General features: G+C 62.5%; 52 protein-coding genes and 1 pseudogene. 33 read left to right on the top strand and 20 right to left on the bottom strand.

Annotation, left to right across the window (positions count from 1 at the left end; genetic code table 11):
• From GHT07_RS14350 to GHT07_RS14335, 4 genes are all read right to left on the bottom strand, one after another.
• Nucleotides 1-4,500 (bottom strand): beta strand repeat-containing protein, encoded by a 4,500-nt coding sequence (locus GHT07_RS14350; RefSeq protein ID WP_194792946.1) that lies wholly within the window; start codon nt 4,498-4,500, stop codon nt 1-3.
• A gap of 146 nt (nt 4,501-4,646) precedes the next feature.
• Complete coding sequence (locus tag GHT07_RS14345) at nt 4,647-4,982, bottom strand: GlsB/YeaQ/YmgE family stress response membrane protein (protein WP_153585789.1); 336 nt, start codon at nt 4,980-4,982, stop codon at nt 4,647-4,649.
• A 71-nt stretch (nt 4,983-5,053) separates the two neighbouring features.
• Nucleotides 5,054-6,526 carry a hypothetical protein gene (locus GHT07_RS14340; RefSeq protein WP_153585788.1) on the bottom strand — a complete coding sequence of 491 codons (1,473 nt, stop codon included), beginning with the start codon at nt 6,524-6,526 and terminating at the stop codon, nt 5,054-5,056.
• 528 nt (nt 6,527-7,054) lie between these two features.
• The gene (locus tag GHT07_RS14335; protein ID WP_153585787.1) at nt 7,055-8,374 is read right to left on the bottom strand and encodes a hypothetical protein; all 1,320 of its coding nucleotides are present in this window, start codon (nt 8,372-8,374) and stop codon (nt 7,055-7,057) included.
• A gap of 225 nt (nt 8,375-8,599) precedes the next feature.
• Between GHT07_RS14335 and GHT07_RS14330 the strand changes: the two genes are divergently transcribed.
• Both GHT07_RS14330 and GHT07_RS14325 read left to right on the top strand, forming a co-directional pair.
• Nucleotides 8,600-9,091, top strand: coding sequence for a CesT family type III secretion system chaperone (locus tag GHT07_RS14330; protein ID WP_194792945.1), 492 nt, complete (start codon nt 8,600-8,602; stop codon nt 9,089-9,091).
• Between the two features lie 906 nt (nt 9,092-9,997).
• Nucleotides 9,998-10,528, top strand: coding sequence for a hypothetical protein (locus tag GHT07_RS14325; RefSeq protein ID WP_153585785.1), 531 nt, complete (start codon nt 9,998-10,000; stop codon nt 10,526-10,528).
• A 30-nt stretch (nt 10,529-10,558) separates the two neighbouring features.
• Here GHT07_RS14325 and GHT07_RS14320 read toward each other — a convergent pair whose 3' ends face one another.
• Both GHT07_RS14320 and ybaL read right to left on the bottom strand, forming a co-directional pair.
• Nucleotides 10,559-11,707: a hypothetical protein gene (locus GHT07_RS14320; RefSeq protein ID WP_153585784.1), complete on the bottom strand. Its 1,149-nt coding sequence runs from the start codon at nt 11,705-11,707 to the stop codon at nt 10,559-10,561.
• 285 nt (nt 11,708-11,992) lie between these two features.
• On the bottom strand, nt 11,993-13,702 hold the full coding sequence (gene ybaL, locus GHT07_RS14315) for a YbaL family putative K(+) efflux transporter (protein ID WP_323740943.1): 1,710 nt from the start codon (nt 13,700-13,702) through the stop codon (nt 11,993-11,995).
• A 23-nt stretch (nt 13,703-13,725) separates the two neighbouring features.
• On the opposite strand from ybaL, the gene GHT07_RS14310 reads away from it, so the two are divergent.
• Both GHT07_RS14310 and GHT07_RS14305 read left to right on the top strand, forming a co-directional pair.
• Entirely contained in the window at nt 13,726-14,994 is a 1,269-nt protein-coding gene (locus GHT07_RS14310) for an NRAMP family divalent metal transporter (RefSeq protein WP_153585783.1), read from the top strand.
• 20 nt (nt 14,995-15,014) lie between these two features.
• Nucleotides 15,015-16,235 (top strand): saccharopine dehydrogenase family protein, encoded by a 1,221-nt coding sequence (locus GHT07_RS14305; RefSeq protein ID WP_153585782.1) that lies wholly within the window; start codon nt 15,015-15,017, stop codon nt 16,233-16,235.
• A 13-nt stretch (nt 16,236-16,248) separates the two neighbouring features.
• On the opposite strand, the gene GHT07_RS14300 is transcribed toward GHT07_RS14305, so the two are convergent.
• Nucleotides 16,249-16,842, bottom strand: coding sequence for a 3-keto-disaccharide hydrolase (locus GHT07_RS14300; protein ID WP_153585781.1), 594 nt, complete (start codon nt 16,840-16,842; stop codon nt 16,249-16,251).
• Between the two features lie 170 nt (nt 16,843-17,012).
• Between GHT07_RS14300 and GHT07_RS14295 the strand changes: the two genes are divergently transcribed.
• From GHT07_RS14295 to GHT07_RS14275, 5 genes are all read left to right on the top strand, one after another.
• On the top strand, nt 17,013-17,819 hold the full coding sequence (locus tag GHT07_RS14295) for a glutathione S-transferase family protein (RefSeq protein WP_153585780.1): 807 nt from the start codon (nt 17,013-17,015) through the stop codon (nt 17,817-17,819).
• A 101-nt stretch (nt 17,820-17,920) separates the two neighbouring features.
• Nucleotides 17,921-18,421: a hypothetical protein gene (locus GHT07_RS14290; RefSeq protein WP_153585779.1), complete on the top strand. Its 501-nt coding sequence runs from the start codon at nt 17,921-17,923 to the stop codon at nt 18,419-18,421.
• A gap of 153 nt (nt 18,422-18,574) precedes the next feature.
• Nucleotides 18,575-18,949, top strand: coding sequence for an FKBP-type peptidyl-prolyl cis-trans isomerase (locus tag GHT07_RS14285; RefSeq protein WP_228488359.1), 375 nt, complete (start codon nt 18,575-18,577; stop codon nt 18,947-18,949).
• Between the two features lie 15 nt (nt 18,950-18,964).
• Entirely contained in the window at nt 18,965-19,675 is a 711-nt protein-coding gene (locus GHT07_RS14280; RefSeq protein WP_153585777.1) for a YebC/PmpR family DNA-binding transcriptional regulator, read from the top strand.
• Between the two features lie 22 nt (nt 19,676-19,697).
• Nucleotides 19,698-20,672, top strand: coding sequence for a tripartite tricarboxylate transporter substrate binding protein (locus GHT07_RS14275; RefSeq protein ID WP_194792944.1), 975 nt, complete (start codon nt 19,698-19,700; stop codon nt 20,670-20,672).
• Here the strand turns inward: GHT07_RS14275 and GHT07_RS14270 are convergent.
• Nucleotides 20,669-22,093, bottom strand: coding sequence for a class I adenylate-forming enzyme family protein (locus tag GHT07_RS14270; RefSeq protein ID WP_194792943.1), 1,425 nt, complete (start codon nt 22,091-22,093; stop codon nt 20,669-20,671). The genes GHT07_RS14275 and GHT07_RS14270 overlap by 4 nt on opposite strands.
• A 116-nt stretch (nt 22,094-22,209) precedes the next feature.
• On the opposite strand from GHT07_RS14270, the gene GHT07_RS14265 reads away from it, so the two are divergent.
• The gene (locus tag GHT07_RS14265) at nt 22,210-23,079 is read left to right on the top strand and encodes a GDSL-type esterase/lipase family protein (protein ID WP_153585774.1); all 870 of its coding nucleotides are present in this window, start codon (nt 22,210-22,212) and stop codon (nt 23,077-23,079) included.
• Nucleotides 23,080-23,116: 37 nt separating this feature from the next.
• Here GHT07_RS14265 and GHT07_RS14260 read toward each other — a convergent pair whose 3' ends face one another.
• Entirely contained in the window at nt 23,117-24,034 is a 918-nt protein-coding gene (locus GHT07_RS14260; protein ID WP_153585773.1) for a ketopantoate reductase family protein, read from the bottom strand.
• Nucleotides 24,035-24,095: 61 nt separating this feature from the next.
• Here GHT07_RS14260 and GHT07_RS14255 point away from each other — a divergent pair, with 61 nt between their 5' ends.
• The 4 genes from GHT07_RS14255 to eno are packed head-to-tail and all read left to right on the top strand — an operon-like array spanning nt 24,096 to nt 27,664.
• A complete protein-coding gene (locus GHT07_RS14255; RefSeq protein WP_153585772.1) occupies nt 24,096-25,064 on the top strand; it encodes a DnaJ C-terminal domain-containing protein in 969 nt (322 codons plus the stop codon).
• Nucleotides 25,065-25,066: 2 nt separating this feature from the next.
• A complete protein-coding gene (locus tag GHT07_RS14250) occupies nt 25,067-25,366 on the top strand; it encodes a chaperone modulator CbpM (protein WP_153585771.1) in 300 nt (99 codons plus the stop codon).
• A 4-nt stretch (nt 25,367-25,370) separates the two neighbouring features.
• Nucleotides 25,371-26,384, top strand: coding sequence for a phosphotransferase (locus GHT07_RS14245; protein ID WP_323740942.1), 1,014 nt, complete (start codon nt 25,371-25,373; stop codon nt 26,382-26,384).
• Nucleotides 26,381-27,664, top strand: coding sequence for a phosphopyruvate hydratase (gene eno, locus GHT07_RS14240; RefSeq protein ID WP_153585770.1), 1,284 nt, complete (start codon nt 26,381-26,383; stop codon nt 27,662-27,664). Before GHT07_RS14245 ends, eno begins: the two co-directional genes overlap by 4 nt.
• 31 nt (nt 27,665-27,695) lie before the next feature.
• Here eno and GHT07_RS14235 read toward each other — a convergent pair whose 3' ends face one another.
• Complete coding sequence (locus GHT07_RS14235; protein WP_194792942.1) at nt 27,696-28,844, bottom strand: ABC transporter substrate-binding protein; 1,149 nt, start codon at nt 28,842-28,844, stop codon at nt 27,696-27,698.
• A gap of 100 nt (nt 28,845-28,944) precedes the next feature.
• A complete protein-coding gene (locus GHT07_RS14230; RefSeq protein ID WP_153585768.1) occupies nt 28,945-29,772 on the bottom strand; it encodes a hypothetical protein in 828 nt (275 codons plus the stop codon).
• 211 nt (nt 29,773-29,983) lie between these two features.
• Between GHT07_RS14230 and GHT07_RS14225 the strand changes: the two genes are divergently transcribed.
• Both GHT07_RS14225 and GHT07_RS14220 read left to right on the top strand, forming a co-directional pair.
• Nucleotides 29,984-30,448 (top strand): EVE domain-containing protein, encoded by a 465-nt coding sequence (locus GHT07_RS14225; RefSeq protein ID WP_153585767.1) that lies wholly within the window; start codon nt 29,984-29,986, stop codon nt 30,446-30,448.
• Between the two features lie 78 nt (nt 30,449-30,526).
• Complete coding sequence (locus GHT07_RS14220) at nt 30,527-32,341, top strand: hypothetical protein (RefSeq protein WP_153585766.1); 1,815 nt, start codon at nt 30,527-30,529, stop codon at nt 32,339-32,341.
• Nucleotides 32,342-32,405: 64 nt separating this feature from the next.
• Here the strand turns inward: GHT07_RS14220 and clpA are convergent, their stop codons facing one another.
• Both clpA and clpS read right to left on the bottom strand, forming a co-directional pair.
• Complete coding sequence (clpA, locus tag GHT07_RS14215; RefSeq protein WP_153585765.1) at nt 32,406-34,751, bottom strand: ATP-dependent Clp protease ATP-binding subunit ClpA; 2,346 nt, start codon at nt 34,749-34,751, stop codon at nt 32,406-32,408.
• Between the two features lie 73 nt (nt 34,752-34,824).
• Nucleotides 34,825-35,193, bottom strand: coding sequence for an ATP-dependent Clp protease adapter ClpS (clpS, locus tag GHT07_RS14210; protein WP_153585868.1), 369 nt, complete (start codon nt 35,191-35,193; stop codon nt 34,825-34,827).
• A gap of 240 nt (nt 35,194-35,433) precedes the next feature.
• On the opposite strand from clpS, the pseudogene GHT07_RS21520 reads away from it, so the two are divergent.
• A pseudogene (locus tag GHT07_RS21520) lies at nt 35,434-35,631 on the top strand (cold-shock protein); the annotation flags it as partial.
• Between the two features lie 192 nt (nt 35,632-35,823).
• Here the strand turns inward: GHT07_RS21520 and GHT07_RS14200 are convergent.
• Both GHT07_RS14200 and icd read right to left on the bottom strand, forming a co-directional pair.
• Nucleotides 35,824-36,765: a calcium-binding protein gene (locus GHT07_RS14200; protein WP_153585763.1), complete on the bottom strand. Its 942-nt coding sequence runs from the start codon at nt 36,763-36,765 to the stop codon at nt 35,824-35,826.
• 95 nt (nt 36,766-36,860) lie between these two features.
• Nucleotides 36,861-38,114, bottom strand: a complete 1,254-nt coding sequence (gene icd, locus GHT07_RS14195; protein WP_153585762.1) for an NADP-dependent isocitrate dehydrogenase — start codon at nt 38,112-38,114, stop codon at nt 36,861-36,863.
• Between the two features lie 190 nt (nt 38,115-38,304).
• Here icd and GHT07_RS14190 point away from each other — a divergent pair, with 190 nt between their 5' ends.
• The 3 genes from GHT07_RS14190 to GHT07_RS14180 all read left to right on the top strand — a co-directional run bounded on the left by GHT07_RS14190 (nt 38,305) and on the right by GHT07_RS14180 (nt 39,589).
• Entirely contained in the window at nt 38,305-38,679 is a 375-nt protein-coding gene (locus GHT07_RS14190) for a cell envelope biogenesis protein TolA (RefSeq protein ID WP_153585761.1), read from the top strand.
• 162 nt (nt 38,680-38,841) lie between these two features.
• Nucleotides 38,842-39,057: a hypothetical protein gene (locus GHT07_RS14185; RefSeq protein ID WP_153585760.1), complete on the top strand. Its 216-nt coding sequence runs from the start codon at nt 38,842-38,844 to the stop codon at nt 39,055-39,057.
• 85 nt (nt 39,058-39,142) lie between these two features.
• Nucleotides 39,143-39,589: a DUF192 domain-containing protein gene (locus GHT07_RS14180; RefSeq protein WP_228488353.1), complete on the top strand. Its 447-nt coding sequence runs from the start codon at nt 39,143-39,145 to the stop codon at nt 39,587-39,589.
• A gap of 67 nt (nt 39,590-39,656) precedes the next feature.
• Here GHT07_RS14180 and GHT07_RS14175 read toward each other — a convergent pair whose 3' ends face one another.
• Together GHT07_RS14175 and xseA are read right to left on the bottom strand one after the other, a co-directional pair.
• Nucleotides 39,657-40,238 (bottom strand): superoxide dismutase, encoded by a 582-nt coding sequence (locus GHT07_RS14175; RefSeq protein WP_153585758.1) that lies wholly within the window; start codon nt 40,236-40,238, stop codon nt 39,657-39,659.
• Nucleotides 40,239-40,291: 53 nt separating this feature from the next.
• Entirely contained in the window at nt 40,292-41,584 is a 1,293-nt protein-coding gene (gene xseA, locus GHT07_RS14170; RefSeq protein WP_153585757.1) for an exodeoxyribonuclease VII large subunit, read from the bottom strand.
• Nucleotides 41,585-41,919: 335 nt separating this feature from the next.
• Between xseA and GHT07_RS14165 the strand changes: the two genes are divergently transcribed.
• The 6 genes from GHT07_RS14165 to adk all read left to right on the top strand — a co-directional run bounded on the left by GHT07_RS14165 (nt 41,920) and on the right by adk (nt 45,737).
• Nucleotides 41,920-42,552 carry a MotA/TolQ/ExbB proton channel family protein gene (locus GHT07_RS14165; RefSeq protein WP_153585756.1) on the top strand — a complete coding sequence of 211 codons (633 nt, stop codon included), beginning with the start codon at nt 41,920-41,922 and terminating at the stop codon, nt 42,550-42,552.
• Between the two features lie 15 nt (nt 42,553-42,567).
• Nucleotides 42,568-42,996, top strand: coding sequence for an ExbD/TolR family protein (locus tag GHT07_RS14160; RefSeq protein ID WP_153585755.1), 429 nt, complete (start codon nt 42,568-42,570; stop codon nt 42,994-42,996).
• Between the two features lie 2 nt (nt 42,997-42,998).
• The gene (gene lpxK / locus GHT07_RS14155; protein WP_153585754.1) at nt 42,999-43,997 is read left to right on the top strand and encodes a tetraacyldisaccharide 4'-kinase; all 999 of its coding nucleotides are present in this window, start codon (nt 42,999-43,001) and stop codon (nt 43,995-43,997) included.
• Entirely contained in the window at nt 43,978-44,184 is a 207-nt protein-coding gene (locus GHT07_RS14150) for a Trm112 family protein (protein ID WP_153585753.1), read from the top strand. The genes lpxK and GHT07_RS14150 overlap by 20 nt, the downstream gene beginning before the upstream one ends.
• Before the next feature lie 9 nt (nt 44,185-44,193).
• The gene (gene kdsB / locus GHT07_RS14145; protein WP_153585752.1) at nt 44,194-44,958 is read left to right on the top strand and encodes a 3-deoxy-manno-octulosonate cytidylyltransferase; all 765 of its coding nucleotides are present in this window, start codon (nt 44,194-44,196) and stop codon (nt 44,956-44,958) included.
• Between the two features lie 122 nt (nt 44,959-45,080).
• Nucleotides 45,081-45,737 carry an adenylate kinase gene (adk, locus tag GHT07_RS14140; RefSeq protein WP_153585751.1) on the top strand — a complete coding sequence of 219 codons (657 nt, stop codon included), beginning with the start codon at nt 45,081-45,083 and terminating at the stop codon, nt 45,735-45,737.
• A gap of 6 nt (nt 45,738-45,743) precedes the next feature.
• Here adk and GHT07_RS14135 read toward each other — a convergent pair whose 3' ends face one another.
• Nucleotides 45,744-46,679 (bottom strand): asparaginase, encoded by a 936-nt coding sequence (locus tag GHT07_RS14135; protein ID WP_323740941.1) that lies wholly within the window; start codon nt 46,677-46,679, stop codon nt 45,744-45,746.
• Between the two features lie 65 nt (nt 46,680-46,744).
• On the opposite strand from GHT07_RS14135, the gene lexA reads away from it, so the two are divergent.
• Together lexA and GHT07_RS14125 are read left to right on the top strand one after the other, a co-directional pair.
• Nucleotides 46,745-47,419, top strand: a complete 675-nt coding sequence (gene lexA / locus GHT07_RS14130) for a transcriptional repressor LexA (RefSeq protein WP_153585750.1) — start codon at nt 46,745-46,747, stop codon at nt 47,417-47,419.
• A gap of 114 nt (nt 47,420-47,533) precedes the next feature.
• Nucleotides 47,534-47,872, top strand: coding sequence for a hypothetical protein (locus GHT07_RS14125; RefSeq protein WP_153585749.1), 339 nt, complete (start codon nt 47,534-47,536; stop codon nt 47,870-47,872).
• A gap of 1 nt (nt 47,873) precedes the next feature.
• Here GHT07_RS14125 and GHT07_RS14120 read toward each other — a convergent pair whose 3' ends face one another.
• Nucleotides 47,874-48,389, bottom strand: coding sequence for a DUF1993 domain-containing protein (locus GHT07_RS14120; protein ID WP_153585748.1), 516 nt, complete (start codon nt 48,387-48,389; stop codon nt 47,874-47,876).
• A 121-nt stretch (nt 48,390-48,510) separates the two neighbouring features.
• On the opposite strand from GHT07_RS14120, the gene GHT07_RS14115 reads away from it, so the two are divergent.
• Nucleotides 48,511-49,518 (top strand): D-2-hydroxyacid dehydrogenase family protein, encoded by a 1,008-nt coding sequence (locus GHT07_RS14115; protein ID WP_153585747.1) that lies wholly within the window; start codon nt 48,511-48,513, stop codon nt 49,516-49,518.
• An 8-nt stretch (nt 49,519-49,526) separates the two neighbouring features.
• A complete protein-coding gene (locus GHT07_RS14110; protein WP_153585746.1) occupies nt 49,527-50,696 on the top strand; it encodes an MFS transporter in 1,170 nt (389 codons plus the stop codon).
• Nucleotides 50,697-50,747: 51 nt separating this feature from the next.
• On the opposite strand, the gene GHT07_RS14105 is transcribed toward GHT07_RS14110, so the two are convergent.
• Nucleotides 50,748-52,868: a type IV pilus assembly protein FimV gene (locus GHT07_RS14105; RefSeq protein WP_153585745.1), complete on the bottom strand. Its 2,121-nt coding sequence runs from the start codon at nt 52,866-52,868 to the stop codon at nt 50,748-50,750.
• A 64-nt stretch (nt 52,869-52,932) separates the two neighbouring features.
• Between GHT07_RS14105 and GHT07_RS14100 the strand changes: the two genes are divergently transcribed.
• The 3 genes from GHT07_RS14100 (at nt 52,933) to GHT07_RS14090 (ending at nt 56,314) form a co-directional block, all read left to right on the top strand.
• Nucleotides 52,933-54,453: a 3-hydroxyacyl-CoA dehydrogenase gene (locus GHT07_RS14100; protein WP_153585744.1), complete on the top strand. Its 1,521-nt coding sequence runs from the start codon at nt 52,933-52,935 to the stop codon at nt 54,451-54,453.
• A 4-nt stretch (nt 54,454-54,457) separates the two neighbouring features.
• A complete protein-coding gene (locus GHT07_RS14095; protein WP_153585743.1) occupies nt 54,458-55,237 on the top strand; it encodes an oxepin-CoA hydrolase, alternative type in 780 nt (259 codons plus the stop codon).
• 279 nt (nt 55,238-55,516) lie between these two features.
• Nucleotides 55,517-56,314, top strand: a complete 798-nt coding sequence (locus GHT07_RS14090) for a hypothetical protein (protein WP_153585742.1) — start codon at nt 55,517-55,519, stop codon at nt 56,312-56,314.
• The last annotated feature ends 396 nt before the right edge of the window (nt 56,315-56,710 follow it).

Raw genomic sequence — 56,710 nt, 5'->3', positions numbered from 1 at the left:
TCAGCCGACGATGAAATCGGCCGCCGACAAGACCGGATGCGTCGTGTCGCCGATGATGGCGACAGCCACAGGCATGGCCGCACCACTGCCGTCGGAGTCGTAGTACAGCGTGCCCGAAGTGGTGTCGTACACGATGCGGTCCGTGGTGTCGTGGCCAGAGACCACGCCGGGGCCGGACCAGAAGGCGTCAGCATTGAGCGGGCCAAGCGCACCGAGCGCCTTGTAGATCGTCGCCTTGAATGACAACACGTCGGTGCCAGGTGTGAAGTCAGCAATCCTGTCGACGTTCGTCACTGCATTGAACGAGGTGTCAAACAGGAAAACATCGGACCCTGCGCCGCCCGTGAGAATGTCGATGCCCTTGCCGCCCGCGAGCGTGTCGTTGCCGTCGCCACCATCCAGTGTGTCGTTGCCGTCCAGGCCACTGAGCAGATTGGCGTTCGCGTTACCCGTGATCGTGTTGGCTGAAGCGTTGCCAGTGCCATTGAGCGCGCTGCCGGTGAGGAACAGCTTCTCGACGTTGGTGGACAGCGTGAACGTGACGCTTGCGTACACCGTGTCGATGCCGCCGGCGGTGGCTGAATCAACAACTTTGTCGAACAGTGAGTCCACGTAGAACGTGTCGTTGCCGTTGCCGCCCGTCATGACGTCGGCGCCTGCGCCACCATCAATCGTGTCGTCAAAACCGGTGCCGACCAGCGCGTTGGCACCTGCGTTGCCGAGAATGAACACAGCGTTGGGCAAGGCGGTGGCGTTGATGCCGGCGGCGACCAGCCCGCTTGTGTTGGCCACAGCGCCGAGCCCCGTGCCGATGACGATGCGTTCAACGCCAACATCGCCTGCATAGAGCCTGAGGGTTGAGGTCGTGGTCGTCACGAATCGCACTTCGTCAGTGCCGCTCACACCCGTATCGTTGATTTCGGCTGCCGTGTGGTCGGTTGCGAGGAACAGGTAGATATCGGAGCCATCGCCACCCACCAGCTTGTCTGTGCCGGCACCGCCGTCAAGCACGTCGTTTCCACCAGCACCTGCGAGCAGGTCATTGCCGCCCAGGCCGCGAAGCGTGTCGTCGCCTGCGCCACCCAAAAGCGTGTCGGCACCCACCGTGCCGGCTACGGCGGTCGGCGTCACCAGCACTGCGATGTTCACGGCCACGGGCGTTGCGGATTGAAGCCCTGTGTCGTCAAGCGCTACGACTGCGAATGCGCCCACTGTGCCTGACGCGTTGGCGGCAGGCGTCCAGAAAGCGATGTGACTGCCATCCACGATGTCGTTGCTGCCCACGCCCCAGACCTCTGCTGTTGCCAGCGTCGGCCCGATGCGCAGCGTGCCGCTAGTCACTGACGTGACCATGAACGAGACCACGTTGCCATCAACGTCCTGCTCGTCGCCCTTGGCCGTGAGTTCAGCCATCGTGATTTGCGCCATTGTGGCGGGCAAGGTCGAATCCACCGCGCCGGAAAATGCCGTGAGTGTCGGCGCGTCGTTGACGGACGCGACCTGCGCCTGCACCGTCACAGGAAAGCCGGATCGCGCCCCGCCGTCGTCTTGCGCCACCACCTTGAAGGCGTTCAGCTGGCCATTGGCGTTGGCCGCTGGCGTCCATTGCGCGATGTGCGTAGCGTCGATCGTGTCGTTGGTGTTCGCTGCCCACGGCGTGCCCACAAACGCCCCGTTGGCGTCAATCTGGCCTATTAACAGCGTGCCACTGGCCACGGAGGTCACGACGAATGAAGTGACTGTGCCATCCACATCGGCTGCGTTGGAGAGCGCCTGCAGGCCGGAGACAGTCACCAGTGTTGACTGGTCTTCCTGTATCGATGCAACGGGTGAGCTGATGGTGGTGAATGTCGGCCTGTCATTGACGGAGGCGACGTCCACTTGCGCCAGCACCGGCGTGCGCGAGACGCTGCCGAACTCATCGCGCACGATCACCTTGACGGCGTCGAGCACGCCATTCGAGTTGACATCTGGCGTCCAGTAGCCGGCGTGGAACGCATCGATCACGTCGTTGGTGCCTGCGGCCCAAGGCGCGACCACGCCCTGGCCATTGCGTATCAGCAAGGTGCCGCTGACCACTTCCTTGACGATGACGGCGACCACCAGCGAATTGGCGATCACGGTATCGCTCTCGGCCACCACGTTCCTGAAATTGATCTGGACCTGCGAGTCTTCGGCCACCGCTGCCACCGGGCCAGCCATGGAGGTCATCATGGGCGGCAACGCGATGGTCACCTGAACCTGAACTGCTGGCGGGGCGGAAGTTGCCCCGTCGTTGTCAAGCGCCACCACCGTGAAAGCGTCAAGCGTGCCATTCGTATCTTTCGGCGGCGTCCAGAACGCGAGGTGCGTTGCATCCACAACGTCATTGGCGCCGGGCGCCCACGCAGTTGCCGTTGACAGGCTTGTGCCGATCAGAAGCGTGCCGCTGGTGACGGCGCGTACAACAAATGCGGTAACGGTTCCGTCAATGTCGGCCTCATTGCCCGCCTGAAGCAACGAGGCGACTGCGACCGGATTCGGCAGGTTCTCGTGGCCTATGGTGACAGGCGCGCTGAAGGTGGACAGCGTCGGCGCGTCATTGACCGGCAGCACATTGATTGGCACCAGTACGGGCGTTGCGGAACGCAGGCCCGTGTTGTCCACGGCGACAACCCTGAACACCTCGATCACACCCGTCTCGTTTGCAGTGCCTTGCCAGGATGCTCTGTGGTACGCGTCGATCACGTTGACGCCGGTGTTGGGATACCACTCCTGCATCATCCCGAAGTCGTCTTCTATCCATAGCGTACCTGGGGTGGCCCACGAAGAAGTCACAACGAAGGCGCTTATCCCGACGCCGTCCGGGTCCACCGCATTGCTCGCTGCGAGCATGGTGTCGAACGTGATAATCCCACGCGTGTCTTCAGTGATCGTGCCACCAGGGCCATTGAACGCCGTGAACGTCGGTGCTTCATTGGTGGCCGTCACGGCAACTGAAGAATATACCTTTGTAGATGGCGCCCCGCTATCGTCAAAGACCGTAAAGCCGAAAGTCCGAAGGCCAGGCGATACAGTATCTAGTGTGTTGTTGTACAGGAGCCCTCGAAGCAAACCTTCGTACGGCGCAAACGCCGCCGGCCCTGGTTGGCCACTTCCATCGACATACTCGATACTGAGTGTGAACCGGACGATCCCATTGAAGTCGGGACTGCCCTCAGTGATCGTCCATCTGAACGTTGCATCCGCAGTCGTGAGAAAACCTGTACCTGCTCGATCGGCAGGGATGACATTGTTGGGTTCGACCCCGTAGTCAGAACTATAGGAAATCGTATCGCCGGCCAAGCTGGGGACGGGGACATAGCTGGACTTGATGTAATCGATCTGCAGCTTGCTGACCATGGTCGAGTCCACATCCGAGATCGGATTGGTGTTTTCAACCAAATGCACGGCGTTGGCACCTGTGTCTGGGCCGTCCATCTCAACGAATTGGTGGCCAACGGAAACATTGCCGAAACCAAGCTGGAGCACTGGCGCGTCATTGACTGCAGCGACCATGATGCTCGCTTGCACCGGCCACGGCGATACAGCTCCGTTGGAGGATTGGGCTTTAACGACGAATGCGTTGAACAGACCGGTCGCGTTGGTCGGACCCGTCCACCGGGCGGGGTGCTGCGCATCAATCACGTCGTTGCTGTTTACCTCCCAAGGCTCGTAGAGCTGCGTCTGCGAATTCAGGATGCTCAGTGTGACGCCGGGCGCCACAAGCACCCCTGTGACGACAAAGGCGGTAACGGTGCCGTCAAGGTCAGCTTCGTCACCGGCAGCAGCCAGTTGGTCAAACGTGATGGTTGTGGCGACGTCTTCCGTGCCAGCGAACGGACCACTGAGAGAAGTGAACGTCGGCAGATCGTCCTGCCCATTGACGTCCACCTTCACGTTGCGCTGGACAGCGAAGGCACCGGTCTCATCAGCCACCCTGATTTTGAACTCACGCTGCGACGAGCCAGTGACCTGATCGCTGGTGTTGTTAAACGACAAGCTGCGAAGAAGCCGAGAGAAGTTCTCGATCGGTGCCTGGCCGCTGGGCGGCCGGAATGTCATGCCCAGTCCATATCCCCAGTCGACGACGGTCCAAATAAAAAGTCCAGTTGGCGTCGAGATATAGCCCGATCCAGGGGCCCATGGGATGTAAAAATATGAGCCGCTGCTGCTCGCTTCGTCGCGGTAGGCGATCACGTCGCCCGGGGCCACGCCCGTGAATGTCGCGATTTCCAGCAGGGAGAGCGTCGAAGAATCCGGGTCTGAGACGCCGCCATCGGCCAGCGCAAAACGCACGGCATTTGCGCCCGTATCCGGGCCCTGCATTTCAGTGAAGATGATTTTCCGGTCCGCTGGCGTCGGCCCGCCCAGGCTGACATTCGGGTTGGCGCTGCCATCTGTATGCGCAATACCCGCCAGCGGCCCCATGCTTGCCACCTGTTTCTCCAAATCGTCGATGCGGTCGTTGTCCAGCTTCATGGGTACTCCAGAGTTCTTCATCTCCTGAGTAACCGCGACTGAATCAAAGTTCCAATTGCTGGGCAGCCGCTCGCGCAGCCATCAGCCGCAAGGCCGCCGGATCAAGGCCCCTGGGGCGCTGCCTCAACTGCGGGATGACGAGCCAGTCACCCGCGGTTTTTCTGGCGGCTCTTGCCCTGCTTCAATGGGCCGACTGCTTTGCGAAAGATAGCCAGCACGCCCAGCATCGCGAACGATGTAGCTACTGCCAGTGCCAGCGCGAAGCCAAAAGACGGCGCGGCCGTGCCGCTGTTGAACTGCGCAGCAAGAAACTCACCGCCGATGAACGCGCCGAGCACGCCCACCAGGATGCTTTCGATGAGTTCAGTCTTCGTGCCCTTTTTGATCACCCCGCCAACGAGGAAGCCGATGGCTGCGCCAAGCGCGAGCCAGATGTATGTATTGATAAGGGCTTTCTGTGCGTGGAAGCCACGCCCGCCCATAGTGACAGTGTTCCAGCCGAGCCGGTGCGTTTATTTCGCGGTACTGCAATCTCGAAGCATCGTGGTCGGCGCTATGACTGCTCACTGCCGCGAGCGTTTACCGGCGGCACCGTTGTGGACGGCGGCTGCTGAGGCTTTTGAGCATCGTATTTTTCGATCGATCTGGCTGCTGCCGTTGAAAGCACAGGCGTAGCTCGCACCCCCTCAGCTTGGCGCTTGCGCTGACGCTCCTTGGCCGCGGCGTCACGCTCCTGCGTATTTCGATTGACTGCAGCTCTTGCGTTCGCGAGGGTAACCACCCGCTGCTGAACCTGGACTCGCGCCGGCTCAAGCGCCTCAAGCAGCTGCTCGCGCGCAGGCTTCTTGCTGAAATACTTCAGCTCAAACCGATAGACACCTTCGTCGCTACCGAAGGGCTCCCGCAGATGATATGTGGCCGCGGTTTGTCGCAGTAGTGCTGCTTCTGCCCGGGCGTCGTGCCCGGTCATGGCCTCATTGGCCTTGATGTCGTGGTACTTCTCAAGGAACTCCAGGTAGGCCTTCATTTCCGCGTCGATCCTGCCGGGGGGATAGAGTCGCTTGATGTCGTTGATGGATCCGGTGGGCCTGGCGCTTCCATCTCCGAAGAGTGACGTCGTGGTGTGTGCGCCTGGCTCAGTCGGCTCCGTCCATTTCGCCTTCATTGAATACGTGACACAACGATGCATGAGCTGCACGTTCGACGCTTCATGGTCCTTCTTCGGATTCTTCCCATCGACTGGCCGATGAGCTGCATCTGAAACCCCACTCTTCGAATTAACCAGGATCGGAGCCATGTCGAACACCCGCTGACCAGCCTCGTCAAATACCGGCCGGCCGTCCGTGTCCTTCTTGCCCACCATCACGGCGGACTTGCCCACGAAAAGAGGAGACAAGTCACGGACCCTTCCCTTGACCGCACCTGCCTGCAACCCCTGCGTGAGAGCTTCTTCAAATTCCCGCTGCATACCTGCCTCGTCGAAGAGTCTCTGCGGATCCACCAGGCGAACCAGACTGGCATGGACATCCCGGGCTTTGTCCACCGCACTTGAAATTGCCGCTGGCGAGCGGTCTTGCAAGCCCTGCAGCATTGGCCCTGCCAGCTCAGTCATCACGCGCTCCAACATAGCAGGCATGGCGCGCCCAAGTTGGGTGGCTAGCGCAAGCTGAGCGTCCCTAGGCAGGTGACGCGACTCTTCGACAAGAAACATGAGACTGGCGACGTCGATCTCCTTCAGGCACCGGTCAATTGCTGCATCAACTTCCGCAACCAGCGCGTCAGCATTTAACCGACCCTTGAGCATGTGGAGGGAAACGAACAGGTTAACCAGGTCCCGCCCTGGAAGAGCCGAAAAGTCTGAGTTATGCGTGGCAAGCTGCCGGGACAGGCGCGCCAACCCGTCAGGGGTCTGCAGCGCCGGCTGGTGCCGAACGGTGAGGACGGCCGTCAGCAAATCACGATCGTTCAGCCGTCGTGCAGGGGGCAGCTTGGCTGCTTCGTCTGCACGCACGGGCATTTCTTTCACGGCCACGGCTTGTCGTGCACTTGATTCTTGCTGCGGCAATGGCTCCTGCAGCGGTGCGGCTTCCGCCTGCAGGCGCAGCTCTTGCTGTGGCTGGGCCGTCGATTGCGCAGGCAGCTGTGGCCGCGATGCCGGGTCATGCCGCGGTGGGCCGGCCTCTTTCAGAGCAGCCCTGTCACGCAGTCGCGGTTTGAGCTCAGGCGATGGCTGCCTCTCCTGTCCTGCGCGCTCCGCGACTGCGGCAGCAGAAGGCTGCTGTGTCGCCTCGACTCTCGCGCCTGCCAGCGGACGAGCGGGGTCAAATACCTTCGCGGCGCCACCGGCATCCGGCCTTAGAGGAGGCGCGCGATCCGGCAGCTTGGGTCGCGCGGGATGGTTGCTAGCTACTGACGTCATGCGCATCGCCTTTACTCAGGTTTGGAAGCCCTGCGAGCGCGCAAAGTCAACGTCAAGTCGCAAGCTGCGCGTCAGCATTCCTGCATGTGAGTAACCGGCGGAACTGGGAAGTTCCAATGTGCCATGGCTGCTGCATCAAACTTTGGCTTCACCCATGACCGGGGCCGCAGACCTCAGTTGATGCAGCCGGGCGGTGATGCCGTCAACCCAGTCGCGCGCCCGGTGCTGGTACAGTTCCAAGCCCGCGATCACCTCATCCACGCAGCCGACAAGCCCGGCCGTTGAGGCGCCAATGTCCGCCATCAAAGCCTGCTTGTCCGCAGCAGACGCAGACGACTCGTGGATGCCCAGAAGAACTGCGCACGCGACACCAGGGTTTTTGCTTTTGATCGCCAGTTGGACGATGTTCACCCGGTCCTGCGGGTTTGGCCCAGCAGTGCTGTCCAGCATGACGCACAGCTGCCGCTTTTCGGCAATCGACAAGCGAGGCGAGGACACGATCTCTTCTACATAGGCGGCAATGGCTTCGTACTGTTGCCGCTCCAACAATTCGAGGTCACCACACGGACGCCAGCCGAAGTCTTCAAGCGTGGCGATGCCCTTTGGCGCGCGCAGCCAGGCGACCTTTGCGGCGTTGGGCAGCAGGCGCTGAGACACGCCAAGGTATTCACGCAAGCACGCGCGCACCAGCTCGACGTTGCCACGTTCAATCGCTCCATGGAGCCGGGGTGGCGCCACGTTTGTCGGATTGAATGGCGAAACTGCGGCAGCCGCAGGCCGCATGGGTCGGGGCCCTTCATGACGCTCGGCCGCGAGGCGCTCGGTCGCAAAGTGAAAGACTACGCTCTCGACGCCTGGCACCAATGCATCGATTTCGCGCGGCAACAAATCCCTCTGCGCTTTCAAGGCGCGCTCGCGCTCCGATCGCTGCTTCTCCTTTGCCTTGAGCGCCTTTGCTGCCGGTGACTTCTTCAACGTGATACTGCGGCCGACAAGCGGGATCCTGAATGCTGTCGCTTCGGGCAATTCAGTGGCCATGTCTGCTTGACGCTCGCACCGCAGTGTTGCAAGTTCCGCGTCAACAGCTTGCATGCGCGGCGTGTACTCCAGGCTTGCGAACGAGTGCGCTATCTCATAGAGCCTGAGCCAGGGGTCATCCTTGATTGCAGCATGCATGTCCTTCGAGGCCAACATGAGCCACACCGCCTCCCATGTAGAGAGGAACTCGGCAATGTCGCGCTTGGAATAGAGCGTGAGTCGCTGCAGTGGAGCCAGTGGAGCCAGTGGAGCCAGCGCCCTGGCGACCGTGGCAGCACCGGCGGGAAATTCCAGTTGATTGTCAGGCGGCACCGCGTTGGGAACGGTGCCACCTTGTGGCATCTGCGCGAGTGAATCCAGCGTGGTCCCAGCTGGCCTGCCGCGATTGCCTGAGCCTGCATTCGTTGTCGGTCCCATGCCGCTTGCCCTTCATGCAAATAGAGAAGCGGTGAATGTTATGGCGCAAGCGCAGAGCGCCACATCGTGCTTCAGTCTGTTGACACCTTGTGATTCCCGGTCTGCTTTCAGGCCTCCTGTGGTTCGACATCAGCGATGAAACAGCCGCATGGAACGAAGTCACCGCAGGCGTCACTCAGGTTGCGGGCAAGGGCCCAACTATTGCTGACTTCGTTGAGGGTTTTCATGGCTGTTGCAAGCTTTCAGGATTTGTGCGCCGGGCTGTGCGACCTGGTCAATGTGCCGACGCCGACGCTGGGAGAAGACGCGCTGGGCCGCGTCGGCTTTCACGTCGTCGTACGCGGCGCCACGGTCAACCTGGTGCACTGCCCGCACGCATGCCCTGACCACGTTTTCGTGCTCTTTGAATTCGGCCCGGTCGGCCAGAGCGGCCCGGATTCGTTCGCCGATCTGCAAGCCTTGCTTGACGCCAACTTTGTGCTGCTGCAAGTCAACCCGCCGGTGTTCAGCCGCAATCCCGCCACGGGCGAAGCCGTTTTGCAGTACGTGTTCCAGCTGTTCGATGCCTCGCCTCACGACTTGCACGCGTTGATCGAGCGCGGCGTCCAGATGGTCGAGCGCTGGCACGCTGATGCGACCGATGTCGATGCCGATGTTGGCCAGGCTGCCCTGCTCACCCACAACCCGCCTGCGCGCGATATCTCGCAGTTCGCCTGAACGAGCGCATCACCGCTTTCACATCACCACTTTCAATTTACGGCAAAAGGTTTCCACATGGATCGCTCTTCATCCATCCCACGCACAAGCCCCGGTTCGCTGCCAGCAGCAAACGGCAAAGCCGGCCCTGAAGCACAAGGCACCATAACCGCTGCAACGACAGCATCCGCAGCTGCTGAAGCAACGCAAGTCAAGGCGGGGATTCAATCACCCCATCTTCTGCCGCGTTCTGGGTCAAGCTCCAGTTTGTTGGGCCTGACGAGACCTGCCAGTCCCATACCGCTTGCAACCGCCAGGCGCGCCCTGTCAGTGGCGAGCTTTGCCAGCGCAACGAGTCCGCGCGATCGAGGCTTTGCGGACCGGAACGCCGATACCCGAAGTACGACCTCTGGTGGCAGCGAAAGCCTGGACATTCCCCACCATGGCGCCAACCCCTTTGCCAGCAGCAATAGCCCAGACACACCCATGGGGGATATCGGCACGCGTGAGGTGAAAGGCGAACCGGCGGAGCCGTCGGCAGCCGTTAAGGCTTTCATCATGAAGCGGCCTGGTGGGCAGAGCAGAGCCAGACGTGTCGACACCAACCAGCCTGGTGTGACCACAGACGGTCCTGCAAATTCCGAGGACTCACCCAGATCTGTTGCGAGTGAACAATCCCAACGCCGGCAGATGGATGCACTACGTCTGGAGAGTGCAAAGAAGGAAAGCGCAAGATCGGAAACGTCGTCTGCTCACAGTGACGGAACTGGCCAGGGTTCATCGTCGTTCTCAGCGACAGTGCTTCCCCCCGTGCCGCGAAGTGCAACATCCAGCACCAGTGCTCACGCTGACCCTACTCAGTTCGGGAACAACCTTCCATGGGCCATCGAAGGCCAACCAACTCGCCTTGCCGCGTTTGATTCATGGATGCAGATCCCCGAAGCCCGCAGTGCGGTAGAGAAAATGCTGCAATACTCACCCGAGATCATCGCCTTCCTCAACTGGTGTGATGCATACGCAAACGAAGTGCAACTCGATTCGCTACGCCCGCAGGACCGAGCCACTCGCGATGGCGCGGTGCCCCCCGCATACAGGTTGCTGCTCCTGATGAGGTCGTTCTTCACGCCAGGGAGCGAAAAGGAAATCAACATGAAGGAAGAGGCGGTAGCCAGCCTGCTGGAGCTCAGCAGCACCGTCCAGCCGTTCGATAAAATTTCCTGGTCAAGCCCGATATCGATCGCAGTCAGAAACATGCGCAACCGCGTTGTGACGACATTGGTCCTGCCGCAGATTGAAGTGTCTACCGGCCGTAAGACCCACGACGCGATCACCGCAGCGGTGGAGCGGCACAACGCAGCACTCAGACCTGCCGATGGCCCCGCCTCCGATGCAGCCAGCGGCGAGGCGCGTGCCAGGTTAATGCGGGCTTTGCGCACCCGCAGTAAGCCCGCCGACTAAGCGCGGTGCCGCGCGCTGATCAGGCTTGCCTCAGGCGCGCACCTGCGCCAGGGCAATAGGCAACGGGCCTCCTTGCGCCAGCGCCTCGCTCATGCGCACTGACTGCAGGCATGCAGCCTCAGGATGCTCCAACAGCGCCTTCCAGGCATCGCGCCTGATAGTCCGGATGACTGCGGCAACCTCTTCGCAAACATCTGTTTCCAGGTCCAGTACCGTGGGTGCGTTGGGATTGCTGCTGTCACCGATGAAGGAATCAACGGGATCAATGCGGCCAATCATCGATTCGAACAACTCGACATTGAACTGGCGTGCCTGCGCGCTCGCACCACCCGACTCCATCGCCTTGAGGAAGTGTCGCAGTGACTCCTGCGCGGCGAATTCATACTCTTCCAAGGAAAGCAACGGCGGCGGCTCGAAACTCGACGGGTCATAGTCTTGCTCAACATCTGTCGTGCAGACCTGATCGACACCCTCAATCAAAGGGATGCTTGACTGCAGTTCCGGGCTGACGAGCACCAGGTTCAGCTCGACCCCCGCAATACCCTGCCACTGCGCCCAATCACACGGCTGCAATTTCAGCGCTTGCAGCGCGCGATCATCCGTCCAGCTGGAGAGGTCCAGCACAAGGCCGCGAAGACTGGCGCTGAGCGCCAGAAAAATGTCTTGCTTCCACGCCGGTTCAACTCTCGCTTGTTCAAGAGGCCCACTACACACTTCATGACCTTGCTCGTCCATGTGGTGGACGGTGACGCCCAAGCCTGAGAAGCCGCGGCCCTCGACCGAAGTGTCTTTGTTCACGTAGATGTGTTTGAGCGATGATCCGGCCTCGGTGCGTATGACTGTGACTTTTGGTCGCCATGGCTTTTCGCCAGAGTTGGGAGCGCAAACCGTATTCAGTCGTACCTCGCTCGTTGTGGTTGGCGCGTGGACATTCACCTCGCTCACACCGACCAACTGCAGCCCGTCTATCAACGTGTCATCGAAGCTGTCGATCCGTTCGACGACATCAGAGCCAAGCGTTGCAGTGATCGGCCCCGTGCCCGAAGATTTGTCGAACATTTTTTTTACAGTCTCCCAGGATTCGATCGGCATGCCTCGCACCGCGTCGGCATCATCACCCTCGAAAGTGAGATCAATTTTGCGTGAGCTCAACGCGTCGGTCAGTGCGCCAATCAGCACTTGGGATATCGTTTCGCCGAGAGCCTCATCGACGGACTCAGCCGTAGTCGCGAATTGGTCAAAAATCGGACCCCAGGAATCTGCGTAATTGCTACTGGCGCGTGATGCGCTGGCGTACGATGGAACAGTAAGAGTAAGCATGCTCAATCACCCCATGTCATTGAATAGGCTTATCTTGAAAGCCCACATCCCGACAATGTTAGCACTGAAGCACTACGTCCCAGGCAGCGGCAGGTCGCAATCAGGGTGCCTCAGACCTACGGATCACACCGGCGAGCGCCGCAGTCAGGTTGCCCGACGCTCGCTGCCGTTGTTGGCAAGAACGCGCGCCATCACGTGCTGCGTCATCGCGCGCGCCAGCTCGCTCTCGCCCACGAATACACGCGCGCCGCTCTCCTGTTCGAGCAGCGCCGCCTCGGCTTCGTTATGGCTGCGCACGACGACTTCAATGCCGGCATTGAGCTTGCGCGCGGTCTCGGACATCTTGTGCACGCCAACAGTCTGCGGCGTGGCCACCACGAGCATTCTTGCTTGCGCGATGTGCGCCTGGATCAGCGTCTCCTCATCAGATGCATCGCCGAACACGGCAGCCTGGCCGCGCTCGCGCAGTTTCTCGACCAGCTCGCGGTTATCGTCCACGACCACGAAAGGCACGCCCTGCCTGCCAAGCGCCTCGCCGATCTGCCGCCCCACTCGCCCGTAGCCCACGATCACCACCTGGTTCGACAGGAACTTGCGATCAGTCGCGCCCGGCAGTTCGGCAAGTGGGTCGTCGCGCCGCTCAAGCTCCCGCGCCCGCGGCGACTTGCCGCGCACCCATCGCTGGATTGGCTCTACAGCAGCAAACACAAGCGGATTGATCGCTATCGAAATCAATGCGCCCGCGAGAATCAGGCTCTGGCCCTGCACCGGCAGCAGGCCGAGCGCCACACCCAGGCTAGCCAGGATGAAAGAGAACTCGCCGATCTGCGCAAGGCTGGCCGACACAGACAACGCGGTATTCAGCGGATAGCGCATCAACAGCACCAGCCCCGCTGCCGCGAGCGATTTGCCCAGCACGATGATCGCCACCACGAGCAGCACCTGCCACGGGCTGTCGACGAGCACGCGCGGATCGAACAGCATGCCGACCGACACGAAGAACAAAACCGAGAACGCGTCACGCAGGGGCAGCGTCTCTTCCGCGGCGCGATGGCTGAACTTCGATTCGCGCAGCACCATACCGGCAAAGAACGCACCCAGCGCAAACGACACGCCAAACAAGATGGCTGCGCCGTACGCAATGCTCACCGCCGCCGCAATCACGCTGAGCGTGAACAACTCGCGCGAGCCGGTGCGCGTCACTTGCCACAGCACCCATGGAAACAACCTGCGGCCCACCACCAGCATCAGCGCGATGAACAAGGCCACTTGCAGCAGCGTCTTGCCGATGGTGATCCACAAGTCGATGCTCACCGCTTCCTTGCCGCCTGCCAGGCCGGCGAGCGGCGGCAACAGCACCAGCACGAGCACCATCGCGAGGTCTTCCACCACGAGCCAGCCGACTGCAATACGGCCGTTGGCAGTCTCGAGCACGCCGCGCGCTTCGAGCGCGCGCAACAGCACCACTGTGCTGGCCACTGACAGCGCCAGGCCAAACACCAGCGCGCCGCCGAGCGACCAGCCCCAGGCCCAACCCGCCGCCGCGCCCATGGCCGTGGCCACTGCGATCTGCAGCACGGCACCGGGCACCGCGATTTTCTTGACCGACATCAGGTCAGACACCGAGAAGTGCAGCCCCACGCCAAACATGAGCAGCATCACGCCGATCTCAGCGAGTTCGCCGGCGATCTTCACGTCTGCCACAAAGCCCGGCGTGGCAGGGCCAATCACGATGCCCGCAATGAGGTAGCCCACGAGCGCAGGCAGCTTCAGCCGCGCCGCGATGAAGCCGAACAGAAGAGCCAGCGCAAACGCGGCCGCAAGCGTTGTGATGAGTGGGATCGAGTGGTGCACGCTTTGAGTCTAGACTGGCACGCATGACTTTTGCGCCCCAGTCCAGCCAATCGTGGATGAGCAAGATGGGCCCGGGCCTGATCACTGGCGCTGCTGATGACGACCCGAGCGGCATCGCCACTTACTCGCAGGCGGGCGCGCAGTTCGGCTTCGGCTTGCTCTGGACGATCCTGCTGACCTATCCGCTGATGGTGTCCATCCAGATCGTCAGCGCGCGCATCGGCCGCGTCACGGGGCATGGGCTGGCAACGAACATCCGCCGCCACTATCCGGCGTGGCTGCTGTACGCCACGGTGTCGCTGCTGCTGGTGGCAAACACGATCAACATCGCGGCTGACGTGTCAGCGATGGGCGATGCAGTCACGCTGCTCATCGGTGGGCCGACCCACCTCTACACCATCGCATTCGGCGTGTTGTCCTTGGTGCTGCAGGTGTTCGTGCCCTATCACAGCTACGTTCGCGTGTTGAAGTGGCTGACGCTCGCACTCTTCGCCTATGTGGGTGTCGTGTTCGCTGTGCGCATCTCGTGGCTTGATGTGCTGCGCAATACGTTGTGGCCGCACCTGGTGTTCAGCGCCGGGTACGTGACGACACTCGTCGCGGTGTTCGGCACGACGATCAGCCCCTACCTCTTCTTCTGGCAGGCGTCAGAAGAGGTAGAGGACCTGCGCGCAACGCCCGGCGCAATGCCGCTGGTCAATATGCCCAGACAGGCGCCGGAGAACTTTCGCCGCATCAAGCTCGACACGATGGTGGGCATGGGGTTCTCCAACCTGATCGCGTTCTTCATCGTGCTCACGACCGCAGTGACGCTGCATGCTCAAGGCGTGACCGACATACAGACATCAGCGCAGGCCGCGACGGCGCTGCGCCCCATTGCAGGCGAATTCGCCTTCATTCTTTTTGGCCTGGGCATCATCGGCACAGGCATGCTTGCCATACCGGTGCTCGCAGGCTCGGCCGCTTATGCCATCGCAGGCACATTCGGCTGGCGCAACAGCCTGGAGTTGCAGCCCGGCCAAGCGAAGGGGTTTTATTCAGTGATCGCCGTTGCAACGCTGCTGGGTGTGGCTATTGGCTTCCTGCCAGTCGATCCGATCAAGGCCCTGTTCTGGAGCGCTGTGATCAACGGCGTGATCTCGGTGCCAATCATGGTGGTGATGTTGTTGATGGCCGCAGACAGCAAGGTGATGGGCAGTTTCGTCATTTCAGCGCGTTTGCGGCGCGCTGGCTGGGCGACCGCCGTCGTGATGGCGATAGCGGTTGTCGCCATGTTCGCTACGATGGCCTGACACCCCTGCAAGGATTGCGGATGACAAGACGCTTTGACATCATCATCTTCGGCGCTACCGGCTTCACGGGCCGGCTCGTCGCTGAATATCTCAACACCACCTACGGCGTCGCCGGCAGTGTTGCCTGGGCCATGGCCGGACGCAGCCGCGACAAGCTCGCGCGGGTGCGTGACGAGATCGGCGCAGACGCCGCCCTGCCCTTGCTGGTGGCCGACGCATCGGACCCTGCTGCGCTCGCAGACCTCGTTGCGCAGGCGAAGGTGATCATCACCACCGTCGGGCCGTACCAGATGTATGGCGAACCCCTGGTCGAGGCCTGTGCCAAGGCCGGTACTGATTATGTGGACCTGTGCGGCGAGCCGGCCTGGATGGCAAAGATGATTGGCGTGCTGCAGCCCCCCGCCAGCCGCAGCGGCGCGCGCATCGTGTTCTCGTGCGGCTTCGATTCGATTCCGTTCGACTTGGGCGTCGTGTTCCTGCAGGAGGAAGCTACGCGCCGCTTCGGCATGCCGCTTTCGAGCGTGCGCGGGCGCGTGCGCAAGATCAAAGGCGGGCCTTCGGGCGGCACGGTGGCGAGCTTGCTGGAAACGCTGGAGGCGATCAGCCGCGACCCGTCATTGGCCCGCACCATGGTCGATCCCTTTGCGCTCACACCGGGCTTTCGCGGGCCGAAGCAGCCGGAAGGTGAATCGGCAAAGTACGACGAGCTGGCGAAGTCATGGACGGGCCCGTTCATCATGGCCGCGATCAATACCAAGAACGTGCACCGCACCAATGCGCTGCGCAATCATCCGTGGGGCCGGGACTTTCTGTACGACGAGCGAATGATGACGGGCGACGGCCCGGTCGGCCAGCGCCGCGCAAAGAACATGGTGCTGGCCACACGCGCGCAGAACATCGCTCTCGGGTTCGGCCCGACGCGCGGCCTGCTGCGCCGCTTTGCGCTGCCCAAGCCCGGTGAAGGGCCCAATCAGCACCAGCGCGAGACGGGCCGCTTTGAGCTGCTGTTTATCGGCCAGACATCCAAAGGGGACACGCTGCGCGCCGTGGTCACGGGTGACCGCGACCCGGGTTACGGCTCTACATCCAAGATGATTGCGGAGAGCGCGCTGTGCTTGGTGAACGATGTGAATCGCACCCAAACACCCGGTGGCGTGTGGACAGCAGGCGCAGCAATGGGCATGGCGCTGGTGCGGCGGCTGCAGGCCAATGCGGGCCTGACCTTCACGATCGACCGCTGAGCCGCCCGGCGCATCAAAGCGGCTTGACTTGCACCTTGCGGAACTTCACGACACCGCCTGCGTACTGAAGCCCGATCACGCCGCCCACGTCGCGTGCTTCGTTGGACTGCGCCGTCTGCACGCCATTGAGCGTCACGATCATGCTCGTGCCTTTGGCGACCACTTCCATCACGTTCCACTGGCCGCCGGTTTTGGGCCCAGGCTGCGGCGCTTTGGCGAGCCACACGATGGCACCTGTCGCGTAGCTCGGGTCTGGGCGCTTGTCGAAGATGTTGGCTTCGTGGCAGGTGCGGTCCGTCATTGGCCGCACATCGGAGCAGCGCAAGTACAGGCCACTGTTCGCATCGTCACTGACCCAGAATTCGGCGCGGATGTGAAAGTCTTTGTAGGTGTTCTTCGTGGCAAGGAAATGCAGGCCATCTGTGCCTGCGCGCTTGTCGGCCATGATCGCGTCGCCTTCCACACGCCAGTTGGCGCTGCCCACCGTGGTGAAGTTGTCCATGCCGCGCGCGCCGTCGATCAGCGTTTGCCAGCCTGACGACTGCATGGACGCGCAGCCTGTGAGCAAGATGGCTGCAGCGGCCAGGCCGAGAGAAATTGAACGCATGATTGTCTCCTTGTTGTCCGGCCATTGAAGCGGTGCGGCACCCACGCGTCAAGGCGGGCAGCCCTAAGTGGGTGAATTCAAGCCGCACGACGCAAGGAATGGATGCGCTGCCGCACGCAGGCTTTCAAGCGAGTCATCGACGCCACCTGCATGCCGCTACAGTCAACCACATGACCTTGCCCCTCGTCTACCACATCCCCGTCTGCCCCTTCAGCCAGCGGCTTGAAATTCTGCTGGCGCTCAAAGGCAAACGCGACGCCGTGCAGTTCCAGGTTGTCGACATCACCAGGCCACGGCCCGAACGCTTGCTGCAGCTCTCGCGCGGCACCACGGCGCTGCCCATCATGGAACTGGCTGATGGCCACGTGCTCAAGGAAAGCATGGTGCTGCTGCAATACCTGGACGAGACGCTGCCCGAAAAGCCGGTGGCCCAGCGCGACCCTTACCGCCGCGCGGTTGAAAACATGCTGTGCCGCATGGAAGGTGAATTCACCACAGCCGGCTACACGCTGGTGATGAACCAGGACGCCACGCGACGCGGCAAGCTGCATGAGAGCCTGCTCGCGATCTACGCGCGGCTGAGTGACTTTCTCTCGCATCACTCAACGGGCGATTCGTTCCTGTTCGAGGAATTCGGCTGGGCCGAATGCGTGTTCACCCCGATGTTCATGCGCTTCTGGTTCAACGAGTACTACGAAGGCTTCGAGCTGCCTGCCGGTGATGCGCGCTACACCCGCGTTGCCCAATGGGTGCAAGCGTGCATCGCGCATCCGGCCGCGCAGCAAGTCACGCGAGAAGAGATCGTCAAGCTGTACTACGACTACGCACGCGGCGCGGGCAACGGCGCACCCCTGCCTGGGCGCACGGTTTCGTCCTTCGCCTTCTCGCCTTCGTGGAAGACAAGGCCCTGGCCGCCGCACGACAAGTACGGCCCCGCAGCGACCGACGCGCAGCTCGGGCTTGTCGCGCCAAGCTGAGCCGCGCCAATTGCACCGTCTGACGAGGTGGTGCGGCGCTGTCTGACAGCTCACCTCGTGCGCGCAAATCACGCTGGCGTCTTCATCCACAGGAGACCAACATGTCAGACAAAAATCCCACGAATGCAGATCCCATCACCGGCGCAGCTGGCGCACATCCGGTCGGCACCGGCTTGGGCGCAGCAGGCGGCGCGGCCGCAGGCGCAGCTATCGGCTCCATGGGCGGCCCAGTCGGCGCAGTCATCGGCGGCGCCGTTGGCGCGATTGCTGGCGGCCTTGCCGGCAAGGGCGCCGGCGAAAGCGTGAACCCCACGGCTGAAGAGACGTACTGGCGCGACAACTACACGAAGACGCCCGGCTACAAGCCAGGCTACACGTACGACGACTACGCGCCGGCCTATCGCACCGGCTACTCCGGCTGGGAGCGTGCCGGCGCCGCTGGCGAAACGTTCGAGACGCACGAGGCGAACATGCGCAACGAATACGAGCGCACCAAGGGCTCGTCACGCCTGGTCTGGGAAGAAGCAAAGGACGCATCGCGCGCTGCCTGGAACCGCGTTGAACGCGCCATTCCTGGCGACTCTGACCACGACGGCCGCTAAGGCGCTGCCAGACTGATCAACAGGCCCTGCGGGGCCTGTTTTTTTTGGCCTGCCGTCTTCAAGGTAAATTCAGCGCATCGTCCATTCAAGTTCAAGGCAACGGATCACATGCGCCTGTCCACCTTTCCCGCACTCGCCGCCATCACCCTGCTCATGGCGGCCTGCACGACCACACCGGTCACACCGCCGCCCGTGACCACTGCCAGCGGGCTGGTCTATCAATCGCTGAAAGAAGGCTCAGGCACGCCGCCCGCAGCGACCGACACAGTCAAAGTGCACTACCGCGGCACGTTCATGGATGGCAAGGAGTTCGACAGCTCCTACAAGCGCGGCGAGCCCACCGAGTTCCCGCTGAACCGTGTGATCAAGTGCTGGACCGAAGGCGTGCAGATGATCAAGCCGGGCGGCAAGGCGCGCCTGACCTGCCCGCCTGCAATCGCCTACGGCGAAAAGGGCGCGGGCGGCGGCGTGATACCGCCGAATGCCACGCTGCAGTTCGAAGTGGAACTGATCTCGGTCACCAAATAACAAGGAAGAACGCTCATGGGCGCGCAATGGAAAGCAAAAGGCAAGGCACAGGCTGCAGACGCACGCGGCAAGCTGTTTGGCCGTCTCGCCAAAGACATCATGGTCGCCGCACGCAACGGTGCCGACCCCGCAAGCAACTCGCGGCTGCGGCTGGTCGTGGAGCAGGCGCGCAAGGTGTCCATGCCCAAGGAAACACTCGATCGCGCCATCAAGAAGGGGGCAGGCCTCACAGGTGAGGCGGTGAATTTCGAGCATGTGATCTATGAGGGCTTTGCGCCGCACCAGGTGCCGGTGATGGTCGAGTGCCTGACCGACAACTTGAAGCGCACCGCGCCGGAGATGCGCGTGCTGTTTCGCAGCGGCCAGCTGGGCACATCCGGTTCGGTGTCGTGGGACTTCAATCATGTCGGCCTGATCGAGGCGGAACCCGCCAGGCCGGATGCCGACGCTGAAGTCGCCGCCATCGAAGCAGGCGCGCAGGATTTCGAGCCGGGCGAAGACGGCACCACGATCTTCATCACGGACGCGACCGATCTCGACATCGTCAGCCGCGCCCTGCCCGCCCAGGGCTTCACGGTGCTGTCCGCCAAGCTGGGTTACAAGCCCAAGAACCCGATCGATCCGGCCAGCCTCGCGCCCGAAAAGCTGGAAGAAGTCGAGGCATTTCTTGCCGCCATCGACGCGCACGACGATGTGCAGAATGTTTTCGTCGGTCTGGCCGGCTAGGACTCAACACCAGAAAGCCATCATGTCCTTCCTGCTGACGCGCCGCACCGCACTTGCAGCCGCCGCTTCCAGCGCAGCCGGCGCCTTCGCCCAGTCGCCGCAGCCCGGCGCCACCAACACTTTTGTCGTTCCCATGTCCGCAGGCAGCGTCGCCGACCTGCTCGCGCGCAAGATGGGAATGCAGTTGGCGGACGCCACCGGGGAAGCATGGGTCATCGAGAACGTCCCAGGTGCGAGTGGCGCGCTCGCCGCGCGCCAGGTGCTGCGCAAGAGCGCTGACGGCCGCACCCTGCTCTGGGGTTATTCGGGCCTGATCTGCGCCACACCGCTGCTTGCCAAGCCGGCGCTGGAGTTCGATCCCGTCACTGACTTCACGCCGGTCTGCACCATGTCGGCGTCGCCGATGGTGCTTTTTGCGGGCAAGGATTTCCCGGCGAACGACCTGGAAGAGCTGCGCGCCTTCGCCAGGACGCAGGCCGAGCCCCTCTCATACATCGCCAACGACATCGGCAGCGCCAACCATGTTGCGGCTGAAAGCCTCTTGCAGACGCTCGGCATTCGCGGGCTGCATGTGCCCTACCGCAACACGATGCAGGCTTACATCGACGTAGCGGAAGGCCGCGTGCAGCTGGGCATACAGGCGTTTGGCCTCATGGGCTCGCAGCTGCAAGGCGCCAACCGGGCCAAGGTGCTGGCCGTGCTGGCCAACAAGCCGCTCGCGGCCGAGCCGCGCTATCGCACCGTGCCGGCCCAGGGTTTCGGCCCCTTCGACATCCAGGGCTGGTTTGGTGTCTTTGCGCCCAGGGGCACGCCCGAAGCACGCATGGCCGATCTCGAACGACTGATGTCAGCCGTGCTGCATGACAAGGCGTATTCAGAGGCGATCGTCCAGTCGGGCCAGGAAGTGGCCTTCCGCGGGCGGGCGCAGACGCGCCGCTTTGTCGATGAGGAAGCGCGGCGCTATCGCAGCCTGCTGCAAAAGCTCAAGCTGATCTAGCGCACGAAGCGTTCCGTCAGCAGCCTGCGCATCACCTTGCCCATCGCGTTGCGCGGGATGGCGTCGACCTTCAGCACGATCTTCGGCCCGTTCTTCGGCTGCTTGTCGGCAAGCCAGTGCCGGAGCGCCGGCAGGTCGAAGTCCGGTCCGGCCACGATGGCAGCCGCAAGCCGCTCGGCGCCGGACTTGTTGGTCGTCACGAAGACGGCGGCGTCTTTGATGCCGGGCGCCTCGGCCAGCAAGCGGTCGAGCGGCGCGGGGTCGATCTTCACGCCGCCGATATTGAGCATGTCGCCTTCGCGGCCGGCGAGCGTGAGGCAGCCATTTGCGTCGATCGCGCCACGGTCGCCGGGGTAGAACCAGCCGTCCCTGAACGAGCGCGCCGTTTCCGCTTCATCGCCGTAGTAGCCCGCCACCATGTCCGTGGTCCGGACGCGCACCACACCTTCCTCGTTGGCGGGAAGCGGCTTTCCATTGGCATCCACCACTTCGACAAACGAGGTGGGCGCCGCAAAGCCGACCGTCGCGGGATCGGTATGGACCGTTGGCTTGAACGCACACATGCCGAAGGTTTCGGTCGAGCCGTACAGCGCCAGGATGTTGCCGGTGATGTTGCGCCCGATGCGCTCCACGAGCGCTCGCGACAAAGACCCGCCGCCGCTGCGCACGATGTCCACGCCACGAAGCGGCTCCTTGTCCCGCTCCAGCAAATCGACCAGGCCGGCCAGCTGCGCAGGGGTGCTCATCACGCCTTGCACCTTGTGCTGACGTGCCATGTCGAGGAAGTCCTGCAGTGTCTTGCCGACCAGGTAGGGCGCGCCCGTGACCAGGCACGTCACGGCGAAGTTCAGGGCAGCGGCTGTGCCGATACCCAGCGTGCAGACGGCTGTGTGCGCACCACGCAGCACCATGCCGCGGTCGGCGCGGCCCAGGATGTGCCTGATGCTCAAGCCCACCGCCTTGCTGCGCCCCGTCGTGCCGCTCGTGAGAACGAGTCGCGCCACGGAATCGGGCGAGGCGTAGTCGCGCGGCTCGACCGGCCCGGAATCCGCAAGTGCCGCCGAGAGCCAGTCGCTGTCGATCAGCACAGTGTGGCCTGCCTCCAGCTTTTCGCGGGCACGATCGGTAATGAGCCAATCAGGCTTGACTGTGGGCGGCAACGCGTCAACGCTGTGGTTTGAGCAGCTCACCGCCGCTTCATGGAACAGCGCGAGCGTCACGATCCAGTCAACTTCGGGGTTGCGCAAGGCCGTGATGGCGACCTGCCCCGGCTGCATGCCAAGCGCGCGCAGCCGCTTGGCAACGCCCAGCACCAGCCTGAACGAGCGCCTCCACGTGAGCGCCGTTGTCGGCGTCTGGATGGCAACGCCGGCAGGGTCGAGCTGGGCACGAAAGGCGAGGAAATCAATCAGGTGGGGCATGCAAAAGAGCATAGCCGAAGGCACGCGCGCGCCTGACGACACCTCCTCAATCCGGAGGAAGACACGGCGCCCGGACAAGCCTATAACTGGCAGCGAGTTTGCGAAGGAGAAAGGCCATGCCCACTTCATCGACGGCCCCGCCAGCGATCACGATTTCGCCCGACGACTACACGGGCGGCTATCCGCTGGAGACTGCGAGCAAGGCCCTGCTGGCGCAAGGCGACTCATGGTTCTCGATCGGCGCCCTGCCACCCTGGCGGACCACAAACCTGCTGTTTGGCCTGAAGCTCGCGCAATCAACAACCATCGTCAACTGCGCCAAGCCCGGCGCCGTGCTGACGCACATGACGGACACCACCACCGACACGAAGTTCCTGCAGATTCTCAACGGCCCACTATCGATGAAGTTCGATGCGATCCTGCTGTCGGGCGGCGGCAACGACATGATCGATGCCGTGCAGTCGACGCACGACTCGCCCGAAAAGCGACTGCTGCTTCGTGCCAGCGAGTGGGGCCAACCTGTCGCCGGCGCCGCGCGCTACATCAGCGAAGAAGGCTGGTCGACTTTCGAGGGCCACATGGAGGATGTCTTCACGCGCTTCATTGCCGCCCGCGACAAGGCCGCAAGCAAGAACCGCCACACACCGGTGGTCTTCCACACCTACGACCGGCCCACGCCGCGAGATGCATCGGCGGGATTCGGCTTCGGCCCGTGGCTGTGCAAGGCATTCACCGCTTTTGCCATTCCACCGCACGACTGGCATGACGTGTCGGTTGAACTGTTCGAGCGGCTGCGCGTGATGCTGGTGCGATTGGGCCAGCAGTTCCCGAACATGCATCTGGTCGATACGCAGGGCACGCTGGCGCCGGCTGCCGCCTCGGACGCGGGGGCCTCGACAGACTGGCAAAACGAAATCCACCCGACACGCAGCGGCTACAAGCAGCTGGCAGCGAAGTGGGTGCCGGTGATCGAAGCGGTGTACTGAGGCCCTTGCGCGAGCCGCCTGCACAAGGCGCTGCTGGTCACGCGACGGCCTGCTTCGTCTCCAGCAATTTCACCAACGCCCACAGCGCCTGGTTGGCCGGCGTCCTGATGCCGTGCGCCTGGCCGCGCCGCACGACCAGGCCATTGAGAAAGTCGATTTCCGTCGGCTTGCCACGTGCCAGGTCTTGCGCGGTGGATGAATACTGCGCGGGCATCGTCTCGATGATTTTGCTGATGGCCACGTCAACATCGCCAGCGAGCGTGACGCCCTCGGCCTTCGCGACGGCCTTGCATTCATCGACCACGTCGCGCATCAAATCCTTCACGCCAACACCCGCCACCGCCTGGCCATAGGGCAGCTGCGCGATTGCAGACACCGCGTTGTAGGCGCAGTTGAGAATCAGCTTGACCCACAGCGCGCCGCGCACGTTGTCGGATACCGTGGTGGGAATGGCTGCGTCAGTGAAGGCCTGCGCAACTTGTTCGCTGAGATGCGACGGCTCTATCGTCAGCTCGCCGCGGCCGTGATGCTTGAGATGCCCGGGCCCGAGCATCTCGCAGCCCACATACACGACGGTGGCGGCCACTGCGCGGTCATGGATCACGCTGCGCAGGCGGTCTGCGTTGTCCACGCCGTTTTGCAGCGTCATGACCAATGCATCGGGCGCGAGGTGCGGATGGATTTGCGCGCCCGCCGATTCCGTGTCCATCGACTTCACGCAGAACAGCACAATCTGCGCGCCTTTGACCGCAGACGCGTCACTGCTGGCCGAGATGGCGACGAATTCGTCGAAGCCGCGCGTGTCCATATGCAGGCCGCGCTCGCGAATTGCCTCGACATGGCTGGGGCGCGCGATGAGCGTCACGTCGTGCCCGGCTCTGGCGAGCATGCCGCCGTAATAGCAGCCGACTGCGCCTGCGCCCATCACGGCGATCTTGAATGGTTGAGTTGTCATGCCACCCATTCTAGGAACGATGCACCAGACGCGCGAGAATGGAATTGCACAGGAGCCACGCATGGAATTCAAGGACTACTACCAAGTGCTCGGTGTTGCCAAGACGGCGACCGAGGACGAAATCAAGAAGGCCTTCCGCAAACTGGCGCGCAAGTACCACCCGGACGTGAGCAAGGAGAAAGACGCTGCGGCGCGCATGTCGGAGATCAACGAAGCCAATGCCGTGCTGTCCGACCCGGAAAAGCGCGCGGCCTACGATGAGCTGAGCGCGCAGCCGCAGGCGCGTGCCGGTGGCGACTTCCGCCCTCCTCCCAACTGGGACGCGGGCCGCGAGTTCTCGGGCGGCTTTGCCGGGGCTGGCGGCGGGCCGGAGTTCAGCGACTTCTTCGAGGAGCTGTTCGGTCGCGCTTCTGCAGGGCAACGGTCACAGGCTCGCGGTGGTGCGCGTGAAAGCACATCGATGCGCGGTGAGGACCATCACGCGAAAATCGAGCTCGACGTGCTCGACAGCTACCTGGGCGCTGAAAAAACCATCTCGCTGCGCGGCGCAAAGCTCGACGCTGCCGGGCACGTTGTCAATGAAGAGCGCCAGCTGCAAGTGAAGATCCCCAAGGGTGTGCGCGAAGGCCAGCACATCCGGCTGGCGGGCCAGGGCTCGCCGGGTTATGGCGGCGGGCCTGCGGGCGACTTGCTGCTGGAGGTGGTGTTCAAGCCCGACGCACGCTGGCGCGCCGAGGGGCGCGACGTCTATCAAAAGGTGCCACTCGCGCCCTGGGAGGCTGCGCTGGGCGGCGCCGTGGAGGTCGCAACCCCCACTGGCGATGCTGAAGTGACCGTGCCTGCAGGCTTCAAGGCGGGCCGCAAGCTGCGACTCAAAGGCCGCGGCTTGCCGGGCAAGGAGCCCGGTGACCTGTACCTCGAAGTCGAGATTGCGCTGCCACCCGCAGAGACCGACGAAGCGCGCGCCGCGTATGCAGCGATGTCGAAAGCCTTTCCTTCATTCAATGCGCGCCGCGCGACGGGAGCCTGAACATGACGCTCGAAACACATCATGGCGAACTGATGGACGAAGCCGCCTTCTCCAGCGAAGAACTCGCCAACGCCTGCGGCGTCACGCTCACGTGGGTGCATGAGCACGTGCAGGCGGGCGTGCTGCATGTGGAGGCAGGGTCGGTGCAGTGGCGCTTCGGCAGCTCGGACCTGGTGCGTGCGCGTCGCATCGCGCAACTCGAAGCCACGTACGACGCAGACCCGCAACTCGCCGCGCTGACGGCAGACCTGATCGAAGAAGTCGCGCAGCTGCGCAGGCGTTTGCAGTTGTCGGGAAGCTGAGGTGGTGGCCTATGTCGACCTGTCGCGTGACCACGATGCGCTCGTGCGAATCGTGGTGTCGCTCGCGCTGGCCAAGGCAGACGACAAGATCGTCGTCACTGCGCTGACGGGTGGCGTCTCGTCAGGCATCTATCGCATTGACGTGCCCGGCGGAAGTTACTGCCTGAAGCAGGCCTTGCCCAAACTGAAAGTTGCCAAGGACTGGGTCGTGCCAGTCGAGCGCGTGTTTGCAGAAATTGACTGGCTGCGCACGGTGGGCGCGATCGTGCCGCAGCACGTGCCCAAAGTGCTCGGCCAGCACGACGCCGCCAAGTGCTTCGTGATGGAGTTTCTGGGCGCTGAGTTTCGCAACTGGAAGGCGCAGCTGCTGGCCGGCAACATCGCGCTCGACACGGCGCGCGGCGTGGGCGACGTGCTCGGGCAAATCCATTCAGCGACGGCTGATGACGCGGTGCTCGCCAGGCGGTTCGCGCACGATGCCAACTTCTATTCGATCAGGCTGGAGCCCTACCTGGTTGAGGCGGCGCGCGTGCACCCTGCTGTGGCTGGCGTGCTGCTTGGCCTGGTCGAGCGCACGGCGCACACCAAGCGCGTACTGGTGCACGGCGATGTGAGCCCGAAGAACATCCTGCTCGGGCCCCAAGGGCCAGTGCTGCTCGATGCGGAATGCGCGTGGTTTGGTGACCCGGCTTTCGACGTGGCGTTCTGCGCCAACCACTTTTTGTTGAAGGCTGCGCACATGCCCTCGCGCGCCGCCGACTTGCTCGCGTGCCTGGCGGCGTTCTGGTCGGCCTACGCAGCGCATATGCAGTGGGAGCGGCACGACGTCCTCGAAGCACGAGTCGCCTCGTTGCTGCCCGGCCTGGCGCTTGCGCGTATCGATGGGAAGTCGCCTGTGGAATATCTGGACGAAGCAACGCGCGCTGTCGTGCGCGAGACCGCGATGGACCTGGTGCAGCGGGAGCCCGCGACACTGGCTGTCGTGGCTGATCACTGGATGAAGGAAGTCTGCCAATGAAGATCAGCAGCATCGCGGCGCGCCGTATCTGGGACTCGCGCGGGCGGCCGACTGTGGAAGTCGAAGTGACGAATGAAGACGGCACATCGGGCATCGGCGTTGCCCCCGCAGGCGCGTCGCGCGGCACGCGTGAAGCGGTGGAGTTGCGCGATGGCGGTGAGCACTTCAAGGGGCTGGATGTTCAACTGGCGCTGCAGGGTATCGAGCGCGACATTGCACCGCAGCTTGTGGGCAGCGAGGTGGAGAACCAGGCCGGCATCGACGCCGTGCTGATCGAGCTGGACGGCACGCCGAACAAGTCACGCCTCGGCGGCAACGCGCTGATCGCGACGTCGCTGGCTGTGCTGCATGCGGCGGCTGCGTCTGCACGCATGCCGCTGTGGCGCTACCTCGCGCAAGACAGCGTCGCGACGATGCCGCTGCCGCAGATCCAGATTTTCGGCGGCGGCGCACATGCGGGCCGCCGCACTGACGTGCAGGACTTCATGGTGATCGCCTGCGGCGCAAAGTCGTTCGCGCAGGCCATGGAAATGACTGCCGAGGTTTATCGCTGCGCCGGTGAGCTGATGGCCGAGCGTGGGCCGATGGCAGGCGTTGCCGATGAAGGCGGCTGGTGGCCCAACTTCGCAACCAATGAGCAAGCGCTGGACACGCTCGTCGCTGCAATCGAGCGCGCGAGCCTCGTTCCGGGCAGCGACGTGGCAATCGCGCTCGACATCGCTTCGTCAGAGTTCGGCCACGCCGGGCGGTATCGGCTTGCGATGGAGCGCATCGAGATCGATTCGAATGCCATGTGCGAGAAGCTCGTGCGATGGGTGGAGCGCTACCCCATCGTCTCCATCGAGGACCCACTGGCCGAAGACGATGAGGCAGGCCTGGTTGCGTTCACCAAAGCCGTGGGCCAGCGCATCCAGGTGGTCGGCGACGACTACCTTGTGACGAACGCAGATCGCGTGCAAAACGCCGCCGCCATCGGCGCGTGCAACTGCGTGCTGATCAAACCGAACCAGGCGGGCACCGTGACCGAAACGAAAGCGGCACTGGATGCAGCAAAGGCGGCGGGCTTTCGCACGATCGTGTCGGCACGTTCAGGCGAGACGGAAGACGTCGCCATCGTTCACCTGGCCATCGGATGGAATGCGGGCCAGCTGAAGGTCGGCTCGTTTGCGCGTTCGGAGCGAATGGCGAAGTGGAACGAAGGCATCCGCATCGAGTCGCGGCCCGGCGCGCCCGCGTCGTTCGCGGGGGCCGGTGCGCTGGGCTTGAGTCAGCTCGCGTAGAAGGTCGGCGCCTGGAGCCACGCCACGTGGATCAGTGGCGAAACTTCAGGTCGTTGGTGACGATCGCGAGATCCACCGCCGTAAGGCCGGTGTGGTCACCGGGCTTGTAGACGGCGCGCAACCTGTCGCTGAGTTCCAGGCCGGGGTTGGCCTCCAGCGCCGCCACGAACGACTCGCGCGTGAGCCGGTTGGCAGGCAAGCGCAAGGCAGCAACGAGCGCCTTCGCCGTCAAAAATCCTTCGAGGCTGCCGTATGAAAACTCCTGGCCGGGCTTCTCACGTGCGAACACCTGCTGGTATTCACGCGTGATCGCGCTCTTGCCTTCCCATGGGCTGGGAACGACCTGCGAGAACACCATGCCCCGGGCAAGTTCGCCGAGGTGATGCGCCATTTGGCTCGAACCCGAGTTCACCGCGCTGAACATGGCATGAACGCCGGTAGCCCGCGCCTGCCGAATCAGGCGCTCGTACATGCCTGAGCTGCCGTGATTGATGACGACCTGGATATTGGCTGCGCCGATCTGCGCTGCCATCTTCGCGATCTGCTCGTCGGTGATGTCGGACTTGAAAGGCAAGTCCAGTGGTGGCTGCATTGCCAGCTCGCTGCACAGGCGCTTGAAATTCTCAAGGTGTTGCAAGCCAGTTTCGCTGTCAGAGCGCACAAATGCCGAGCGCGTGGCGCCTGTCTTTTTTGCGTAGTCGAGCAGCGCGCGGAACTCTTCGCGGTGCTCGGCGCGCACCGGGAAGACCATGCGCTGGTGCGGCCTGCGAAAGCCGGGCGAGCCTGCCATGGGGCCGAAGAACGGCACTTGGTCTTCCACGGCGACGGTCATCACGGCGGTGGAAGGCCCGCCTTCAATCGAGCCGAACAGCAGGAAGACTTTGTCTTGCGTGACCAGCTGCCGCGCATTCGCCTGAGCAAGCGCGGGCTTGGCGTCGTCGTCGAGCGTCTTGAGCACGATCGTGTGCCCATGCACGCCGCCGCGCTGGTTCGCAGACTGGAAATACGCCTGGATTCCGGCGAGCACTGCAGCGGCATAGTCGTTCTTGCCGCCTTGCAGGCTGATGGTCTGGCCGATCAGGATCTGGCCGGGTGAAATGCCCTCCTGGGCGCGTAGTACAGCAGGCAAGGCAATGGATGCGGCGATGGCGAGGCCAGCGGAGCGACGGGACACGGGCATGGGATCTCCAACGAAGATTTGCATTGTTGGCAATCAGGACGCACACAGCCTTGACCCGTATCAATTGCAATTCACTTGGCGACAGCGCCTTCAGCTCCGCTCAGCTTGGCTCGTCGTCATGCGCCGATGGCGTGGGAATGAACGTGAGCAACCGGGCAATGGCCGGAAACGCCTCAACGAGCGGCTTCACAACGTCCGCGTACTGAGCAAACAGGCAGGGCCGGGCATCCGGCGGGCACGCCAAAATCGCACGGACCATCGCCTGCCCCTGTTCGATCGCCAACTGCGGCATGTCGTTCGCCACTTCGGCGACGGTGTCGCCGAGTTCAGCCAGCTGCGTCGCAACAGCCTGCACACGCGACTCCTGCGGCGCGGCTGTACTTGCTGCGTCGTCAGAAGCTGGCACTTTGCACTCGAGGCTGACCTTATTGCTGAAGTTCGCTGCCAACTGCCTCTCTTGCAAGTGGCGATCAAGCGCCGGGCCCATACTGGCCAGCAGGTCATCCATGGTGCTCTGTATCTGCAGGTCCACGTTGAGCGTCGACCCGGAAATATCTGCCTTTAACCGCTCAAATTCGGCATAGATGTGTTCCGGATTCATCTCCCTGGAATCGACCAGTGCGATCAAGGCGCCCAATCGCGCCTCGAAGGTCTGCGCGGATACGGGCACCGCCTGTGACAGCGAGCGCTGAACAAGCGATTTCGACACCAGGATTTCCAACGCCATATCGAAAAACCATGGAGCGCCGCCGCGGCGCTTCTCGAGCCTGCTTTTCAAGTGCGTAAGTTGTTCGGACTGATCTTGCTCGGGGAGCGCCGCAATGAGGTTGACGACCTGTTCGATGTCGCGATGAACATGGTGCTTATCCTCCATTTTGTAAACGCCGCTGTCGAGGGCAAGGAACAGGCAGTCGAGACTATCGGTCACGGCCACAACGGCCGGGCGACGCGCCAGCGGCAGGTTCGATTGGTGGCTAGCGACGGGGTGCTCACGTCGAAGGGGGTAGAGGCTTCGTGAAGTTGGTGGTGTGGCTCGCATCGTGGATCCCGAAAGAAAGCGCGGATCGCGCGATACGCATCCTAGGCAGCCAGCCGCTCCTGTCTGCAGACCGACGTATCGAGCCGGATAATCCGCCACCATGACAAAGCACTACTGGCTGATGAAGTCCGAGCCGCAAGAGGTCTCGGTGGACGACGCACTGGCTGCGAAGAAAGCCACCGTTGCATGGACGGGCGTGCGCAACTACCAGGCGCGCAACTTCATGCGCGACATGATGCAGGTCGATGACGGCGTGCTGTTCTATCACTCCAGCTGCGCCGAGCCGGGCATTGTCGGCATCGCACGTGTGGCATCAACGCCCTACCCCGACCCGACGCAGTTCGACAGCAAATCGAAGTACTACGACGCCAAGTCGCGCCGCGATGAGCCGCGATGGCAACTGGTCGATGTGCAGATCGTCAAGAAGACGCGCAACCTCACCTTGCCCGAGTTGCGCGAGACGCCGGGTCTGCAAGACCTCGTCGTGCTGAAAAAAGGCAACCGCCTGTCGATCACGCCTGTTGAGGCAAAGCACTGGAAGCAGATTCTCAAGATGTTGGGGTGATAGCGACACTTTGGTCGTGGAACCTTGCGGTGCCAGTGGTTACGAAGCTGCTCCAACTAGCTTTATAGGAATAAAACCATGCCGGCCATCTCGAGCATTCGGGCCAACGCGCAGAAGCAAATTGCAAATGGGAGTTGCGCAGCAGAAGCGCCATTCGCGCTTGAACCGTCGGGCAAGACCAAAACGTTCCGTGTCATCGGCGCGAAAGATCCTCGCGCAACACGTACAGCGCAGTCGGCTGAGCTGCGCACTCTCATCGCCGATCATTTCAAAGACGTCTCGAAAAATGCCGCAGACGCCAAGACTCGCCTGGCGGTTCAGGGTTGTGGCCGCAAGCTCGCCGACCGGTTGCTGTCTGACGCGCGCCTGGCAAACAAGCAGGCTCTGTGCGTGAGCGACCTGGATTGGGTCCTGGGCTGTGTGGAGTCGGCCGGCAAAAGCACCCAGGCAATTGAGAGTGCCATCAATAAATTGGATGAGTCTGCGCGATACGACGAAGCCAAAGCACGTGCGCTGGCATCCGCCGGCCCCAACCAGCCGGTTGTTTGCCTGGACGAGCCGGGCGGCTTGGGGAACTTGTTTAAGGCACTAGCCAATCAACAGCGCGTGTTAAAGAAGACAGAAGAAGCTGTCACCCTGATTGCACCGTTCTTCAACGGATTGATACACGAGGAAGGTCTCAAAGAAATTTTGCCTGCACACATGCGGGCCGAGCCACCGCGTCCGATTTCGTCAGCCGACATCGTCGGGTTTCTCTCTGCACAGCTACGAGACCCGGAGACACCGGTGCCCGCCTTCCGCCTGATGAAAGACGGCTTCTTCAGCGCGTTGCGCGAAGACGAAAGCGAGGAGGTGTGCGATACCGTGATCGACTTCGTCAACAGGCTGAAGCTGGAGTTCAGACAATTTTCAGAAGCTGAGAACTCCGCGACGGGCGTGAATTCATTGATCCCGCTATTGCTGCTGAATTTGCATCCGACGCACCTCCAAAAGATGGTCGTCACTCATGCCCAGTGCGACGACCTCTTGCGCGATACCCTTCTGTTGCTCGGGCAGATTCACGTCCGGGTAACTGAAAATGCAGACCACTTGGCGGACAAGCCAACTCCAGGCGCACTCGCCACCACCATCAATGGATTCGCCAAATACGCAAAAGAGTTCATGGACAGCGAGCGTGGCCTTGAAATTGCGCAAAACCTCACACGCTCGCTGACGATCCTTCGGCACAACGCAGACCGCCTCGAAAGCTTCGTGCGATCAAAGCATGCGGGCAATCCGGCACTTGAAGGCCAGGACATTTCGGCCGTGCTGGATACCTATGTTCCCGCGCATTACAGCAGTGCACCGCAGATCGAGTTGAATGCCTTGTTCGGCAAGCCGCTCGCGCTCCAGTATTTCCCACAGGAGGTGGTCGAACGGCCATCGCAGATTGCCCAGGCTGCGCCGCAAACGGCCGAGGTCAAGACTCAACCTGAGGCGAAGCCCGCCGAGGCCAAAGCACAGCGACGCGATCGTGCCGCCACCGTCGTGATGCACGTCCCTGCGCCAAAGGTTTCAGCGCCAGGCGAGCCGACTGTCGAAGAGCTTCAGCAGGTATTTGCGCAAGCGCAGCCGCAGCGCCCGGCAGCACAACCCGGTGCACGTCAGCCGCAACCCGCCAAGCACCACCATAACTCTCAGTTTGGCGGCGTCGTTCCCAAGCAGCGGGTCGCCGAACGCTCCGATGCACGCGAGATGGTCAGGCTCGGACTCTTTGGCCTGAAGAAATGGGGCCTGAGCGTGAAAGACGCGCTGCAACGCTTGAGCGATGCCCGCGCAGAGCAAAGTGGGTCACAGCAACTGGTGAAGCCGCCGTCGCTGAGAAATCCGCCAAATAACCGGCGCACGGCTTGACCGGATACGGCACGCACGAAAAAGCCGCCCGAGGGCGGCTTTTTCGTGGGAAGCAACGGGCAACTCATTCGCTGCTCGAAACCTCTTCCGGCTCCGGCTTGGCTTTGCCCTCTTTCTTGGGCAATGGCAGGATGTCAAGCTTGACTTCAGAAGTCTCTGCGCCCTTCTCGTCGGTGCCGAGCACGATATCGACAGTCAGGCGCCCACCGTCGGTCAGGCGGCCAAACAGCAGTTCATCGGCAAGCGCACGACGGATCGTGTCCTGAATCAACCGCTGCATCGGGCGCGCGCCCATGAGCGGATCGAATCCCTTCTTGGCCAGGTGCTTGCGCAGTGTGTCCGTGAAGGTGACTTCGACCTTCTTCTCGGCCAGCTGCTGTTCGAGCACGAGCAGGAACTTGTCGACCACGCGCAGGATGACCTGCTCGTCGAGCGACTTGAAGCTCACGATCGCATCGAGGCGGTTGCGGAACTCGGGCGTGAACAAGCGCTTGATGTCGGCCATTTCGTCGCCGGCTTCCTTCACGTTCGTGAAGCCCATCACCGACTTGTTCAGCGACTCGGCGCCTGCATTGGTCGTCATGATCAGGATCACGTTGCGGAAGTCCGCCTTGCGGCCGTTGTTGTCCGTCAGCGTGCCGTGGTCCATAACCTGCAGCAGCACGTTGAAGATGTCCGGATGCGCCTTCTCGATTTCGTCGAGCAGCAGCACCGCGTGCGGCTTCTTGGTGATGGCTTCGGTGAGCAGGCCGCCCTGGTCGAAACCGACATAGCCCGGAGGCGCGCCGATGAGTCGGCTCACGGCATGGCGCTCCATGTATTCGGACATGTCGAAGCGGATCAGCTCGATGCCCATGATGTAGGCGAGTTGCTTCGCGGCTTCGGTCTTGCCGACACCCGTGGGGCCGGAGAACAGGAACGAGCCGATGGGCTTGTCGCCCTTGCCGAGGCCCGAGCGAGCCATCTTCACAGAGGCGGCGAGCACTTCGAGCGCCTTGTCCTGGCCGAACACCACGCTCTTCAAATCGCGCTCGAGCGTCTGCAGCTTGCCGCGGTCGTCATTGGACACATTGGCCGGCGGAATGCGCGCGATCTTGGCGACGATTTCCTCGACTTCAGTTTTGGAGATCGTCTTCTTGCGCTTGCTCACCGGCAGGATGCGCTGTGCCGCACCCGCTTCATCGATCACGTCGATGGCCTTGTCGGGCAGGTGGCGGTCATTGATGTACTTGGCAGACAACTCAGCCGCCGCTTGCAGCGCGCCCGCCGCGTACTTCACGCTGTGGTGCTCTTCGAAGCGCGACTTCAGGCCCTTGAGGATCTCGATCGTCTCCTGCACGCTCGGCTCGACCACATCCACTTTCTGGAAGCGGCGTGACAGTGCTGCGTCTTTTTCGAAGATGCCGCGGTACTCGGTGAACGTGGTCGCGCCGATGCACTTGAGCGCGCCCGAGCTCAGCGCTGGCTTGAGCAGGTTCGATGCGTCGAGCGTGCCGCCCGAAGCAGCGCCTGCACCGATCAGCGTGTGGATTTCGTCGATGAAGAGAATCGCATTGGGCTTGTCCTTGAGCGACTTGAGCACGCCCTTCAGGCGTTGCTCGAAATCGCCGCGGTACTTGGTGCCTGCAAGCAACGCACCCATGTCGAGCGAATACACGTTGGACTCAGCCAGGATTTCCGGCACTTCCTTTTGCGTGATGCGCCAGGCCAGGCCCTCAGCAATCGCGGTCTTGCCGACGCCGGCTTCACCGACGAGCAGTGGATTGTTCTTGCGGCGGCGGCACAGGATCTGGATGACGCGCTCGACTTCGAATTCGCGGCCGATCAGCGGGTCGATCTTGCCGTCTTTGGCCTGCTGGTTCAGGTTGACCGTGAACTGCTCGAGCGGTGAAGCTTTTTCGTTCTTCTCGCCACCCTCTTCGCCGCCTTCGTTGGACGACGACTCAGCGCCCTTGACGGGCTCGGGCGGATCGCTCTTCTTGATGCCGTGGGCGATGAAGTTCACCACATCAAGTCGCGTGACGCCTTGCTGGTGGAGGTAGTACACGGCGTGCGAATCTTTCTCGCCGAAGATCGCCACGAGCACGTTGGCACCCGTCACTTCCTTCTTGCCGTTGCCTGTGGACTGCACATGCATGATCGCGCGCTGGATGACGCGCTGGAAACCCAGCGTGGGCTGGGTGTCCACATCATCGGTACCCGCGACCTGGGGTGTGTTGTCCTTGATGAAGTTCGACAGCGATTTTCGCAAGTCGTCGATGTTGGCCGAGCATGCCCGGAGCACTTCCGCCGCGCTGGGGTTGTCCAGCAGGGCAAGCAGCAAATGCTCCACGGTGATGAACTCGTGGCGCTGCTGCCTCGCTTCCACAAATGCCATGTGGAGGCTGACTTCCAATTCCTGGGCAATCATGAAATTTCCTTAAAACCTGACTTGCAAACGTGACACTACTCTAAATTGCGCCGATACCTGCAAACTCAACACATCATTCAATCGGCTCGCTGACGCATTGCAGCGGATGCCCGGCCTGTTTGGCTGCGTCCTGGACCTGGTCCACCTTGGTGGCCGCCACGTCACGTGAATAAATCCCGCAGACCGCTTTGCCGTCGAGATGGATCTTGAGCATGATCTGCGTGGCCGTTTCCCTGTCTTTGTTGAAGAACTCCTGGATCACCACCACGACGAATTCCATCGGCGTGTAGTCGTCGTTGAGCATGACGACCTGGTACATCTGGGGCGGCTTGGTTCGCTGTGTGCGCCGCTCGAGCACTACGGACCCGCCGTCGTCCACCTTGGGGCGCGTCTTGGGCGCTTCGGGGGCCGGTGCGGGAGGTTTGGTTGCCATCGAAATCATTCTATAGAGGCCGCTTTCCCGGCGCTGCGTGGTGGTCACTTGCGGGCAGTTTCGTCACATTCAAGCGACACGGTTTTTCATTGGCCAGATTTTCGCTTCGGCACAGGTGTTGCGGCTTGTCTGTCAACAGTTCAGCGCTGCCCCGCGAAGTAAAAGTTTAGTTAAGTGAAAATATTGACAGCTGTTGGGAGATTGCCTCACACTCCGCGAAGTCAAGAGGGAACAAGGAAGGCAATAACAATGGCCACGGGTACTGTGAAATGGTTCAACGACGCAAAGGGCTTCGGCTTCATCGAGCCCGATGGCGGCGGCGCTGATGTCTTCGCGCATTTCTCTGCCATTGCCATGGATGGCTTCAAGACTCTCAAGCAGGGCTCGCGCGTCACGTTCGACGTTACCGATGGCCCCAAGGGCCAGCTGGCGCAGAACATCCAGTCCGACCCCGCCGATGCAGGCGCTCCGCAACCCATCCAGACGCAGGAGCGCCAGCAGCGCCACTCAAAGGTCCGCGCGCCGCAGTTCCATGCTTCCGGGCATGGCGATTTGACGGCACGCTAGATCCGCCGAACACTCCAAAAAAGAGGCCGCAGATCGCGGCCTCTTTTTTTGTGCGCCGCGCCGCGAACACCGTCACCAGGGCAGGTACGCGATTCCGTTGGCGTTCAAGCTGTTGAGATCAATGTTGTCGGCGTTCAGCGAGGTCTGCATCGCCAGCCCCACCAATTGGACTTGTGTCCACTCTCCCGTATCGAGAAAAGCCTGGAAATAGTCGTGCTGGCTTTCGGACGGCGCCTGGCCCGCAAGGTTGCTGTACATCAGGTCAACCAGCGCGGAATTACTCGCCTGCGGGCCGAGCCGTGCGTCGATCACCGCCTGAACCAGTGTGTCCTGCGGCACGCCCTGGTCGAGATAAAAAAGGCCAATGCCCACGTACTCGGCATAGGCGAGAAACTGCGGCCCCAGCACGGCCCCAATCAGCTTCGCGACAACACCGGCGTGGCCTGATAGATCGATAGCCAGATCGACATCCGGGTAGTGAAGCCGCTCGACGCCGACAAGGTGATCGATGCTGGTCGCCGACTCGACATCCACGACCTGATTCGAGCCGATGCTCGTGTACTGCTGCACATAGTCGGCCCGCGGCCCGGCAAACCGGACCGTGTCGATCCCGTCGCCGCCGTTCAGGTAGTTTTCGCCCGTGCCGCCGTTCAGCAGGTCATTGCCCGCGTTGCCCTGGAGGTAGTCATTGCCGCTGTCGCCGTACAAGGTGTCATCGCCCTCTTCGCCCGAAAGGTCGTCGCCATCGGCATCGCCGAACAGCGCATCGGCGCCAGACCCACCGTAGAGGTAATCGACCCCGTCGCCGCCGTGGACCGTATCGGCGCCGGCATCGCCCTGCAGGTAGTCGTCGCCAGCATCGCCCCAGATTGCGTCGTCGCCCTCACCGCCGTAGATGTAGTCCGCCCCACCCGCGCCGGACAGCGTGTCGTTGCCGCCGTTACCGTAGATCGAATCGCCGTCGACGCCACCGGTGAGGTGGTCGCCCTGCTCAGTACCAACGATGTTTGCCATGCGCAGCGTCCCCAAGCGTGACCTTCAAAGGAAAAGCCCCGCCGGCTCGCGCTGCGGGGCTTGGCGTCAATGCGGGCCGCAACCTGCGGCCTTCATTACATGTTGTCGATCATCACCTGCCCGAAGCCCGAGCAGCTGACCTGCGTGGCGCCATCCATCAAGCGCGCGAAGTCGTACGTGACCTTCTTCGAGTGGATCGACTTTTCCATCGAGCTGATGATCAGGTCGGCGGCTTCTTTCCAGCCCATGTGGCGCAGCATCATTTCAGCCGACAGGATTTCGGAACCCGGGTTCACGTAGTCCTTGCCGGCGTACTTCGGTGCCGTGCCGTGCGTGGCTTCAAACATGGCAACGGTGTCCGAAAGGTTGGCACCCGGTGCAATGCCGATACCGCCGACTTGTGCGGCGAGCGCGTCAGACACGTAGTCGCCATTCAGGTTGAGCGTGGCGATCACGCTGTATTCGGCCGGGCGCAGCAGGATCTGCTGCAGGAAGGCATCAGCGATGACGTCCTTGATGATGATGTCCTTGCCCGTCTTCGGGTTCTTGAACTTGCACCACGGGCCGCCATCGACCAGTTCAGCGCCGAATTCCTTTTGCGCCAGGGCATAAGCCCAGTCACGGAAGCCACCTTCGGTGAACTTCATGATGTTGCCCTTGTGCACGATGGTCACGCTGGGCTTGTCGTTGTCGATGGCGTACTGGATGGCCTTGCGTACCAGGCGCTCCGTGCCTTCGCTCGAGACGGGCTTGATGCCGATGCCGGAAGTATTCGGGAAGCGGATCTTCTTGACACCCATTTCGTCCTGCAGGAACTTGATGAGCTTTTTGGCCTTGTCGGAGCCGGACTCGAATTCGATGCCGGCATAGATGTCTTCCGAGTTCTCGCGGAAGATCACCATGTTGGTCTTGTGGGGCTCTTTCACGGGGGAAGGCACGCCATCGAAGTACTGGATCGGGCGCAGGCAGACGTACAGGTCGAGTTCCTGGCGCAGTGCAACGTTCAGCGAACGAATGCCGCCACCGACGGGCGTCGTGAGCGGGCCCTTGATCGACACCACGTAGTCACGAACCGCTTCAAGCGTTTCTGCGGGGAGCCACACATCGGGGCCGTACACCTTGGTCGACTTTTCGCCAGCGAAGACTTCCATCCAGTGAATCTTCTTCTTGCCGCCGTAGGCCTTGGCAACTGCGGCATCGACAACCTTCAGCATGACGGGCGTGATGTCCAGGCCGGTGCCGTCACCCTCGATGTACGGAATGATCGGCTGGTCCGGCACGTTCAGTGACATGTCGGCGTTGACGGTGATCTTCTGGCCTTCGGTGGGGACCTTGATGTGCTGGTACATGGGGGGAGCGTCTCCGGGAGAAATTTGACTGCCTATGACTGCGGGTTTGTCCGCGATGCGGTAAAGCCTTTTGATTCTAGCCGTGAATCTGACGCGTCCCTGTCAACCGCCGAGCTCGATAGGGCGTTGCGGGTGGGCAGCCCAGATTCACCGGGCAGCATCATCCAAAGCCATTTACAAGGACACCCTCATGAACAAGCTCCTCGCCGCCCTGGTTGCCACCCTCTTCGCTACTGTTACCTTCGCAGCTTCGCACGCTGGCGCCCCGATGGCTGCCGCTTCCGGCGCCGCCAAGACGGAAATGAAGGCCGAAGCCAAGGCCGAGAAGAAGGAAGCCAAGGCTGACGCCAAGGCCGAAAAGGCCAAGGCCAAGGCCGAAGAAAAGGCTGCCAAGAAGGAAGCCGACGCAAAGAAGAAGGCTGACAAGGCAGCTGCTGACGCGAAGGCCAAGGAAGAAAAGGCTGCTGCTACCGCCAAGGCCAAGGACGCCAAGGCCACCGCTACCGCCAAGGAAACCAAGGCCGAAGCAAAGGCTGACGCCAAGGCAGAAGCCGCCAAGAAGTAATTCAAGGCCTTCAGCACAAAAAGCGCCCGCTCCTGCGGGCGTTTTTGTTTTCGGGCAACGTGTCAACCATTCAGACAAGCGGGTCGTTACGGATGAGCCTTCCGATTCTTTGGGAGGAATTTTTCGAAAAATCGGATCCGTTACTTTTTTAAGGACTCACAAATGAACAAGCTGCTCGCCGCCCTCGTGGCATCGCTCTTCGCAATGTCGACCGCTTTCGCCGCTTCCCACGCTGGCGCCCCGATGGCAGCTGCCTCGGGTGCCAAGGTTGAGAAGAAGGAAGAAGCCAAGCCGGCAGCCGCCGCCAAGGCTGAAAAGAAGGCTGCCAAGCCCGCCAAGAAGGCCAAGAAGGCCAAGAAGGCTGCTTCGGCTTCCTGATCCCCGCCCGGATTCATCCCGGCAATATGCCCGCCTCGTGCGGGCATTTTTACGTCCATCGCACACCTGCCGCACAATGCCAGTCATGAAAAAAGCAGTCGCCTTCATCGCAGCCATTGCAGCCGCCGTGCTGATGCCCGTCTTCGCGCAGGAGGCGCAGATGAACCTGCCGCGCGTCCAGCTGGCAGCCGGCATGCACCGCATCGATGCCCAAGTCGCGCAGACCGGCGACCAGCGAATGACAGGCCTCATGTTTCGCAAGGAAATGCCAAAGCATGAGGGGATGCTTTTCGTGTTCGAGTACCCCTCGCAACAATGCTTCTGGATGCGCAATACCTTGCTGCCGCTGTCGATTGCATTCGTCGCCGACGACGGCACGATCGTCAACATCGACGAAATGAAGCCGCAGACCGACGACTCGCACTGCAGCCTCAAGCCTGTGCGCTATGTGCTTGAGATGAACACGGGCTGGTTTGCCAGGAAGGGCATCAAGGCCGGCGCCAAACTGACGGGCGAGCCTTTCAGGAAATAGCGGCCGCGTGCCCAATGACAAAGGGCCGCATCGCGGCCCTTTTAGTTGCAGGCGAATTCGCCGGCGATCAGCCGAAATTCTTCTCGGCAAATTCCCAGTTCACCAGCTTTTCGAGGAAGGTTTCTACAAACTTGGGACGCAGGTTGCGGTAGTCGATGTAGTACGCGTGTTCCCACACGTCGACCGTCAGCAACGCCTTGTCAGCCGTGGTCAGCGGAGTTCCGGCTGCGCCGGTATTCACGATGTCGACGCTGCCGTCGGCTTTCTTCACCAGCCAGGTCCAGCCGGAGCCAAAGTTGCCAACTGCCGACTTCACGAAAGCTTCGCGGAAGGCTGCATAGCTGCCCCACTTCGCCGTGATGGCCTGGGCCAGCGCACCGCCAGGCTCACCACCGCCAGCCGGCTTCATGCAGTTCCAGAAGAACGTGTGGTTCCAGATCTGGGCCGAGTTGTTGTAGATGCCGCCGGAGGACTTCTTGATGATCTCCTCAAGGGTCATGTTCTCGAACTCTGTCCCCTTTTGCAGGTTATTCAGGTTGTTCACATACGCGGCATGGTGCTTGCCGTGGTGGAACTCAAGCGTCTCCTTCGAGTAGTTCGGCGCGAGAGAGTCGATCGGGTATGGCAGGGGCGGGAGCGTGTGTTCCATGGTCTTTTTCCTTGTGGTTTAGCGAGCCTGAATCAAGCGCACGATTCTATGAACTAAATCAATGCCGGTGGGGTAACGGTCAGATCAACCGTGCCGTCGGCGAGGCTGGCTTTGATCCGCTGCCCCGGATGAGTCGCGCCAACGCTGGTGACAGCGCGCCCATCGGCGTCTTCCAGGAGCGCATAGCCTCGCTGCAAGACCAGCTTCGGGTCGAGCAGTTCCAGGCGCAACTGCGCCCTGTCAAGCAGCCGGCCGTCCTGCTCCAGCCTCGTGCGCACGGCGCTGGCCACTTGAGGCGCCAGGACGGCGAAACGGTGCGCCTCCCGCTCCAGCCTCAGCTGCAACGCATGACGCAGACGATGAGCGGAGCGCCCCAGGCGAATTTCCTGTGCCGCCAGGCGCCCCAGGGGACGGCCCAGCCGGGCCGCGGCCTGATCAGTACGTTGCGCCGCGACGTCAAGGCGCCGGTGCACGGCTCGCTGCAATTGGGCGGCAGCTGCCTGCAGATCCGACATCCAGGCGTCACGCGGTCGAGCAGCGAGCTCTGCCGCAGCAGTCGGGGTCGGCGCCCTCAAGTCCGCACAAAAATCGGCGATCGTGAAGTCGGTTTCATGCCCGACGCCGCAGACAAGCGGCACCGGACTCTCCACGATGCAGCGTGCCAGCCACTCATCGTTGAACGACCAGAGATCCTCCATCGAGCCACCTCCGCGCACGAGCAGGATCACATCGATCAGGCCTTTTTCGGCCTGGCCATAAAGAGCCCGCAACGCGGCAATCAATTCGGCGGGTGATTGCGAACCCTGCACGGACGCAGGAGCGAATACAACCGGTACGTGGGGCGCGCGACGCTGCATTGCGGTCATCACGTCGTGCAACGCGGCAGCGCCGCGGGAGGTAACGAGGCCTATGCCGCGCGGCAGCGACGGTATAGGGCGTTTGCGTGCCGCGTCGAAAAGTCCTTCGGACTCCAGCCTGGCCTTCAGACGAAGGAATTGCTCGAACAGCGCCCCCTGCCCGGCCCGCGAAATGCTCTCGACGATCAACTGCAGGTCGCCCCGCGCCTCGTAAACGCCAAGGCGGCCGAAGACTTCCACCAGCTCGCCCCCCTGGGGCGCGAACTCGAGCAGGCTTGCCGCACGCCGGAACATCGCGCACCGGATCTGGCCGGTCGCATCCTTCAGCGAGAAGTAAAGGTGACCACTGGCCGCTCTCGAAAACCCGGTGATCTCACCACGTACCGCAACCGGGTTGAACCGCGCATCCAGCGAATCCGCGACAGCACGGCATAGCGCACCGACCTGCCAGATTCGCGGCGAACCCGCTGGAAATGCCGGATCAGACATCAATGTTTCAGTCGCCAGCGCAGCCAAAGGCTCGCTTGCTTAGTCCACAGATCACACGCTGTGGCGCGGGCTGCGCGCCATCCCCGCGAAACGCTGATTTTTCCGAGCAAGACATTGATTTCATTGAAGTTTTTTCTGCTCAATTTGTCATCGATCTGTCACGTCGAAGCATTGGCGCGGGTTCGCGGGGACCGGGGGTATGGTTTTCAACAAAGTTATCCACACGAACTGTGGGTCCAGTCCTACGGTCGATCTGAGTTTCTCCTGCAGGGCGGCCGACTGCCCGCATAATCGCCCGCAACGCAGCATTCCCATGACAAGCGCGGAGACCTTCTTTGTTTTCGATCATACAAGCCGCGGGCTGGCCCATCTGGCCTCTGGTTGCCTGTTCCATCATCGCGCTCGCACTCATCATCGAGCGGTTCATCAGCCTGAAAACCTCCAAGGTAGCGCCCCCGAAGCTGCTGGAAGAGGCGCTGGCGGTGTCACGAACGTCGGTGCCCGCACCGGACGTCGTTGCCCAGCTCGCCCAGCATTCCGCCCTCGGTGAGGTGCTCGCCAGCGGTTTTCGCGCACTCAACTCCGATCCGCGTTGCTCTGAGATCGACCTGCATGCCGCAATGGAAAACACGGGCCGCCTGGTGGCCCACCGGCTGGAGCGCTATCTCAACGCCCTAGCCACCATTGCCTCGGCTGCACCGCTGCTGGGCCTCTTCGGCACGGTCATCGGCATGATCGAAATCTTCGGCTCACAGACGCCCTCGGGCGGCGCTACCGGCGGCAATCCTGCACAGCTTGCGCATGGCATCTCGGTTGCGCTCTACAACACGGCATTCGGGCTGGTCATCGCAATTCCGGCGCTGATCTTCTGGCGGTACTTCCGTGGCCGAGTGGATGACTACCTGCTCACGCTGGAGCTGTCAGCCGAACGCTTTGCCCGGCACCTGAACACCTTGCGCGGCAAATAAACAAAGGCGCAGCCCATGAACTTCAGACCACGCGCCAAGGAAGAGCCCGAGATCAACCTGATCCCGTTCATCGATGTCCTGCTCGTGATCCTGATCTTCCTGATGCTGTCCACGACGTACAGCAAGTTCACCGAGCTGCAGTTGCGCCTGCCCGTGGCCGACACCGAGGCGCAACGCGACTATCCGAAGGAAGTCATCGTAGGCGTGACTGCCGATGGCCGCTACACCGTGGCCGGCACGCCGGTCGTAGGCCGCAGCGTCGACGCCATTGCGCAAGCCTTGCGCGACGCAGCCAAGGCCGGCAAGGACAGCGTCATCATCATCAGTGCCGACGCCACATCGCCCCACCAGTCGGTGATCACGGTGATGGAAGCAGCGCGCCGCTCCGGGCTCAACCAGATCACCTTCGCCACACAAACGGCCGCCCAGGCGGGCACGCGCTGAACATGGCCGCGGCGCTCCAGCGCGCGTGGTTGCGGCGCGGCGCCCTGGCAATCGCCCTTCTCCCACTCTCCTGGCTCTTCGGCGCAATCACGGCGCTCAGGCGGCTCGCATTCAGGAACGGCTGGCGTTCGAGCAGTCGCGTTGCCGTCCCGGTCATCGTCGTCGGAAATGTCATTGCAGGCGGCTCGGGCAAGACGCCTGTCGTCATGGCCATCGTGGAGCATCTCAAAGCGCGCGGAATCGACTGCGGCGTTGTGTCGCGCGGCTATGGCCGGCGCACCAGCGACTGTCGGCAAGTCCTGCCGAAGAGCAACGCTGCCGATGTGGGCGACGAGCCGCTGCTTGTCGCGCAAGCCTGCGCTGTGCCGGTTTACGTCGCCCCCCGCCGCGCTGATGCCGCTCATGCGTTGCTCGCGGCCTATCCGTCCACACGCGCCATCGTGTGCGACGACGGCCTGCAGCATTACGCGCTGGCGCGTGACATTGAGGTCTGTGTTTTCGACGACCGCGGCATCGGCAACGGCTGGCTGCTGCCTGCCGGGCCCTTACGCGAGTCGTGGCCGCGCACGTGCGACCTCGTGTTGCGCACATCGGCCGCGCCGGGTATGGATGGCCATATCGTGCATCGCGCGCTTGCGGGATTCGCAATCGACAGCAATGGCGTGCGCACTCCGTTGGCACAACTCCAAGGCAAGCCGGTGATTGCAGTGGCAGCCATCGCCCGGCCCGACGCGTTTTTCAGCATGCTCCGGCAACACGGCCTCACACTCGCAAACACAATCGCCCTGCCAGATCACGCGGCATTCGACAACATGCATGCCTGGCTTGCAGCCGACGCAACGCTGCTCTGTACGCAAAAAGATGCGGTCAAGCTCTGGCCGCAGCGCCCCGACGCGCTCGCAGTCCCGCTTGACGTCACGATCGATGAATCGTTCTGGCAGTCACTGGATCGCATGCTGGATGCAAAGCTATCATCAGCACATGGACCCCAAACTGCTTGAGCTGCTCGTGTGCCCGGTGACAAAGGGCCATCTTGACTTCGACCGCGAACGGCAGGAACTGCTGTCGCGCAGTGCACGCCTGGCCTACCCGATCCGCGACGGCATTCCGGTCCTGCTCGAAGAGGAAGCGCGCACGCTGTCCGATGCCGAGCTTGATGCCCTGCCAGCGCGGACGCAGCGCGTCTAGACAGTCGCCATGGGCTATTGCGTCCTGATCCCGGCGCGCCTGGCTTCGACCCGCTTGCCCAACAAGCCACTGGCCAACATCGCTGGCCAGCCGATGATCGTGCGGGTCGCGCAACGCGCCGCGATGTCAGGGGCCGCTCGTGTCGTGGTCGCGGCCGATAGCGCCCGCATCGTCGACGCATGCGTGGCGCATGGCATCGAAGCAATCCTGACGCGTGCCGATCATCCGTCCGGCAGCGATCGACTCGCCCAGGCCTGCGAGCTGCTGGGCTTGCGCGGCGACGACATTGTCGTGAACGTGCAGGGCGACGAACCCATGATCGACCCGAAACTGATCGACGCAGTCGCCAGCCTGCTCGCGCAGCAGCCTCAAGCCAGCATGAGCACAGCGGCACACGCCATCGAAGACGTTGCGGATTTCGTCAATCCGAACGTCGTCAAAGTCGTGCTCGATGCCAGCGCGCACGCCATGTATTTCAGCCGGGCACCCATTCCCTGGTGGCGCGACGTGTTCGCAAACGGCATCACCGCGCTGGCCGACCCGCCGCCCCTGCGGCATGTCGGCATCTATGGCTATCGCGCGGGCTTCCTGCGCGAGTTTCCGGCGATGACGCCTGCTCCCGTGGAGCAAATCGAGGCACTGGAGCAGCTTCGTGCGATGTGGCATGGGCATCGTATTGCCGTGCATGTTTGCGCCGATGCGCCAGGCATTGGCGTGGACACGCCTGAGGACCTCAAACGCGTTCGCGCCCTCTGGAAAAGCACTGCCGTGTAAGGCTGTGCAAGGATGGCGCGTGCTATCCTTTGCCCCAATGATGTGCAACGGCGCACCGCCGCGATTCGCGGCCGCGGCTCCCGCAGCACACGCCGGTATTCCCAAAGCTTCCGAGGACATCCATGAGACTGATTTTGTTGGGCGCCCCCGGCGCAGGCAAGGGCACGCAGGCCGCATTCATCTGCCAGAAATACGGCATCCCGCAAATCTCCACCGGCGACATGCTGCGCGCTGCGGTGAAGGCAGGCACACCCATGGGCGTGGCCGCCAAGAAGATCATGGACTCAGGCGCGCTCGTCAGCGACGACATCATCATCGGCCTCGTGAAGGAGCGCATCACGCAAGCCGATTGCGCCAACGGCTTTCTCTTCGACGGCTTCCCGCGCACCATCCCGCAGGCCGACGCGATGAAGGACGCAGGCGTCAAGCTCGACTACGTGCTTGAGATCGACGTGCCGTTCGACGCGATCATCGAACGCATGAGCGGCCGCCGCTCGCACCTGGCGTCCGGCCGCATCTATCACATCAAGTTCAACCCACCGAAGGTCGCCGGCCATGACGACATCACTGGCGAGCCACTGATCCAGCGCGACGACGACAAGGAAGAAACTGTCAAGAAGCGCCTGGAGGTGTACTCGGCGCAGACGCGCCCGCTTGTGGACTACTACTCGAACTGGGCCAAGGCCGATCCAGCATCCGCACCGAAGTATCGCGCGATCAGCGGCACTGGCACGGTCGAGGAAATCACATCCCGGGCACTGCAGGCTCTGTCGGCCTGAAGGCAATCATCGCAGCAGGCGAAGCAGCTGGTCAATTCGCGCCTTGACGGGCGACAGGCCGGCCGAATCCTCGATCGTTGCGCCTGCATGCGCAATCACGCGGCCCTGTGCACATCGCGTCGCCCGCACCACGTCGACACCCGCGTTGCGCGCACGCACAAGCGCCTGTTCGAGTTCCGCATTCAACGTGCCGTTGCCCGTGCCCGCGGCAACGATGCCCTGCACCCCACGCTCGACCAGCGCGTCAACGATGAAGGCGCTCGCGCCCGCGTAGTTCATGACGATCTCGACGCGCGGCCATCGTGCCGCTGCGCCCAGGCTGGCGAAGTCGGACGCCGCATCGTGCGCGACCGCAGGCCATGGCTTGCAGATTCGCACGGCGCCCTCTTCAACGTACCCGACGGGCCCCGCATCACCCGAGGTGAACGCGTCCAGGCGGTACGTATGCTGCTTGGCCACATCGATCGCTGCATGGACAACACCGGCGCAAACCGCCACGACCCCCTTGGCGCCGTCGGCAGCTGCAACTTTCATCGCGTCAGCCACGTTCTGCGGGCCGTCTGGCGCGAGCGATGTCGCAGGTCTCATGGCGCACGTCAGGACAACCGGCTTGTTCGCGTCGAGCACACGGTGGAGCAGATAGGCCGTCTCTTCGAGCGTGTCAGTGCCATGGGTGATGACGATCCCTGCGACCGCGGGCTGCGCCAGCCAGTAACTGCAGCGCTGCGCGAGCGTGCGCCAGATGTCGAACGACATGTCCTTGCTGTCCACCTGCGCGACTTGCTCTGCCACCGCTTCAAAGCCGGCAGGCACCGGGATGCCAACCAGCATCTCGTCGATACCGACTTGCGCGGCGGTGTAGCCCACGTTGTCACCGGCCGAACGCGAGCGGCCGGCGATGGTTCCGCCTGTCGCGAGAATCACGATTTTTTTGATGGCCACTTGCACTCTTTGCGAAACTGTTTAAAAATACAGGTACTGGATATCAAAACAGTGGAGCTTCCATCATGATCGACCAGCCCAAACTTACCGCGCGACAGCAACAAATCCTGGACTTGATCCAGAGCGCTATCGCGCGTACCGGCGCTCCACCCACCCGTGCCGAAATCGCGACCGAGCTGGGCTTCAAATCCGCCAACGCGGCTGAAGAGCATCTGCAGGCCCTGGCTCGCAAAGGCGTCATTGAACTGGTCAGTGGCACTTCACGCGGCATCCGCCTCAAGAGCGACGCCCTGCGCATGATCAACGAGTCACGCAACAAGCAGTTCTCGTTGCCCTTGCAGTCCCTTGCCCAGCTAGCCCTTCCCCTCATTGGCCGCGTTGCTGCCGGCTCTCCGATTCTCGCGCAGGAGCACGTCGACCAGACCTACTACGTCGAAAGCAGCCTGTTCCAGCGCCGCCCCGACTACCTGCTCAAAGTGCGCGGCATGTCCATGCGCGACGCCGGCATCATGGATGGCGACCTGCTCGCCGTCCAGGCCACCAAAGACGCGAAGAATGGCCAGATCGTCGTGGCCCGCCTGGGTGAAGACGTGACCGTCAAGCGCTTTAGGCGCAACAAACACCTCATCGAACTCCACGCCGAAAACCCGGACTACCCGACGATCATCGTCGAGCCCGGTGAACCATTTGAAATCGAAGGCCTCGCCGTAGGCCTCATCCGCAACACCATGCTGATGTAACCACGGCGGCCGGCCGCAGGTGGCGGGCGTATGGCGGTGGCCATCACCCTGCAGCCGGTACTTCAAAAGTAAATCCTGCCTGTGTCCCTACCCCTGATGTTCAAGGAGAGTCGCATGGCAATCACGATGTTTTCTTTTGGAAGCCTGTTCGCACCGCTGAACGGTTTGCTGTCCTGGTTTGCGCCAACCAGTGGCGCAACGGCTGCGCCCGCATCCCAAGGAAGTATTTGCGTCGATACGCGTCCCGCTGTTTTTCGCTCGGCACGGTTGCGCGCTTCGCGACCCCTGGCTGCGCCGAACTGCCGCAAATCAACGCGCCCACTGCGAGTGTTCCGGGCGCGGGGCGATTCGCCGGCATCCGCAGCCATGGGCATGGCGCTGTCAGGCAGCATGGCCGACGTCTGCGCTGAGCTTGAACGTCTGGCCGCACTGGAATCAATCGCCGCGCACTGACTCAGGTGCGGTTGCCGACCAGGTAGTCCTGCTTGCCCAATTCCACCCCGTTGTGCCGAAGGATCGCGTAGGCAGTCGTCACGTGGAAGAAGAAATTGGGAAAGGACCAGTGCTTCAGGTACGCCTCACCCGTCATCGTGCGCGTCTGCTCCCTGCCCACAGGGAAGGTGATGTCCTTGTCTTCCGTGCCATTGAGCTTGTCAGCCGGAACGCTCTTGAGGAAGTCCACCGTTTTCTGGATACGCGCCTGCAGTTCCGCGATGCTGGCCTCGTTGTCTTCAAACTTGGGTGCTTCCACACCGGATATGCGCGCGATGCCGTTCTTGGCCGAGTCGCAGGCGATCTGGACTTGCTTCGTGAAAGGCAGCATATCCGGGTACAGGCGAAAGTTGAGGATCGCGTTCGGGTCCACCTTGCGCGCATCGATGAACGCTTGCGCCTTGTCAAGACAGTGAGACAAGTTGCCCAGGATGTGGGTGAAGGTCGGCACGCTCGCGGAATGCATTGAAATCGTCATGGGGTCACCTTGCGTAACAGGAATGTTTAACAGGAATCAGGAGTGCGGATGCTAATGTCATCGCCATATTCCTGCTGGCGCGCTGCCTCCAGCCCCGCAGCCCGAGGCACAATGCAAGGCGATGAATATTGTGATCCTCGACGACTACCAGGACGCGGTACGCAAGCTCCAGTGCGCGTCCCGGCTGGAGGCCTTTCCGGCCAAGGTCTATACCAACACCGTCAAAGGCATCGGCCAGCTGTCGGTGCGGCTGCGCGATGCCGATGTGATCGTGCTGATTCGCGAGCGAACCCACCTCACGCGCGCCCTGATCGAAAAACTCCCGCGCCTGAAGATGATTTCGCAAACGGGCCGTGTCGGCGCCCACGTGGACGTCCAGGCATGCACCGAGCGCGGCATTGCTGTCGCTGAAGGCGTTGGCTCACCGGTGGCACCGGCCGAGCTGACATGGGCGCTGATCATGGCGGCAATGCGGCGCATTCCGCAGTACATCGCCACGCTCAAGCATGGCGGCTGGCAACAGTCGGGCATGAAGTCAGCATCCATGCCGGCCAACTTCGGCCTTGGCATGGTCCTCAAAGGCCGGACGCTGGGGATCTGGGGCTACGGAAAGATCGGCAAGCTGGTCGCAGGCTACGGCAAGGCATTCGGCATGAATGTCCTGGTGTGGGGCAGCCCGGCATCGCGCGAGCGGGCTGTCGCTGACGGCGTGCAGGCCGCGACCAGCCGGCAAGAGCTCTTCGAGCAAAGCGATGTGCTCAGCCTGCATCTGCGCCTGTCCGACGACACTGCCGGCATCGTCACATTGGACGACCTGGGACGAATGAAGCCGACTTCGTTGCTCGTGAATACGTCGCGCGCCGAGTTGATCGCGCCCGACGCGTTGATCGCAGCGCTCAACCGTGGCCGCCCCGGCATGGCCGCGGTCGATGTCTTCGAAAGCGAGCCGATCCTGCAGGGCCACGCGCTGCTTCGACTGGAAAACTGCATCTGCACGCCGCATATCGGCTACGTCGAGCTCGACAGCTATGAGCTGTACTTCGGCGCAGCTTTCGACAATGTCGTGAACTTCATCCGCGGCACACCGACCAACATCGTCAATCCGGGCGCGTTGCAGATCCGGCGCTGACGGGATCCATGACCACCCCGCGCCTTCCGGGCGTTCTCTGGCCGCTGCTCTTTGGCAACTTTGTCATCGGCACGGGCGTGATGATCGTGCCCGGCACGCTCAATGAGATCAGCACCTCCCTCGTCGTGTCGCCAGCCACAGCAGGCCAGTTGATTTCAGCAGGTGCCCTTCTCATGTGCATCACGGCGCCGCTGGTGGCTGCACTGGTCGCCGGCTGGGACAGGCGACGCCTGCTGGCGCTTTCCATGCTCTGGTACGGCCTGCTGCACATCGCCTGCACGGCCGCGCCGAGCTTTGCGGCTTTGCTGCCGCTGCGCGTCTTGTCGATGATTGCGCCGGCGATCTTCACGCCGCAGGCGGCCGCTTGCATCGGGCTGCTCGTGCCGGCTGACCAGCGCGGCCGGGCCATCACGTTCGTGTTCCTGGGCTGGTCAGTTGCGTCCGTGCTGGGCATGCCCATGGGCGCACTGATCGGCGGCACGTTCGGCTGGCAGGCCGCGTTTGGCGCGGTAGGCATTCTCAGCCTGGCGAGCGGCGTGTGGGTATGGCGCTCAATGCCCGACGGCGTGAAGCCGCCTGCCCTTTCTGTGGCTGCGTGGCACGAGACATTCCGCTCACCCGCCTTGATGCTTTGCATATTGGTGACGGTGCTGTATTCCGCCGGCCAGTTCGTGCTCTTTTCCTATTTCGCGCCGTACTTCAAGTTCAAGGTCGGGATCACCGCGGTTGAGCTCAGCGCGTTTTTCATGTGGTTCGGCCTGTTCGGCTTCATTGGCAACGCGGTCATGTCGCGCCAGATCGACCGGGTAGGCGCTTCGCGCAGCGTCATGATTGGCATCGTGGCCATGAGCCTGACGTTCCTGGTCTGGCCGCTGGGGACGAGCATCATGCTCGCTGGCGTGATCGCGATTCCGTGGGCGCTGGGTTGTTTTTCATCCAACTCGGCGCAACAAGCGCGGCTGGTTGGCATTGCACCTGCGCTCGCGTCGGCCTCCATCGCTTTGAACACCTCGGCCATGTACGCGGGCCAGGCAGTCGGCGCGGGCGCAGGCGGCTGGCTGATTGCGCACGACGGCATGGAAACGCTGCATTGGGCCGCGCTGGCGTTTCTCGTCGTCGCGATGGCGTGCAGCGCCTGGGCCACGCGGCACGACAAACTGCGACTTGCCGTACGCTGACCCGGGCCGTGGTGCCTGTCGCAGCCGCGCCTGAAGGCGTGTTGGCGGGCGCTACTTCTTGCCAACTCGCGACGTCACGTCGTCAAAGTCGTCAAACTCGATCAGGTTGTCTTTGTCGTCGGCCACGGGCCAGCCTTGTGCGTCGTGCAGCGGCGCGCCCTTCGGCAATTCCGGCAGGGTTGGCAGCGTGGCCACCGGCTTTTCTTCCTCGTCCAGATTGATGTCGATGCGGCTGCCAGCGAGCAGCGTGGCAAGCACCATCATCTCGGCATCCGACGGGCCGGCCAGCTCGGAAGACAAAGGCTGGATCGACGTCATCGGGAAGTTTTCGCCGGCACCGGGCTCCTGGGCCAGTTGCACATCGGTCGCCGCCGGCTGCTTCACGACGGCCTTGGCCAGGCTCTGCAGCAGCAGGAGTTCGTCGAAGGCGGCGAGCTCGAAGCGCTCTGATTCGCCGCTGGCGGCGCCTGGCAGGCGGTAGATCGATTCCTCGATGACATCCAGCACACGCGGTGACGGCCACAAGCTGACGATGCGCGCGAGCGCGTCGGCATACGCTTCGAGCCCGGCAGTTGGTTTGAGGTAGTCGTTGAATGCCGGCACCTTCACGTTCATGCGCCGCTCGATCTGGTCGCGCAAGCCTTCGTAGCCACGCTCGCGGTTGAGGCGATGATGAAGATCCAGCAACGCCATCCATGCCAGCGCGCTGTTGTGCGGGCTGGCATGCACATGCGTCATCAGCACATTCACGGCACGGTCGTAGTCGCCCAGCGACACAAAAAAGTCGGCCTGCTCCTGGATGTCGTGCAGCTCCTCCGTCGTCAGCGATCTCCAGCTGGAGGGCTGGCTGCTCTGGAAGTCGAGATTGTCGAAAGCCGATATCGGCTGCGTCGACTCGGTGGAGGCAGGCGCCTGCGCACTGGCCGGAGCGTCACCGAAGACATCGAGGTCCACGTCGAGCTGCTTGCCGCTCACCGCGCTGCTGGCCGGGGCAGCGGCCGCCACGATGGTGGGCTCCGATGCGTCAAGCTCCTGCCCCTTGCTGTCTCGCCACCAACGCGGCTCTGACTTGTCGCCGCCCGCAAACCAGCCGCGCCTTCGCAGGAAGAGCGCCGCCGCCAAAGCAAGCACCAATGCGATCACGATGGCCGTGAGCAGCCAGGTCATCCGGTCGCGGTCGCTTTCGGCTTTCTCAAGCTTGGCGCGAACCGCATCGAGTTCGGCCTTGTTCGCCTGTATGCTCTGGCGCATCGCCGTGAGGTCAGCGCTCATCGCCTGCAGGCGCTCGTAATCCTGCACCACGTCAGCCTGCGACCGGTTCAGTGCGCGCCAGATGGCCGCGGCCTCGGCGCGCTTCTGGGGCGTGACCTCAGGCACCGTGTCAATACTCATGGTGAGCTTGAGCTTGGGTTCCGGATCGACCGTGAGATCGAGCGGTTCGAGCTTGAGGCGGCTGCGCCTGTCGACCCGGACCACAGACGCCTGCGACCGCTTAGCCGGTGCCGGCGCCGCCGTCGTGGGCGAAGCCACCGCCGGGTCTTGCCCTGCGGCGGGCGTGTTGGGGGCCCGCGCCAGGCGCGGCGACATGGATCCAGCAGCTGGCCGTGCACCGGCGGCGGGGGCCTCGGCGCCAGGCGCTGTCGCGCGCCGCCTGGTCGTCGAGCTTGCAGGCCCGGGCTGCGCCCCATTGCCCGCCGGGACGTCAAAACCACCCAAACCCGGACTGAACGGCAACACCGTCGGCCCAGCGGCGGCTTGCGTCCTGGGAACGAGCGGCGGGATCGGACTCGACACAGTGGCCGGCAGGTCGGCCAGAAGCACGAACTTGCGGCTGGTCCTGAGGAAGCACCCGAAGTTCACCGTGACCGTCACGACCGGCTCTTCGATCAGGCGGGTGGTGCGCACGCGCAGCACCGTGCGCGCTGAACCGCCCCCTTCCACCCGCGTCTGCGCCGATTCAATCGCGGTGTCGCCCTGCATCACCTCCGCGGTGACGCACGAACTCGCCAGGTCAGTGCCTGCGTCAAGTGTGATCGGAACGACGATGTCGAGCGGGCGGCCAATCAGGGGCACGCCTTCGGCTGCCCCGGTGCCAAACGCGAAGCTTGCGGGCGCTGCCAGGAGCAACCCCGCACGCAGCAACGCGTTTCGCAAAATGCTGGAGCGATTCATTGCCTAAGATTGTTGCACAGGCGTTACCAATTGGAGGCATTTGGCGCTGCCGGATAATTGAACGATGACTCTCAGATTCACCACCGTTGGCATCACCGGCGCGGGCGCCATGGGCCAGGGCATTGCCCAGATTGCCGTACAGGCAGGCAGCATCGTCAAGCTCTTCGACACCCAGCCAGCCGCCATCGAGCGGGCACGCGACGCTTTGCACGCGCAGTGGGACCGAATGGCCGACAAGGGCAAGCTCGACGCCAGGCAGGCGCAAGCGTGCAAGGAACGGCTTCATGCGGCAGGCACCCTGCAGGAGCTCGCCGATTGCGACCTGGTGATCGAAGCGATTGTCGAGCGGCTCGACGTGAAGAAGTCGTTCTTCGCCGAGCTCGAAGCTGTCGTGCGGCACGACGCCGTGCTGGTCACCAACACGTCGTCCCTCTCTGTCACGGCCATCGCCGCGAAGCTCGCACACCCGCAAAGATTCGCTGGCTATCACTTCTTCAACCCCGTGCCACTGATGAAGGTCGTGGAGGTGATTGCGGGCTTGAAGACAGATCCGGCCGTGTGCAAATCGCTGGCGGACTATGCCTTGCAGATAGGCCACACGCCCGTGATGGCACAAGACACGCCTGGCTTCATCGTCAACCACGCGGGCCGCGCTTACGGCACGGAGGCGCTGCGAATCGTGAGTGAAGGCATTGCCGATTTCGCCACGATCGACCGCATCCTGAAAGACCAGGCGGGCTTTCGGCTCGGGCCGTTTGAGCTGATGGACCTGACGGCGCTCGACGTCTCGCATCCGGTCATGGAATCGATTTATCGCCAGTACTACGACGAGCCGCGATATCGCCCGAGTGTGATCACCGCGCAACGTTTGGCCGCTGGAATGGTCGGCCGCAAGTCAGGTGAGGGCTTCTACAAGTACGTCGAGGCCAAGCCCCAGTTGCCTGCTGAGCCAGCAACGCCGCAAGTGGGCGACATGCCGCCAGTGTGGGTGTCGACGCGCGCGGCCCGCCGCTCCGAGCTCTACCAGCTGCTCAAGAACCTGGGCGCGCAGATCGAAACCGGTCAGTCGCCGTCCATGAACGCGCTCACGCTGGTGGCACCGCTGGGCTTCGACATCACGACCGTGGCCGTGGTGGAGCGGCTCGACCCCGCGCGCACCATCGGCATCGACATGCTCGTCGAAGACGAGGCCACCAAGCGCCGCGTGCTGGCCAGCAACCCTGCGACGCGGACCGACATGCGCGACGCCGCGCACGCCCTGTTCGCGCGTGACGGCAAGGCCGTGAGCGTCATCCGCGACTCGGGCGGCTTCGTCACGCAACGCGTGATCGCGTCGATCGTCAATATCGCCAGCGACATCTGCCAGCAGCAGATCTGCACGCCGGCCGACCTGGAAACCGCCGTGACGCTCGGCCTCGGTTACCCGATGGGGCCGCTGGCCATGGGCAACCGCTGGGGCCCGACCAACATCCTCGAAGTGCTCTTCAACATGCAGACGGTATACGGCGATCCGCGCTATCGCCCGAGCCCGTGGCTGCGCCGCCGCGGCGCCATCGGCCTGTCTTTGCTGCATGAGGAGAGCTGACGCGATGGCCGCCGAAATCAAGAGCACCAGCCAGGGCCAGACCATGGTCCTGACGCTGAGCAACCCAGAGTTGCGCAATGCGCTCGGCCCCGAGATGTATGCAGCTGGCGTCGAAGCACTGAGCATCGCGGAGTCCAACGCAGAGGTGCGCAGCGTCGTCATCACCGGCGAAGGCACCATGTTCTGCGCGGGCGGCAACCTGCAGCGCCTCAAAGCCAACCGCGAACTGCCGCCAGAAGTTCAGGCGCAGAGCATCGAAGGCCTGCACAGCCTGATCGAGGCGATCCGCACATTTCCCAAACCGGTGATCGCAGCCGTCGAAGGCGCGGCTGCAGGTGCCGGCTTTTCGCTCGCGCTGGCGTGCGACCTCATCGTCGCTGCCGACAACGCTGTCTTCGTCATGTCGTACAGCAGCGTTGCGCTCTCGCCTGACGGCGGTGGCTCGTGGAACCTTACGCACGCACTGCCGCGCCAGCTGGCAAGCGAGTTGCTGATGGCAGGCGAGCGCATCGGTGCACAGCGCTTGAATGAGCTGGGTGTCGTCAACCGCGTCACCGTACCGGGCGAAGCCATGGCACAGGCACTGGCGTTGGCCGACAGGCTCAACGAGCGCGCGCCCAATGCCCTCGCGAGTATCAAGGAACTCATCAACGATGCGCCAGGTGCAACGCTCACGGCGCACTTGGCCAGCGAGCGCGACCACTTCGTCAAGAACCTTCACCATGCCAACGCGGGCATTGGCATCGAGGCTTTTCTCGTCAAGACGAAGCCGAATTACATGTAGGGGGACGGCTGCTTAATTTGTGCGGCCCGCGTGGCAATACTTCTGGACATACTGGCATGCTGACGCACCGGCGCTCTTGGCCCCTGCACCCCCTCGACGAGGGCGCAATACGTGATCAAGTACTCGCCTTGCGACTGGCGAGATGCAAGCATTTGGCGAGACGCAAGCATCTGGTTACATGGTCTCCCGCTCAGCAAGATATGCGGCTTTCCACCCTTGCCTCAAAAGCAGCTTATGCCCAGCAACTGCATACCCCACTCCGGCTCCGTAAGAGAATCATTGGCCATCGACCCTGCAAATACTCCTAGAGGGCCCGAATCTGACTTCACCATCCTGCATTTGCCAGGCAGCGTCAGGCGAAGCGCCGCCGCGACACACCAGAATTTCTACGCAACGGGCACTTTACAGGGGGCGAGCGAAGCCACACCCGAAGCTCCCCGGGCAGACTGCAACCGCCAACTCCCTCCCAGTGAGGTGAAGCGAGACCCGTATCACGCTGCCGTTTCACCGGCTGACGGTACAGATCAAGGTGCCCGCGCAGCTACTCAGCCTCCGTCCGATAGCAAAGCGTTGACGCAAACTGACGCGGAAAAACTTGGCGAGCGAATTCGTGACTACCGCTTGTCGCTTTCCCCCACGAAGAGCAACCTGGATGAGAAGACCGGTCTTCGGCGGCTCAACCTGGAAGAACTTCGAAATTTTTGGAAGGACCTAAAGGCATTCCATCACACCATTCAACTCTCCGCCATTTTTGCGGAAGACCCAGTGTCGGGCAAAAGCATTTGCCGACAAACGCCTATCCAGACGGACCTTAGCTACCACATGGATCTGGAAGCTTGGCTCGGCTACAACATAGACAAGCATGCCAAAGGCAAGTCTTGTTACGAGGACTATCTAGAACGCTACTCAACTTGCATGCTTATAGGCGGGCAGGAGTTTTCTGTTCGCATGACCGGGGAATCGAGCCGTATTAAGAGTGAACTAGATGATTTCAGAGAGCAGGAACGAGCAGCAAGAAAAGCATCAGCACCATGGTTCGCACCAAGCCAAGACGAATACGACACTGATATTGATTGACTACACCAGCTGACGCACCGTTCTCTCGGACACTCCCGAGCGGCCGGGTGCGGTACCGCAGCGAGATACCCCAGTTCACCGTCATTTCCAGGCACTTGCGGCTGAAGTCGTTGGCCACTGCCTGGAGCTTGCTGCGCCGTCCGTTGGCCCCGCTCGCGCCGACAAAGTCCATGCTCCATATTTGATTGACCTGCCGTGCCAGCTGATGCGGCACGAGCTCGTCTGCTGGTTGCATCTGACCCTCTTGCACTTGCCCATAGCCAAGTGCTCTGACCTTGCCCCTGTTTGACGAATCCCTTAACCGAGCTTGTTAAGCGGACTTCTTTTCCTGGGCCGCCAACCAGTTTCTCTCATGCTGCATTGGGCTCACGTACCCCAGCGTCGAATGCAGCCTCG

The sequence above is a fragment of the Caenimonas koreensis DSM 17982 genome (assembly GCF_009646335.1).
Lineage (GTDB): Bacteria > Pseudomonadota > Gammaproteobacteria > Burkholderiales > Burkholderiaceae_C > Ramlibacter > Ramlibacter koreensis.
Note: the sequence above shows the minus strand (reverse complement) of the source record. Positions and strands in the feature narration are given on the sequence as shown.

Bases quoted from the DNA above. Each gene is read 5' to 3' on its own strand.
- GHT07_RS14350 (WP_194792946.1), bottom strand. From the start codon at position 4,500: ATGAAGCTGGACAACGACCGCATCGACGATTTGGAGAAACAGGTGGCA.
- GHT07_RS14345 (WP_153585789.1), bottom strand. From the start codon at position 4,982: ATGGGCGGGCGTGGCTTCCACGCACAGAAAGCCCTTATCAATACATAC.
- GHT07_RS14335 (WP_153585787.1), bottom strand. From the start codon at position 8,374: ATGGGACCGACAACGAATGCAGGCTCAGGCAATCGCGGCAGGCCAGCT.
- GHT07_RS14330 (WP_194792945.1), top strand. From the start codon at position 8,600: ATGGCTGTTGCAAGCTTTCAGGATTTGTGCGCCGGGCTGTGCGACCTG.
- GHT07_RS14325 (WP_153585785.1), top strand. From the start codon at position 9,998: ATGCAGATCCCCGAAGCCCGCAGTGCGGTAGAGAAAATGCTGCAATAC.
- GHT07_RS14310 (WP_153585783.1), top strand. From the start codon at position 13,726: ATGACTTTTGCGCCCCAGTCCAGCCAATCGTGGATGAGCAAGATGGGC.
- GHT07_RS14305 (WP_153585782.1), top strand. From the start codon at position 15,015: ATGACAAGACGCTTTGACATCATCATCTTCGGCGCTACCGGCTTCACG.
- GHT07_RS14300 (WP_153585781.1), bottom strand. From the start codon at position 16,842: ATGCGTTCAATTTCTCTCGGCCTGGCCGCTGCAGCCATCTTGCTCACA.
- GHT07_RS14295 (WP_153585780.1), top strand. From the start codon at position 17,013: ATGACCTTGCCCCTCGTCTACCACATCCCCGTCTGCCCCTTCAGCCAG.
- GHT07_RS14290 (WP_153585779.1), top strand. From the start codon at position 17,921: ATGTCAGACAAAAATCCCACGAATGCAGATCCCATCACCGGCGCAGCT.
- GHT07_RS14285 (WP_228488359.1), top strand. From the start codon at position 18,575: ATGGCGGCCTGCACGACCACACCGGTCACACCGCCGCCCGTGACCACT.
- GHT07_RS14280 (WP_153585777.1), top strand. From the start codon at position 18,965: ATGGGCGCGCAATGGAAAGCAAAAGGCAAGGCACAGGCTGCAGACGCA.
- GHT07_RS14275 (WP_194792944.1), top strand. From the start codon at position 19,698: ATGTCCTTCCTGCTGACGCGCCGCACCGCACTTGCAGCCGCCGCTTCC.
- GHT07_RS14270 (WP_194792943.1), bottom strand. From the start codon at position 22,093: ATGCCCCACCTGATTGATTTCCTCGCCTTTCGTGCCCAGCTCGACCCT.
- GHT07_RS14265 (WP_153585774.1), top strand. From the start codon at position 22,210: ATGCCCACTTCATCGACGGCCCCGCCAGCGATCACGATTTCGCCCGAC.
- GHT07_RS14260 (WP_153585773.1), bottom strand. From the start codon at position 24,034: ATGACAACTCAACCATTCAAGATCGCCGTGATGGGCGCAGGCGCAGTC.
- GHT07_RS14255 (WP_153585772.1), top strand. From the start codon at position 24,096: ATGGAATTCAAGGACTACTACCAAGTGCTCGGTGTTGCCAAGACGGCG.
- GHT07_RS14250 (WP_153585771.1), top strand. From the start codon at position 25,067: ATGACGCTCGAAACACATCATGGCGAACTGATGGACGAAGCCGCCTTC.
- eno (WP_153585770.1), top strand. From the start codon at position 26,381: ATGAAGATCAGCAGCATCGCGGCGCGCCGTATCTGGGACTCGCGCGGG.
- GHT07_RS14235 (WP_194792942.1), bottom strand. From the start codon at position 28,844: ATGCCCGTGTCCCGTCGCTCCGCTGGCCTCGCCATCGCCGCATCCATT.
- GHT07_RS14225 (WP_153585767.1), top strand. From the start codon at position 29,984: ATGACAAAGCACTACTGGCTGATGAAGTCCGAGCCGCAAGAGGTCTCG.
- GHT07_RS14220 (WP_153585766.1), top strand. From the start codon at position 30,527: ATGCCGGCCATCTCGAGCATTCGGGCCAACGCGCAGAAGCAAATTGCA.
- clpA (WP_153585765.1), bottom strand. From the start codon at position 34,751: ATGATTGCCCAGGAATTGGAAGTCAGCCTCCACATGGCATTTGTGGAA.
- clpS (WP_153585868.1), bottom strand. From the start codon at position 35,193: ATGATTTCGATGGCAACCAAACCTCCCGCACCGGCCCCCGAAGCGCCC.
- GHT07_RS14200 (WP_153585763.1), bottom strand. From the start codon at position 36,765: ATGGCAAACATCGTTGGTACTGAGCAGGGCGACCACCTCACCGGTGGC.
- icd (WP_153585762.1), bottom strand. From the start codon at position 38,114: ATGTACCAGCACATCAAGGTCCCCACCGAAGGCCAGAAGATCACCGTC.
- GHT07_RS14190 (WP_153585761.1), top strand. From the start codon at position 38,305: ATGAACAAGCTCCTCGCCGCCCTGGTTGCCACCCTCTTCGCTACTGTT.
- GHT07_RS14185 (WP_153585760.1), top strand. From the start codon at position 38,842: ATGAACAAGCTGCTCGCCGCCCTCGTGGCATCGCTCTTCGCAATGTCG.
- GHT07_RS14180 (WP_228488353.1), top strand. From the start codon at position 39,143: ATGAAAAAAGCAGTCGCCTTCATCGCAGCCATTGCAGCCGCCGTGCTG.
- GHT07_RS14175 (WP_153585758.1), bottom strand. From the start codon at position 40,238: ATGGAACACACGCTCCCGCCCCTGCCATACCCGATCGACTCTCTCGCG.
- xseA (WP_153585757.1), bottom strand. From the start codon at position 41,584: ATGTCTGATCCGGCATTTCCAGCGGGTTCGCCGCGAATCTGGCAGGTC.
- GHT07_RS14160 (WP_153585755.1), top strand. From the start codon at position 42,568: ATGAACTTCAGACCACGCGCCAAGGAAGAGCCCGAGATCAACCTGATC.
- lpxK (WP_153585754.1), top strand. From the start codon at position 42,999: ATGGCCGCGGCGCTCCAGCGCGCGTGGTTGCGGCGCGGCGCCCTGGCA.
- GHT07_RS14150 (WP_153585753.1), top strand. From the start codon at position 43,978: ATGGACCCCAAACTGCTTGAGCTGCTCGTGTGCCCGGTGACAAAGGGC.
- kdsB (WP_153585752.1), top strand. From the start codon at position 44,194: ATGGGCTATTGCGTCCTGATCCCGGCGCGCCTGGCTTCGACCCGCTTG.
- adk (WP_153585751.1), top strand. From the start codon at position 45,081: ATGAGACTGATTTTGTTGGGCGCCCCCGGCGCAGGCAAGGGCACGCAG.
- lexA (WP_153585750.1), top strand. From the start codon at position 46,745: ATGATCGACCAGCCCAAACTTACCGCGCGACAGCAACAAATCCTGGAC.
- GHT07_RS14125 (WP_153585749.1), top strand. From the start codon at position 47,534: ATGGCAATCACGATGTTTTCTTTTGGAAGCCTGTTCGCACCGCTGAAC.
- GHT07_RS14120 (WP_153585748.1), bottom strand. From the start codon at position 48,389: ATGACGATTTCAATGCATTCCGCGAGCGTGCCGACCTTCACCCACATC.
- GHT07_RS14115 (WP_153585747.1), top strand. From the start codon at position 48,511: ATGAATATTGTGATCCTCGACGACTACCAGGACGCGGTACGCAAGCTC.
- GHT07_RS14110 (WP_153585746.1), top strand. From the start codon at position 49,527: ATGACCACCCCGCGCCTTCCGGGCGTTCTCTGGCCGCTGCTCTTTGGC.
- GHT07_RS14105 (WP_153585745.1), bottom strand. From the start codon at position 52,868: ATGAATCGCTCCAGCATTTTGCGAAACGCGTTGCTGCGTGCGGGGTTG.
- GHT07_RS14100 (WP_153585744.1), top strand. From the start codon at position 52,933: ATGACTCTCAGATTCACCACCGTTGGCATCACCGGCGCGGGCGCCATG.
- GHT07_RS14095 (WP_153585743.1), top strand. From the start codon at position 54,458: ATGGCCGCCGAAATCAAGAGCACCAGCCAGGGCCAGACCATGGTCCTG.